The organism is Streptomyces sp. NPDC042638 (assembly GCF_040647235.1).
Lineage (GTDB): Bacteria > Actinomycetota > Actinomycetes > Streptomycetales > Streptomycetaceae > Streptomyces > Streptomyces rameus.
In genome coordinates this window covers 80958-134662 of the sequence record NZ_JBEZBT010000018.1, presented here as the reverse complement: position 1 = coordinate 134662, position 53705 = coordinate 80958, and the positions used below count along the sequence as shown (strand labels likewise).

Sequence of the window (53705 nt, the reverse complement as noted above, 5' to 3'; positions counted from 1 at the left end):
CGTGCCCGCCTGGAGCGCGCCCGTCGGGGGCGCGCCCGCCTCGGGCACGCCCGCCTGGAGCGCGCCCGTCCGGGGCGTGACCGCCTCGGGCACGCCCGCCTGGGACGTGCCCGCCTGGAGCGCGCCCGTCTGAGGCGCACCCGCCTCGGGCACGCCCGCCCGGGGCGCGCCCGCCTGGAGCGCGCCCGTCTGGAGCGCGCCCGTCTGGAGCGCGCCCGTCTGGAGCGCGCCCGTCTGAGGCGCGCCCGTCCGGGGCGCGCCCCCCTGAGGCGTGGCCGGCCGGGGCGCGCCGGTCTCGGGCGTGCCCGTCTGGGGTGTGCTCTGCATCCGTCACCTGCCGGGTCGGGGGGCCGGGCGCCGCTGCGCCCGGCCGCTGGCTGGGGTCGAGGGGTGCCGCCGGGGTCAGGCGGCGGCCGTGATCTCGCCGATGTCGGGCAGGGCCAGCAGTACCGGCGGGTGGGACCAGCCGAGGGGGCGCAGGGTGAGGTTCCGGTGCAGCACGGTGTCCGGGCCGATGGTGATCGGTCCGACGGTACCGACGAGGAGCTCCTGCCGTCCGGGGCACGGGACGTCGTCCGGGTACGTCCCGTGGCTCACGGCGTGGATGAACCAGGTGCCCTCGGGCACTCCGGTCAGCTGGAACGGGCCTGGCTCGGTGATGACCGCTCGGACGGCGGGACATCGCTCCAGGATCGGGCTCTCGAACACGCCCAGGTAGACCGTCGAGACTTCGGGATCGGGCACCACCACCGTCCCGCTCACGGTGCTGGTGTGTGAGTCAGCCCCGGTCCACTCGGCCCGCTCCGCCCTCTGCGCCGACCACTCGGCGCGTCCTCGGCGGCGCTGGCGGTACTGGGTCGGGGAACAGCCCACCGACTCGGTGAACCGGCGGGTGAAGCTGCCCGTGCTGCTGTAGCCCACCTGCACGGAGATGTCGGAGACGTTGAGCGGTGTCGTGAGCAGCAGCCGCTTGGCCTCCTGGAGCCGGACGGCGCTGAGGAACCGTCCGGGCGTGACCCCGGTGACGCGGCGGAACGTGCGCAGGAAGTGGAACTTGCTGACCATGGCCGACTGAGCCAGTTCGTCCAGGCTCAGTGGCTCGTGATAACGCTCGCGGATCGTGTTGACGGCGTACTCGATCAAGTGCTCCATGAACCGTCCCCCTGAAATATGGCATGGCGCGCCGCACGCCCCGCCACGCGCACGGCTGAGCCGTGTGTGCGTGGAGAGCCGCGGCATGACAGCTGGACCGAACTCGTGGAAGCGGCCAGACCGGGGGCTGTTGTCCCCCCGGGCCGGCCGCCGGATTGCGCCAACCCGCACATCCTCACGCGGCCCCGCCCCGGGTGTCTTCTTCAATCTTGCGTTTTCTAGAGCACCGCTACAGTGAAATGGTCACGGGACTCCCGCGGGCTCGAACAAGCCCAGCAATCACGGAGAAGACCGGCCCGGCTCCGGGCTGCGATCCTCTGCGCTGGGCGCCCCGCATCACCACCGCGGTGGCCGTGCCCCGGCAACCGCGCAACGACTCTGTGACGAAAGGGAGTTCATGAACGAAACGAGCGTCATAGCACTCACCGCCGACGAACTCGCCGTGTGGGACCGGATCGAGGTCTGGGACCTCACGGAGGTGTGGGACCTGGCGGAGGTGTGGGACCACGCCGAGGTGTGGGACCACGCCGAGGTGTGGGACCGCGCCGAGGTCTGGGACCAGGCCGAGGTCTGGGACCGCGCCGAGGTCTGGGACCTGGTCGCGGCCTGACCGGCTGATTCGTATGCGCCGGTCCGGCACGGGCCGCCTCGCGCGGCACGGGCCGGACCGGCTCCTCCGGCAGCGGAAGGAGAAACCCCCGATGACCACGCACGGCCTGCAGCCGCCGCCCGCCACCGCCGTACTGAAGGTGCGGACCGGTGTCGACGAGGGCTGGGACGACCGGCTCGGCGGCAACGCCCCGGCGACACTGCGCCGGCGCTGGATCACGCTCGCCGAAGGCCGCATACCCGGCGGTGCCCGCACCTTCGCCCTCCCCGGGACCTGCGGTGACGAAGTCGCGCTGGTGGGCGGGGTCATGACGGAGCCGACCGGTCATGTGCGCTTCGACCCGCACCGCGTGCTCTCGGGCGGTTCGGTCGCCGACGGCGTGGTGCCGGACGGCCCGCACCCCTGGGCGGGACTGCCCGCCGAGCGGGTCTTCCCGGGCTGCCTGCTGATGTTCCCCAACTACGAGACGGCTCCGGCCGGCCCCGGCGCACACGACCCGCGGGCGCTGCACGCCTACGTGGCCGCCCTCCTCGCCTGGTGCCGCGCGGAGGGGCTGCGCAGCGTATCGGCGCTGTTCCTGCGGCCGGACCACCCCGAGTTCCTCGACGCCCTCGCCGAGGCGGGCTTCGCGGTGGTGCCGATGGTCGAACGCTGCGACATGGAGGTGACCTGGCAGGACTTCGACGGCTATGTCGCGAGCCTGCCCCGCAAGCGGCGCTTCGCCGTGCGCCGCGAACTGCGCGACATCGCCGCCGCGGACGTCACGGTGACGGAGCGCACCCTGCGCGACGAGGAACCGGAACTCATCGACCTGCGCGCCCAGTTGGTGACGAAGTACGGCGGCGTCCCGGACGCGCGGCGCGAGGCCGGCTCGCTGCGCCACCTCCGCGAACACTTCGGCGAGCGGAACGTGCTGGTCGTCGAGGCCCGCCAGCGCGGCAGGCTGCTCTCGTTCACCCTGCTGGTACGGGACGGAGACCAGTGGACGGTGCTGATGAGCGGCACCGACTACACCCACCCGGACGCCTCGTTCACCTACTTCGCCACGATGTTCTACCGCCCGGCGGAACTGGCCCCCGAGTACGGCATCCGGTCCTTCGCCTACGGGCTCGGCACCCTTCAGGCCAAGCGGCTGCGCGGATGCACGGTCAGCTCCCTGTCCGCCGCCGCCCTGCTGCTCGACTGATTCCCGAACGACTACGGAGGTCTTCCGTGCCCTCGACCCCGCCACCGTCCCACGACGGGAAGGTCCTGCTCGTCGCCGACCAGGGGCTGCAGTCCGCCGAGCACATGACGGCGAGACAGGTCGACCGCAAGGTCGCCGACTTCTGGGCCGGTATCGGCGGTGCCGGGTTCTTCGACGCGCTCACCCGCCGGTTCTACGAACTCGTCTCCGCGGACGCTGTGCTGGCCCCCCTGTTCCCGGTGCCCGACTGGGACCGGCACGCCGCCCGGCTCGCCGCCCACTTCGGCCGCATCTACGGCCAGAACGACCTGACCGCGGCCTGGGATCCGCGCATGCACCAGGCGCACGCCCACTTCCTCATCACCCGTGAGCAGCGCCTGCGGTGGCTGGAGCTGATGCGGGAGGCCGGCACCGCGCTGGACGCCCCGGAGCCGCACTTCACGGAGTTCCTGACCATCATGAAGATCGCGAGCGGTGAGATGACCGCGGTGTCCCGGGGTGCGGCGCTGGCCCGGGGGGAGCGGTTCCACTGGGACGGATCGCCCGCATGAGCGCCGCCGTCCGCTCGGTGGCCGTGGTCGGAGGCGGTCCCGCGGGCAGCGTCTGCGCGCTGGAACTGTCCCGGCTGCTGCCCGGCACGGCCGTCGACCTGTACGACCGGGACGACGAGGGGCCCGGCGCCGGGATCGTGATGACCCACGACTTCGCCGAGCGGCTGAAGGCCGTCCATCCCGAGGCCCTGCACGTGCCGGAGTCCGCCTGCGCCTCCTGGGACCACACGGTCACCGTGATCGGCGGGGAACGGATCGTCTCCGGCGCCTTCGGCATGTCCGGCCTGTCCCGTCAGGTCTTCCGCGCCCATGTGCGCGAGCTGGCCGCCGCCCGTCCCAATGTGCGCCTGATCCGGCAGACCGTGACCGAACTGCCGTCCCGCGCCGACGTGGTGGTGCTGGCCAACGGCGCGGGCAGCGGCCAGCGCCGCACCCTGCGGCACCGGTTCGGCACCGCGACGGCGGCGGGCCGTACCCGCTACCTGTGGCTCAGCACCCCGACGGTGGTCGAACCCTGCTTCCTGCTGAAGGACCTGGGCCCGGGACCGCTCGTGGTGCACGCCTACCCGCACGGCCCGGCCGAGAGCACCTTCATCGTGGAGGCGGATCCGGACACCCTCAATGCCCACGGCTTGCTCGACCCGCCGGTCGCGGAGGTCGAACGCAGGCTGGCGGCGCTGTTCTCCGCCGAGCTCGCCGGCGCGCCGCTGACGGCCCGGACCAACAGCTGGCAGGCGTTCCGCACCGTGGTCAACCGGCGCTGGTTCCACGAACGCGCGGTGCTCGTCGGCGACGCCGCGCACACGGTCCACTTCTCCACCGGCTCGGGCACCGCACTCGCCATCGACGACGCGCTGTGCCTGGCCCGCGCGCTCGCCGAACACTCCGACCCGGGGGACGCGTTCGCGAAGTACGAGGCGGCCCGCAGGCCGGTCGCGGAGCAGGCGCAGGCGGAGGCGCGGGAGAGCACGGCCTGGTTCGAGCAGCTGTGCCGCGTCGGACGGCTGCGCGGCCACCAGACGGTGTTCGCGCTGCGCAGCCGCCGCCAGGCGAACACGTTCAGCCGGCTGCGCGAGCGGGATCCGGAGTTCGTCGCGCGCACCGTGGCCGTGCTCGCCGGGCACGCCACCGACGCCGAGCCGGTCGATCTCCCGCTGACCGTGGGACCGCTGCGGCTCACCCATCGCCTGGTACGCCTGGATGTCGACGGCAGCAACTGCGTCCTGCGGGGGCCGGACGGGACCCGGGCGGCCGGCCTGGTGGTCGACCGCACCCCGTCGCACCTGCCGGCCGGGGTGGACTTCCTGGCCGTGCCGGCACGGCCCGGCCCCGGCCGGGTGACCCGGAGCGAGGCCGCCGACCGGGTCCGCGGCTCCGCTGCCGTGCCGGTCGCACTCCTGGTCCCGCAGGGGCTGTCCCGCGACGAGGCCAACACCCTGATCGCCGCGGGCCGCACCGATCTGGTGGCCCGCTCGTGACCGGCCGGGCCGCGGCCCGCGGCGGGTCAGAAGTAGCGGCTCATCAGCTCGACGGACCACTCCGGCACCCGCACCTCACCGCGGGGGGCGAACTCGGGCAGGTACGGCTTGACGTCCAGGACCGGGGTGCCCTCGACGGCGTCCAGGCCCCGCACGGTCAGCGCCAGCCCCTCGACCGCCACCAGTTCGCAGACCGTCACACCGAGGTGGTTGGGGCGGTTGGGCGCGCGCTGCGCGAGGATGCCGGTCAGCGGCCAGTCCGGGTTGCCGCGCGGGTGCTGGTCGCCCCGGCAGGTCCGCACCGCCTGGTGGAACGAGAAGATCACCTCGATGTGCGAGTAGGCGTCCAGCCCCCTGGTCGCCGTCTCGTCGAGGGCCGCGGCGTCCAGCTCGACGCGGGACAGCACCTCCCCCCATCCGTCGCGCAGCGACGGCTCACGGCGCGCGCTGCGGACCACTCCGATGGGGCTGATCGGCTTCATCCGGCATCCCTCCCACGGCGCGGGCGGCTGAGCACGGCAGCGCTCGACGGGCCGTCCCGCGCAACGTCAACTCCTCGACAGCCTACGGAGGTTCCGTCATGGGACGACTGATGGCGCGGCTGCTGCCGGAGCCGGGGCCGGGCCGGCTCCTCGTCCTGTGCACCGCTGTCGCCAGCCTCGGCAACGGACTCTACGTGACCGGCGGCGCCGTCTACTTCGTGCAGATCGTCGGGCTCTCCCCCGGTCAGGTGGGCCTCGGTCTGTCGGTCGCGGGCGTCCTGGCCCTGCCGCTGGGGGTGCCGGTCGGGCACATCGCCGACCGGTTCGGCCCCCGCGGCACCACCGCCCTGCTCGCGCTCGGCAAGGCGGTCGCCCTGGTCGCCGCGGCCTTCGCGCATTCCTTCGTGGCGTACCTCCTGGTGGCCGCGGCCCACGGGGCGGCGGAGCAGAGCGGACATGTGGCACGCGGTGCGCTGGTCTCCGGTGTCATGGGCCGGGAGGGCCGGGTGAAGCTGTCCGCGTACATGCGGAGCGTGTTCAACGGCGGCTTCTCCCTGGCGTCGCTGGCGGCGGGCCTCGTCATCGCGGCCGGCTCGCGCGGCGCCTATCTCGCCCTGTTCTGGGGCAACGCCGTGGCCATGGTGCTGGTCGCCGGACTGTACCTGCGGCTGCCCCGGGTCCCCGGCCGGCCACGGAGCGCCACCCGGGAGCGCCGGCCGGCCGCGGCCGTCCGGGACGTGCCCTATCTGCTGGTGGCCCAGGTGTCGGGGATCGCCCGGATCGGGCCCACCGTGCTGGCGCTCGGCGTTCCCCTGTGGCTGGTGACGCACACCGACGCGCCCCGCGCCCTCGCGGCCTGGCTGATGCTGGTCAACACCCTCATGGTGGTCTTCCTCCAGGTACGGCTGGCGCGGGACGCCGACACGGTGAGCGGAGCCGCCCGGCTGCAGCGCATCACCTTCCTCGTCCTCGCCGCCGCCTGTGCGACGGTCACGGTCACCGGCACGCTGCCCGGCGCGGTGGCCGCCGCGGTCCTCGTCGGCGCCGCCGTGCTGTTCACGTTCGGCGAGATCTGGGGCGAGGCGGCGCGGTGGGGGCTGCGCTACGAACTCGCCCCGGCACACGCGCAGGGCCAGTACGGCGGGGTCTTCGCGACCGGCGACGCCCTCGCCCTGATCGCCGGGCCGACGCTGGTCACCACGGTCCCGGACCGGCTCGGCGCGACCGGCTGGCTGCTGCTGACCGCTCTCTTCCTGGCCGCGCTCGCCGCCGGCGGCCCGGCGGTGCGCTGGGCGGAGCGCACCCGCGTGCCGGAACCCGTACCGGAGGCGAAGGTGCCACAGCCCCGGCACGGATGAGCCGGCACCGCCCCTCCAGCATCCCGCCCCGCGCCGACCGAGCCCGGCGGACCGGTCACCGCCGGTCCGCCCGCAGATCCCCTCGCCCACTCACCCGAAGGAGTTCCGCTCATGTCCAGTGACCTGCCCGCTTTCACCGATCTGATCCGACAGGCGAAGTACTCGGCGATCCACCTGGAGACCCGGGACATGTACACCCCCAAGGGCCCGGTGTTCGTGGACTGGCAGGCCGGCAAGCCCATCGAGTTCGACCGCCACCAGGACTGGGTGGACCTGGTCGGGGAGACCGTCGGCCGGGGTGTCGACTGGCGGCGTGCCCGCATCGTCTCCGAGCCGGTGACCGACTTCATCCAGTACGAGTGGGAGACGACGACCATCGTCAACGTGCCGGCCGGCGAGAAGGTGCGCTGGCTGCGCCGCAAGGACGCCTCGGACCTCATGCTGCCCGGCAACGACTTCTGGGTGTTCGACGACAGCCTGGTGCGCTTCACCCACTTCGCGGGCGACGGCTCCTGGGGTCCGCACGAGTTCTCCGAGGACCCGGCGCTGATCCGCCGGTGCACCGAGGCGTTCGAGGCGGTGTGGCAGCGGGCCGTCGACCACGCGGACTTCACCCCCGAGTGGCACCCGGAGGGCTTCGAGGGCGAGCCGCACCGTGTCTGAGCCGGAGCCGTACGAACCGATGCCCGACGACTGGCAGCGGGCCCTCGCCGTCGTCGCGCACCCGGACGACCTGGAGTACGGCCCGGCCTGCGCGATCGCCGGCTGGACGGCGCAGGGGCGGGAGGTGGCGTACGTGATGGTGACGCGTGGCGAGGCCGGGATGGACACCGTCGACCCGGCGGAGGCCGCCCGGCACCGGGAGCGGGAGGAGATCGAGGCCGCGGCACTGGTCGGCGTCCAGGACGTGACCTTCCTCGACCACCGCGACGGCGCGGTGGAGTACGGGCTGCCCCTGCGCCGTGACATCGCGGCCGCGATCCGCCGTCACCGCCCGGAGATCGTGATCACGCTCAACTTCCACGAGCGGTGGCGCGGCGGCGACTGGAACTCCCCGGACCACCGTGTCGTCGGGCGCGCCCTGCTGGACGCGGCCGGTGACGCCGGGAACCGGTGGATCTTCCCGGAGCTGCTGGCCGAGGGGCTGGAGCCGTGGAAGGGCGTGCGGTACGCGGCGGTGGGCGGATCGCCGGGGGCCCGGCACGCGGTGGATGTGACCGACTGCTGGGAGAAGGGGGTGGCCGCGCTGGCCGCGCACCGCACCTATCTCGACTACCTGGGGCCGGACCACCCGATGGCGGACGCCCGGGCCTTCCTGGAACGCAAGGTGGAGAGGTTCGGCAGGCGGTTCGGCGGCCGGCCGGCCATCGCCTTCGAGCTGATCGGCATCTGACCCGCACGGCCGTGCCGACCCCACGCCCCGGGAGCCGTCCTCCGGGGGCGTGGGGTCGGGCGCCGGGACGGGCCGGGTGCGGGGCAGGCGGGGCGCTGACTCGGCAGAGGTCAGCATGAGACCCCCCGAACATGGCTACAGATGACGACGGGTGCACATCCGCCCGAGTCCAAGATCCTTGCGGTGACCTGGGAAACACCGGTTCCAGGCGGAGCCGGTACAGTGAGGAGCGAGCCGTGTTCTACCACCTGCTCAAATATGTGCTGCTGGGTCCCCTGCTCAGACTGGTCTTCCGTCCCCGGATCGAGGGTCTGGAGCACGTACCCGCCTCGGGTCCGGCGATCGTCGCCGGCAACCACCTGTCCTTCTCCGACCACTTCCTGATGCCGGCGATCCTGAAGCGCCGCATCACCTTCCTGGCCAAGGCGGAGTACTTCACCGGCCCGGGGGTGAAGGGCCGGCTCACCGCGTTCTTCTTCCGCAGCGCCGGTCAGATCCCGGTGGACCGCTCCGGCAGGGAGGCGGGACAGGCCGCGATCCGCGAGGGTCTCGGGGTGCTGCGCAAGGGGGAGTTGCTCGGCATCTACCCGGAGGGCACGCGCTCGCACGACGGCCGGCTGTACAAGGGCAAGGTCGGGGTCGCCGTGATGGCGCTGACCGCGGGGGTCCCGGTGGTGCCCTGCGCGATGATCGGCACGTTCGAGGCGCAGCCGCCCGGCAAGGTCGTACCCCGGATCCGCCCGGTGACCATCCGCTTCGGCGAGCCCCTCGACTTCTCCCGCCACGCCGGCATGGAACACGAGAAGACCGTGCTGCGGGCGGTCACCGACGAGATCGTCCACGCCATCATGTCGCTGTCCGGGCAGGAGTACGTCGACGAGTACGCGGGCGTCGTCAAGGAACGGCAGGCGGCCGAGCAGGGCGCGCGGGAGCGCAGGTTCCCGCGGGCCCCGCTCGGCTGACCTCTGCCGTCGGCAGAAAGAGGCCCCCGCCCGCGGCCCGCGTGCCTACGGTCGCCGTATGAAGAGGGCTGTGGTGATCGGGGCGAGCGGGCAGATCGGCCGTCCGGTGGTGGAGGCGTTGACGCGGGACGGCTGGGCGGTGACGGCCGCCTCACGCGGCGGCGGCCGGGACGCGGCGTGGGACGAGGGAGTGCGCACGGCCCGCCTGGACCGGGCCGACGGCGCGGCCCTGGCCCGCCTGGTGGGCGACGGTTGCGACCTGCTGGTCGACGTGGTCGCCTACGACGCCGCTCACGCGCGGCAGTTGACGGGCCTGGCGGACCGGATCGGCTCGGCGGTGGTGCTGTCCAGCGTGGCGGTGTACGAGGACGGCGCGGGGCGGGGTTTCGACACCCAGGGTGAGCCGGACGGTTTCCCGGTCTACCCGGTGCCCGTTGCCGAGACGCAGCCGACGGTCGCGCCGGGGGCGGCGACCTACGCCACCCGCAAGGCGGCGCTGGAGCGCGAACTGTGCGCTCCCGGGGGCGGGCTGCCGGTCACGGTGCTGCGGGCGGGCGCGGTGCACGGGCCGTACAGCCCGCTGCCGCGCGAGGTGTACTTCGTCAAGCGGAACCTGGACGGGCGCCGGCGGCGGGTGCTGGCCCACCGGGGGGAGAGCCGGTTCCATCCGTCGAGTGCCCGCAACATCGCCGAGCTGGTGCGGCTGGCGGCGGCCCGGCCGGGCTCCCGGGTGCTCAACGCCTGTGACGGGCGGCCACCGACGGCCGCCGGGATCGGCGCCGCGATCGACGCAGTGATGGGGGCGCGGACCCGGACCGCGTATCTCGACGGGCCGCCGGCCGGTTCCGTCGGCCGGTCTCCGTGGTCGGTGCCGCTGCCGGTGGTGTTCGACATGTCCGCCGCCGAACGGGAGCTGGGCTACCGGCCGGTGGTGTCGTACGCCGAGAGCCTGCCGGAGACGGTGGAGTGGCTCACCGGGGTGCTGCGCGGGCGGGACTGGCGGGCGTGTTTCCCGCTGCTCGCCCAGGTGTTCCCGGACCTGTTCGACTACGCGGCGGAGGACGCCTGGTTCACCGCACAGGCCACAGGCTCATGACACGGCAGAGGGGAGGCCGGGAGGTCCGGCCGCCCCTCGTCGCCGTGGCCGTGCGGTCAGGGCTTGGGCGTGGCGTGCGGGGCGCAGGTGACGTCGTCGCGGTCCAGCGTGCCGTCGATCAGGTAGGCGTCGACGCGCTCGTTGATGCACGGGTTGACCAGGCCGGTCACGCCGTGGGAGCCCGCGTCCCTCTCGGTGATCAGGCGGGAGCCCCGGAAGCGCTTGTGCAGTTCGACGGCGCCGGCGTACGGGGTGGCGGCGTCCCGGGTGGACTGCACGATGAGCACCGGCGGCAGGCCCTTGTGGGTCCCCACCTCCACGGGGGTGTGCTGCTGGGCGGGCCAGGTGGCGCACGGCAGGTTCATCCAGGCGTTCGCCCAGGTCATGAACGGGTGGTCCCGGTTGAGGCGGGTGTTGTCCCGGTCCCACTTGCGCCAGCTGGTGGGCCACTTGGCGTCGGCGCACTCGACGGCCGTGTAGACGGCGTTGGAGTTCTCCGAGGCGATGTTGCCCGCGGTGTCCGACAGGTCGGGTGCCGCCGCGTCGACCATCGCCTGGGTGTCCCCGGCGACGTACTTGCTGAAGGCCGTCGCGACCGGGACCCACGCGGAGTCGTAGTACGGGGCGCTCTGGAAGAAGGAGATCAGCTCGGCCGGGCCGACGACCCCGCCGAGCGGCCGCGCCTTCGCCGTCGCGCGCAGCTTCAGCCACTCGGTTTCGACCGCGGCGCGGGTGGTGCCGAGGTGGAAGGCGGCGTCGTTGGCGGCGACCCAGTCCTCCCAGTCCTTCCAGCGGCCCTCGAAGGCGACGTCCTGGTCCAGGTTGGCCTGGTACCAGATGTTCTCGCGGGAGGGGTCGACCACGCTGTCCACGACCATGCGGCGCAGGTGGCCCGGGAAGAGGGTGCCGTAGACGGCGCCGAGGTAGGTGCCGTAGGAGACGCCGAGGTAGTTGAGCTTCCTCTCGCCCAGCGCGGCGCGGATGACGTCCAGGTCGCGGGCGGTGTTCGGCGTGGTCATGTGGGGCAGCATCGCGCCGCTGCGCTCGCCGCAGCCCTCCGCGTACTCGCGGGCCAGCTTGCGCTGCGCGGTCTTGTCGGCCGTGCTGTCCGGGATCGGGTCGGGCTTGGGCGCCTTGACGAACTCCTGCGGGTCGACGCAGGAGACGGGCGCCGAGTGGCCGACGCCGCGCGGGTCGAAGCCGACGAAGTCGTATGCCTTGGCGACGTCTGCCCAGAGGGGGTTCTTGCCGGTGACCCGGCTCGGGAAGCGCAGGCCCGAGGCGCCGGGGCCGCCCGGGTTGTAGACGAGCGCGCCCTGGCGCTCCTTCTTGGTGCCGGTGTTGCCGATGCGGTCCACGGCGAGTTCGATCTGCTTGCCGTAGGGGTGGGCGTAGTCGAGCGGCACGCTGACCCGGCCGCACTGGATGGGCTTGGCCAGCCCCCAGTCGGCCGGGCAGTCCTGCCAGTGGATGCCGGTCTCGGCGGCCCGGGCGGCCGCCACCGCGGCGCCCCTGGCCTCCCGGTCCGGGCCGGGCCGGGGGGTGGCGCCGGCCGTCTGCGCCGACACCGCCCCGCCGATCAGGGTCGCGGTGACGAGTACTCCGGCCGAACCGAGCGCCATCAGGCGGCTCTTCGGTTTGTTCTCCCTCAAGTGGGCCCCTCCCCTAACCTCGTTGCGAGTGTCAGACGGGGATCCTCGCGGCTGTGAGCCCGCTGAGAACAGGGGTAGCCACCCGAATTTACCAATCCGATAACCGGACGATCACGTCCCGCTGAGCGGATCGCCCCGCGCGTCGTGCCCTTCGCTCGCCCCCTCGGTCGCGCCCTTCAGTCGAGCAGGCACAACGCCTCGTCCAGCAGCCGGCGCAGCCGCAGGGCGTCCGGGGCCACGGCACTGACGAGCACGGCGGGCCCGGCGAGCGGCACCAGCGCGGCACACTCCCCCAGCATCCGCGCGGCGGGCAGATGGTCGACGAACTCCGGTTTCACCACCACCAGTTGACCGACCGACCGGTGACCGGAGAGCACGGCCGGCCCGTCCCAGCCGCCGGGTGCGCCGGGCCCGCAGGCCAGTTCCTGGTCCAGCAGGGTCCGGCCGGCGGCCCGCACGGTCAGCCGGCTGGTGAGCCGCCCGGGCTGTTCCCCGGCCCGCCCCAGCACCTGTTCCTCGCGCAGCACGAGGCGGGCGCCGACGCCCAGTTCGGCCCGGGTGGTGACCTCCAGGTCGCTGCCGTCGGCCGAGATCAGCTGCTCGGGAAGCCAGCGCAGTTCGGCGCCGTCGGCCACGTCGAGCCGGACGTCGTAACGGGCCTCGCCCTTGGTCTGCCCCGGCAGGGCGATGGTGGCGGCGGCCGAGCCCACGTGCAGCCGGGCGCCCTCCTCCACCCGGACGCCCAGCGTGAAGCGGTCGCCGCCGAGCGGGCCGCTCATCGCGCCGACGAGGGTGACCTTCGCCTCCGACCCGCTCGACCGGGTGCGGCGCGGCGCCAGCGGGCCCTCGCCGTCCAGGACGGGCAGGGCCGTACCGCCCCGCCCGTCGGCGCGGGCCACGATCCGGGCGTCGGCCCTGACCCCGGTGAGGGTCATGCCGTCCACGCGGCGAGCCGCCCGCGCACCCACGCGGCCACGTCGGCGACCCCGGTCTCACCGCGCAACGACTGGAACACCACCGGGAGTTCGGCGCGCTGCGCCTTGGCGTCGGCGGCCATCCGGGCGAGGTCGGAGCCGACGTAGGGGGCGAGGTCGGTCTTGTTGACGACAAGCAGGTCGGCGGTGGTGACGCCGGGGCCGCCCTTGCGCGGGATGTCGTCGCCGCCGGCCACGTCGATCACGAAGATCTGTGCGTCCACGAGCCCCTTGGAGAAGGTGGCGGTGAGGTTGTCGCCACCGGACTCGACGAGGATCAGGTCCAGCGGTCCGACCGCGTCCTCCAGGTCCTCGACGGCTTCGAGGTTGGCGGAGATGTCGTCGCGGATCGCGGTGTGCGGGCAGGCGCCCGTCTCGACGGCGCTGATCCGCTCGGGCGGCAGCACGGCCTCGCGGAGCAGGAACTCGGCGTCCTCGCGCGTGTAGATGTCGTTGGTGACGACCGCGAGGGAGAGCTGGTCGCGCAGCTCCCGGCAGAGGGCGGCGACGGTGGCGGTCTTGCCGGACCCGACGGGGCCGCCGAGCCCGACGCGCAGCGCCCGCCGCGTTCCGTCGGGGCGGTGCGCGTCCGCGCTGAGGGCGGCGGGGCCGGAGTGGGTGTGGTCGAGATGCATACGGCGGCTCCAGTTTTCAGCCGGGTCGGGCCGTGGCCGACCCGTCCGGCGTGTGCGGACGGGGCCGTTCAGGCCGATACGGGGAATCCGGGGGGCGCAGCCCCCGGGGTCGGGCACGGGAGGGGTGGCGGGGCGAATCCTGCTGGGCGAGGGAATCTGCCAGGAGGGGGGAAAGCTGCTGGGCGAGGGAATCTGCCAGGAGGGGGGAAAGCTGCTGGGCGGGTGTGAGATCTGCTGGACGGGGGCCTTCAAGGCGGGCGACACACGCTCACGACGCGAACAGCCGCACGGGCCAGGCCGCGTGCCACTGCGCACCGACCTCCAGCAGGGGTCCTGAAGCGGCGGGCAGCGCGTCGACTCCCTCGTCGAGCACTCTGCGCGCCGCTTCCACCGCCCGGTCCGCCACGCGGTCCAGCTCCGGCGCCAGCCGGGCGAGCGCTCCGGTCGCGTCGAAGGGGTCGAGGCTCAGCAGCCGCACGGTGGCCGTCGCCGGCCCGCTCACGCTCTCGTACACCGCGCAGTGGGCCGCGTCCTCGGGCGCGAGTCCGGCCGCCCGGGCGGCGAGTCCGAGCACGACCGGCTGATGGGCGCCCCTGGGGAACGCGCGGGCCACGGCGTCGAGTTCCTCCGAGGGCCAGCTGGCCCGGGCGGCCCGCAGCAGCTGCCTGCCCAGGCGCCGCGCGGCGGTCCGCAGGGCCGGCGACGGGGTTCGGGCGTCGGCCGCCGCGTCCAGCTCACCCGGGTCGGCGCCGAGGACGGCCGCCGCGGCGAGCGCCCCCGCGACCAGCCCGGCGGTGTGCAGCCGGCCCCGGCAGAACGCCTCCAGGCTCGCGGCGTCGGTGATGCGGCCCGCCTTGACGGCGGCCTCCGCCCCGCCGGAGTGCGCGTGCCCTCCGGCGGGGAAGCGGCCGTCGGCCAGGACGAGCAGTGCCGCTCGTGACATCACACCGCCCTCAGAAGAGGAAGTAGCGCTGGGCCATGGGCAGTTCGGCGGCCGGAGTGGCCTCGACCAGTTCCCCGTCGATGTGCACGGCGAAGCTGTCGGGATCGACCCGGACGTCCGGCATGGCGTCGTTCTCGCGCATGTCGGCCTTGGTGACCGCACGCGTGGACTCGATCGCCACGAACCGCTTGCCCAGCCCCAGCCGCTCCGGCAGTCCGTCCTCGATCGCCGGCCGGCCCACGAAGTTCACCGAGTTGGCGGCCGGGGCGCGGCCGATCGCGCCGTACATCGGGCGCGGCAGGATCGGCTGCGGGGTGGGGATGGAGGCGTTGGCGTCGCCCATCTGCGCGTAGGCGATCTGTCCGCCCTTGATGACGAGCAGCGGTTTGACCCCGAAGAACGCGGGCTCCCACAGCACCAGGTCGGCGAGCTTGCCGGGCTCGACGGAGCCGGTCTCGGCGGCGAGGCCCTGGGCGAGCGCCGGGTTGATCGTGTACTTGGCGACGTAGCGCCGCACCCGGTGGTTGTCGGCGCGGCCGTCGCCGGGCAGCGCGCCCCGCCGGCGCTTCATCACGTGGGCCGTCTGCCAGGTGCGCAGGACGACCTCGCCGACGCGGCCCATGGCCTGGGAGTCGGAGGAGATGATCGAGATCGCGCCGAGGTCGTGGAGGATGTCCTCCGCGCCGATGGTGGACGGGCGGATCCGGGACTCGGCGAACGCCAGGTCCTCGGGGACGGCCGGGTTGAGGTGGTGGCACACCATCAGCATGTCGAGGTGTTCCTCGGTCGTGTTGACGGTGAAGGGCCGGGTCGGGTTGGTGGAACTGGGCAGGACGTTGGACTGTGAGACCACGGTCATGATGTCGGGTGCGTGACCGCCGCCCGCGCCCTCGGTGTGGTACGAGTGGATGCCCCGGCCCGCGATGGCCGCGAGGGTGTCACCGACGAAGCCCGCCTCGTTCAGGGTGTCGGTGTGGATGGCGACCTGGATGCCGGTCCGGTCGGCGACGGTGAGCGCGGCGTCGATCACCGCGGGCGTGGAGCCCCAGTCCTCGTGCAGCTTCAGGCCCACGGCACCACCGCGGATCTGGGAGAGCATCGCCTCGTGGCTGACGGTGTTGCCCTTGCCGAGGAAGCCGACGTTGACCGGGTAGGACTCCATCGCCTCCAGCATCCGGGCGAGGTGCCAGGGGCCGGGAGTGACGGTGGTGGCCTTCGACCCCTCGGCGGGGCCGGTGCCGCCGCCGACCAGGGTGGTGATGCCTGAGGCCAGCGCCTCGTCGGCCACCTGGGGACAGATGAAGTGGACGTGCGCGTCGATGGCGCCGGCGGTCAGGATGCGTCCGTTGCCCGCGATGATCTCCGTCTCGGGGCCGATGACCAGGTCGGGGTGGACGCCGTCCATGGTGTCGGGGTTGCCGGCCTTGCCGAGGGCGGTGATCCGGCCGTCGCGGATGCCGATGTCGGCCTTGACGATGCCCCAGTGGTCGACGACGACGGCACCGGTGATCACGGTGTCGGGGGTGCCCTCGGCCCGGGTGGCGCGGGACTGGCCCATGGACTCGCGGATGACCTTGCCGCCGCCGAAGACGGCCTCGTCCCCGGATGCGCCGGGGCCGCCGGAGCGGTCCTCCTCGATCTCGATCAGCAGGTCGGTGTCGGCGAGCCGGATACGGTCGCCGGTGGTGGGACCGAACAGGTCGGCGTACGCGCCGCGGGAGATCTCAGGCATCGAGGGCACCTCCGGTCTCGCCGCGCAGGCCGGGCACGATCCGGGCACCGGCGACAGGCACGAGTTCGATCTCGACGGGGATGCCGGGCTCGAAGCGGACGGCGGTGCCGGCGGCGACGTTCAGCCGCTTGCCGCGGGCGGCGGCGCGGTCGAACTCCAGGCCGGGGTTGGCCTCGGCGAAGTGGTAGTGGGAGCCGACCTGGACGGGGCGGTCGGCGGCGTTGAGAACGATCAGACGAGTGACGTCACGGCCGGTGTTGAAGTTGACGGGGTCGTCCGCGAACAGGATCTCTCCGGGAATCATCGCGGGCCTCAGATGATCGGCTCGTGGACGGTGACGAGCTTGGTGCCGTCCGGGAAGGTGGCCTCGACCTGGACGTCGTGGATCATCTCCGCGATCCCGTCCATGACGTCGTCCCTGGTAAGGATCTTGCGACCGGAGGACATCAGTTCGGCGACGGTGCGGCCGTCCCGCGCGCCCTCCAGGATGTGCGACGTGATGAGGGCGACCGCTTCCGGGTGGTTGAGCCTGAGCCCGCGGGCCCGGCGCCTCTCGGCGACGTCGGCCGCCACGTGGATGAGCAGCCGCTCTTGTTCATGCGGGGTCAGTTGCACGTCCCACCTCACAGTCCTTGCTCCGGACCGTGCGGGGTCCGGTTGCCGCAGCCACCGCGACGGGGATAGATGTAACACACAGACAAATCCCCGGATCATCCGCAAATCCGGGTATAAAAACCCCTGGTGACATGGAACGGCAGGCTAGAACGCCGGAGTTTCAACGACGTTAAACCAGCCCTTGATGCACTCATGACCGCCCGATGGGCTCCCGCAGAGACGGGCCCTAGGAGGCGCCCGGCCTCCGGTGCTCGGCGGCGATCCCGAAGCGCTGCTGTTCGCGCGGCACGGAACCGGCCTCGCGCACCCTGGACACCGAACTGACGACCTGCTCCTGCTCCGCGGCCTGCCCGTCCAGCGCGTCGAGCCGCTCCAGGTCGGCGGCCGACACCAGCGCGACCAGCGGCTTGCCGTGCCGGGTGACGACGACGCGCTCACCGCCGTACACCACCCGGTTGATCAGGTCGGCGAGCTCAGCCCTGGCTTGCGTCACCGGAATCTCGTAGGCCATACCCCCATCATAACGTCACGTACGTCCTGTACATTTTTTACAGAAGTCGAGCCCACAGGGGCCTCGTCGCGAGGAGGGGTATGTCCATGACCCGACCGTCCGCCCGCCACGTCCTGCCCGAGTTCACCGAGCGCACCGGGGCCGCCGTGCGCACCCTCGATCCGTACGCGAAGCTCTTCGAGGACCGGATCGTCTTCCTCGGCACCCCGGTCGACGACGCGGCGGCGAGCGATGTGACGGCCCAGCTCATGTACCTCGAACACGCCGCCCCGGACCAGGACATCACCCTGTACCTCAACTCGCCGGGCGGCTCCTTCGACGCCATGGCGGCGATCTACGACACGATGCGGTACGTCAGTTGTGACGTCGCGACCTACTGCCTGGGACAGGCCGCGGCCTGTGCCGCGGTGCTGCTCGCGGCCGGCGCCCCCGGCAAGCGGTTCATGCTGCCCGGCGCCCGGATCGTGCTGGAACAGCCCGCGCTGCCGGAGCCGGTGCGCGGCCGGCCCAGCGACCTCCTGATCCAGGCCGAGGAGCTGTCCCGGGTCCGGGCGACGCTGGAGGAGATGCTCGTCCGGCACACGGGTCGCACGGCCGGGCAGGTCCACGAGGATCTGGAGCGTGACCTGATCCTGGACGCCTCCGGGGCGCTCGCGTACGGTCTGGTGGACGGCATCGTGCCCAGCCGCCGGGACACGCCCGGCGCACCGCACGCGAGGTGAGCCGCCCATGCTGCCGGAACTTCCCCCGCTGCCCGCTCTGACCAGCGCCGAGGGCGAGCTGATCGACCATTACCTGGAGGCGGTCGACCTGCTGGGGCGCATCAACCCCGCCAGGCACGGTGACACCTACGCCGGACTGCGTGCGGCCCAGGCCCTGGTGCGCAAGGCGGCAGAGCTGAGGGACGCGCTCGCGTTGATGCACCGGCGGGGCGAGACGGAGCTGCACGGGGACACGCTGGCACGGGCGCTGCGGGTGCTGGACGGTGAACGCCGGGCCGCCCGCGTCGCGCTCCCGCCCGACGGCGTGGACTGAGGCGGACAGCCGGCGGGCCGTCGGCACCCGCGCGTCGACACGCGTCGTTCGGACCGGACTTGAAACGGCCCGAACGACGTACCGCCGACCGGTGGACATCCAGATCGTTTTCCGGGGCTCCCGAGTTGCGCACCGCGTGGGCCCGGGTATCGCCGGGAAGCCCTTTTCCCCAGGTCCGGGGCTACGCCGGGGAATTGACGAACGCTCGAACAGAGCAGCGTCCACCCGAACGGGCGAGTGGTGAGTAACGCCACAAATCCCCGGTTCCGTTGGGATTTTCTTATCGTCGTGCGTCAAGATCCCTGTCTGACGACAAGCCCCCGCCACCGCGGCGGGGCGGTCCGGGCGGACGCCGAGTCCTGCCGCCGCCCGGACGACCGGTCGACAGGAGTGGATCGGCAGGAGTGGAGGACCCAGGCAAGACGGGTCGCCGGAACCGGATGTCCGTCTGTTCGACACAGACGGGCGGATGCTCCGAGCAGCCCTTGGGGTGAAGCCGCGGCAACGCGGCCGGGCAACTTCGCCAGCCCGAATCCGACAGGTCATCCTTCACAGGCGGCTGACGAAGGGTTGCGCATGACTGCGCTCAATCGTGTCCCGTCGCTGATGGCCCGGGCCGGCACGGCCTCGGCTCTCACCCTCGCCGCCGTGGGCGGCTCGATCGCGGTGCCCGGTCTCGCCACCGACGCCTCCGCCGCGACCATCGCGACGAAAGCCCTCAAGGTCGCGGCCTCCAAGAAGGGTGCCCCGTACCGTTGGGGCGCCAGCGGGCCGCGCAGGTTCGACTGCTCGGGGCTCACGCTCTACTCGTTCAAGAAGGCGGGCAAGAAGCTGCCCCGCACCGCCGCCCAGCAGTACAACAAGACCCACCACATCTCCGCCCGCAGCCGCAAGGCCGGCGACCTGGTGTTCTTCCACTCGGGTTCCAGCGTGTACCACGTCGGCATCTACGCCGGCCACGGGAAGATCTGGCACGCCCCGAGGACCGGGGACGTGGTCAGGCTCCAGAAGATCTGGACGAGGAGTGTGTGGTACGGCCGGGTGAGCTGACCCGCCGCCAGGCCAGGAGCGGCTCCAGCAGCCGGGCCGCTCCCCGCCCCGTCAGCGCATCCCCGGCGCCCGCCTGAAGCCCGCGGGCGGCCCGGGGCCCGCCCCTCCACCGACCCCGCCCGGTCCCACCCGGGCCTGCTGCGGCTGGGCACCTCCCCGGCCGCCGGGCCGCCCTCCGGCGCGGAGCGCGCTCCACCGGGCGCATCCCGACGTCCCACGGCCGCCTGCCACGCCCCGCCAGCAGGGGCCACGGTGGCCCCGGCTGGCCACCGGCCCCGCCTGCCCGCCCGGACCTGCTGCCGCTGGGCACCTCCCCGGCCGCCGGGGGGGCCGCCCTCCGCCCCCGCGAGGAGCGCCTTCCGGGCGCATCCCGACGCCCTACGGCTCCCGACCGCCAACCCGCCCACCAGCAGGGGCCACCGCGGGCCACAGGGCAACGCACAGCCACCAGCCCAACCGACCCGACCCGACCCAGCCTGCCGCGGCCGGGCACCTCCCGGCCGCCAGGATCCGCCCGCCGCCCTCCAGTGCCGAGCGCCTTCCGGACGCATCCCGACGCCCCACGGCTCCCGGCCGCCGACCACGCCCCACCCGGCCAGGACCCGGCCAGGGTCACCGGAGGCGCCGGGGCCCGCACAGCCACCAACCCCGCCGGGCCGACCCGGGCGTGCTACGGCTGGGCACCTCCCGGCCGCCAGGCACCGGCCGCCGGGGTCCGTCCCGGCCACCCCCCGCGCCGAGCGCCTTCCGGGCGCACCCCGACGTCCTGCGGCTCTCGGCCGCCGACCACGCCCCGCCGGCCAGGGGCACCGCGGTGGCGGTCGATGGGGTGGGCGTGGCGGCGGCGCGCTGCGACCGGCGGAGCCGGCCGGTCGGCATGACGCCGGACCATGCCGCCCTGTGGGAGATCGAGGCCCTGCTCGCCGGGGCGGCGGCCACGCGGGGCTGCTGGTGCCGGCCCCTGGGGTAGCCCGTGGTGTGCGCGCTCGTCGGTGCGGACCGGGGCTGAGCGCCGTACCGGAGGCGGTGGCGCGGGCCGCCGACCGTGCCGGCTGCCGGAACTCGGCGCCGCACGATCCCGGGGGCATGCCGCCGCAAACGTGGAGAAGTCGGCCCCGGACGCCTTCCGTGCACTGCTGGGGGCCTCGGGCCGTCGCCTGGGCGGGAAGGGGTGGTTCTGCCGAGGAGTGGGCCGCCGCAGGTGCCGCCCGCTGAGGGATGTGGGGACGCGTGATCGGCTCGGCCGGCCGGAGTGGAGGCATGTGGGCGGCGTCCGGGCCGGGCTCCGGCTCCAGGGTTCGTCGGCCTCGGCATGCCGGTCCGGCAACCTCCCGCCTACTGCCCTGTGCCCCTGTCCCCCTGTGTCCCTGTGCCCCGGCGCGCGGGCCTACGGCTCCTGCGGTCGCCCCGCCGGAACCGGTGCCGCCGGGACCGCCCAGGGGAGTTCGATGGAGACCGTCTTGCCGCCCTCGCGGGTGGGGCGGACGCGGAGTCTGCCGCCGCACTCCGCGGTGAGACATCGGATGATGACCATGCCGCGCCCGTTGTCCTGCTGGACGGCGGCGGGCAGTCTTTTCGGGAAGCGGGGGTGGCTGTCCGTGACGCCGATGCGCAGGTGTTCGTCATGGTGCAGCGCGAGGTCGACCGTGAAGGTGGGTGACTGCCCGAAGGTGTGCTGTACGGCGTTGGTGGCGAGTTCGGAGACGATGAGGCGCACGGTGTCCGCCACGTCGGTGTCCGACGGCAGGCCCCACTCCGCCAGGGTGCCCACGACGTAGGAGCGGGCGGCGGAGACCGAGGCGGGATCGCTCGGCAGAGTGACGGATGCTTCCAGATGGTCTGCCATGTCGACGTCGTCCCTTTCCCACGGGACCGCGGTCCGACATACGGCGGCGGGTTCGAGTACGGTCCCGGACTGGTGCTTGCCCGTCAGACTGCCACCACTGGGCCCGCCACGGGGTGCGATCCACCAAGATATGCATATATCTGTCGCTCGATGCGGTGAAATCTGCGACGCCGGACCGTATTTGGGTGGTCCGTCAGGAGTAAGGAGGAGCCATGCAGAACGGTCCGGCGGTGCGCCGCCGCAAACTGGGCGCCGAACTGCGCACGCTGCGTACCGAAGCCGGGCTCACGAGCGGTGAGGCGGCCCGGCTGGTCGGCTGGCACCAGTCGAAGGTGAGCCGCATCGAGACGGGCGCCAGCGGTGTGAAACCGGCCGATCTCCGGTTACTGCTCGACGCCTACGGGGTGCGGGACAGGCACCTGCGCGAGTTGCTGCTGATGCTGACGGGGTCGGAGGACGCGGGTGGCAGGCACCGCTGGTGGCACGCCTACCGCGGGGTGCTGCCGCCCACGTACCGCGATTTCATCAGCCTGGAGTCGCAGGCGAGCGCGATGCGCACCCTGGAGACCACGGTCGTGCCCGGTCTGCTGCAGACCCCGGAGTACGCCCGCGCGGTGACCCGGGCGGCGGTGAAGGGCCTGGCCGAGGACCGCCTGGACACGCTGGTGGAGGTGCGCCTGGCCCGGCAGGACGTGCTGCGTTCGAACCCGCCGCTGGTGCTGAGCGCCGTACTGGACGAGGCGGTGCTGCGCCGCGAGGTCGGCGGTCCCGGGGTGATGGCCCGGCAGCTGCGACGGCTGACGGAGGCCGCCCGTCTGCCCCAGGTACGGCTCCAGGTGCTGCCCTTCGCGGCGGGAGCCCATGTCGGCCTCACCGGGCCTTTCGTTATTTTCTCATTTCCGAGCACTTCTGATCTGGACGTGGTGGTTCTAGACCAGTTGACGAGTAGCCTCTACCTGGAGCGGAAAGAAGACCTGGTGGCCTACTCCGAGGCCTTCAGCACTCTTCAGTCCCACGCCCTTTCCCCCGAAGAATCGTTGGACTACATCGCCGGGATAGGTGACGGCGCGTAAGGAGGCACCATGTCAGCTCTGCCTCGGAACGTCCCTGCCAGTACCGACCTGCTCCACGTGCGCTGGCTGCGCAGCAGCTACAGCACGGGGGCCAACAACTGCGTGGAGACGGCCCGGCCGCGCTCCGGCCCCGCGGCCGGACTGCTCGCCGTGCGCGACTCGAAGGCCCCCGCCGGGCCCGCGCTGCTCTTCTCCCCCGCCAGCTGGGCGGGTTTCGTCACCACACTCTGATCAGAATCGATCAGGATCTCTACACACTCGGGCACACTCCTGCGACACACGGCCGTGTCACGCCGACTCATGGTCGCGTTTCGCCGATGACTCGTACAGCGCGTTCGATCTCGGCCCCGGAGAGGTCCGCTCGGGCGGTCAGCCTCAGCCGTGAGATGCCGTCGGGCACGGAGGGAGGACGGAAGCAGCCCACGGCCAGGCCCGCCGACCGGCAGTCGGCCGCCCAGCGCACCGCCTGCTCCGGGGAGGGAGCCCGCACGGAGACCACCGCGGCGTCCGGACGTACCGCCTCCAGACCCGCGGCGGTCAGCCGTGCGTGCAGGTCCGCGGCCACCTCCCGGGCCCGCGCCGCCCGTTCGGGCTCGCGCCGGAGCAGCCGCAGCGCCGCCAGCGCGGCACCGGCCGCCGCCGGCGCCAGGCCGGTGTCGAAGATGAACGTCCGGGCCGCGTTGACCAGGTGGTCGATCACCCGGGCCGGGCCGAGCACCACCCCGCCCTGACTGCCCAGCGACTTGGACAGGGTGGCGGTGACGACCACGTCGTCCGCGCCCGCGAGTCCGGCCGCGTGCGCCGTGCCCCGGCCCCCGTCGCCCAGGACACCGAGTCCGTGGGCGTCGTCCACCACCAGCCCCGCGCCGTGCTCCCGGGCCGCCGCGGCCAGCGCGGCCAGCGGCGCCCTGTCCCCGTCGACGGAGAACACCGTGTCGGAGACGACGATCGCCGCCCCGTCGTGGGCGCCCAGCGCCTTGCGCACGGCCTCCGGGTCGGCGTGCCCGACCACCTGCGTCTCGCCCCGGGCGAGCCGGCAGCCGTCGATGAGGGAGGCGTGGTTGCCCGCGTCGGAGACGATCAGCGAGCCGTGCGGGCCCAGCGTGGTGACCGCGGCCAGGTTGGCGGCGTACCCGGAGGAGAAGACCAGGGCCGCCTCGAAGCCGCAGAAAGCGGCCAGTTCCCGCTCCAGCTCCCCGTGCAGTGCGGTGGTGCCGGTCACGAGCCGGGAGCCGGTGGCGCCGCCGCCCCAGGTCCGGGCGGCCCCGGCCGCCCCCTCGGTGACCTCGGGGTGGCGGGCCAGGCCCAGGTAGTCGTTGCTCGCCAGATCCAGCAGCGGCGACTCGGCGGGGCGCGGACGCAGGGTGCGGACGAGTCCGGCGCGGCGGCGCGCCTCGGCCTGCTCGTCGATCCAGCCGAACACCATGGGTCCTCCGGTGCTTTTGTAGGTAGCGGACAGACCCTAGCGGTACGACCGGCCACCCGGTGTGTGGCGATACCCACACGGTGAACCGTCTGTGTTGTGCGAAGTCTCCTTGGCCCGGGACGGTTCCGTAGGACAGGATCGGACCTCATGGACCTGCTGAACACGCTGGTGGACAAGGGGCTTCGGCGCGAGCTGCCGACCCGCGAGGAAGCGCTCGCCGTGCTGGCCACCTCCGACGACGACCTGCTCTCCGTGGTGACCGCGGCCGGAAAGGTGCGCCGGCACTGGTTCGGACGACGGGTGAAACTCAACTATCTGGTCAACCTCAAGTCCGGTCTGTGCCCCGAGGACTGCTCCTACTGCTCCCAGCGGCTCGGTTCCAAGGCCGACATCCTGAAGTACACCTGGCTCAAGCCGGACGAGGCGTCCCAGGCCGCCGCCGCGGGCCTCGCGGGCGGCGCGAAGCGGGTCTGCCTGGTGGCCAGCGGGCGCGGCCCGACGGACCGCGACGTGGAGCGGGTCTCGCGGACCATCGAGGCGATCAAGGAGCAGAACGAGGGCGTCGAGGTCTGCGCCTGCCTCGGCCTGCTCTCCGACGGCCAGGCCGAGCGGCTGCGTGAGGCCGGCGCCGACGCCTACAACCACAACCTCAACACCTCCGAGTCCACGTACGGGGAGATCACCACCACCCACACGTACGCCGATCGGGTGGACACGGTGCACAAGGCGCACGCGGCTGGTCTGTCCGCCTGCTCGGGTCTCATCGCGGGCATGGGCGAGACCGACGAGGACCTCGTCGACGTGGTCTTCTCGCTGCGCGAGCTGGATCCGGACTCGGTGCCGGTGAACTTCCTGATCCCGTTCGAGGGCACCCCGCTGGCCAAGGAGTGGAACCTCACCCCGCAGCGCTGCCTGCGGATCCTGGCGATGGTCCGGTTCGTCTGCCCGGACGTGGAGGTCCGCATCGCCGGCGGTCGTGAGGTCCACCTGCGCACCATGCAGCCGCTGGCGCTGCACCTGGCCAACTCGATCTTCCTCGGCGACTACCTGACCAGCGAGGGCCAGGCGGGCAAGGCCGACCTGGAGATGATCGCCGACGCCGGTTTCGAGGTGGAGGGCGCCGACCAGGTCACGCTGCCGGAGCACCGGGCCGGCGAGGCGGGCGGCTGCGGGTCGCACGCGAGCACCGGCTGCGGCTCCCGGGCCGACGCGGGCTGCGGCTCGCACGAGGGCGCGGGCTGCGGCTCGCACGAGGGCGGCGGCGTCTGCGGTACTGCCGACGTTCCCGCGGCCGGTGTCCCCGCGGCCGCCGTTCCCGCAGGCGCCGTTCCCGCGGCCGGCGAGGCGCGCACCGATCTCGTCGCCGTCCGCCGCCGAGGTGCCGGAACGGATCTCGCGCCCAATGCCTGACCTCGGGGTGCCGGAGCTGCTGGAACTGGACCGGCGCCATGTGTGGCATCCGTACGGCCCCATGCCCGGCCGGGCGGAACCGCTCGTCGTGGAGGCGGCGAGCGGGGTCCGGCTGCGGCTGGCGGACGGCTCCGGGGAGCTGGTCGACGGCATGTCGTCGTGGTGGTCGGCCATCCACGGATACAACCACCCGGTCCTCAACGAGGCCGCGCGCGGGCAGCTGGACCGGATGAGCCATGTGATGTTCGGCGGACTCACGCACGAGCCCGCCGTCCGGCTCGCGAAGCTCCTCGTCGACATCACGCCGGACGGTCTGGAACACGTCTTCCTGGCCGACTCCGGGTCGGTGTCGGTCGAGGTCGCCGTGAAGATGTGCCTTCAGTACTGGCGTTCGCTCGGCCGGCCGGACAAGCGACGGCTGCTGACCTGGCGCGGCGGCTACCACGGCGACACCTGGCAGCCGATGTCCGTGTGCGATCCCGAGGGCGGGATGCACGAGCTGTGGTCCGGCGTGCTGCCGCGCCAGGTGTTCGCGGACGCGCCGCCCGCCGAGTACGAGGAGTCGTACGCCGAGCGGCTGCGCGAGCTGATCGCACGGCACGCGGACGAGCTGGCCGCCGTGATCGTGGAGCCGGTGGTGCAGGGCGCGGGCGGGATGCGCTTCCACTCCCCCGCCTATCTGCGGGTGCTGCGCGAGGCGTGCGACGCGCACGACGTGCTGCTGGTGTTCGACGAGATCGCCACCGGCTTCGGCCGCACCGGCGCACTGTTCGCGGCGGACCACGCGGCCGTCACCCCGGACGTCATGTGCGTGGGCAAGGCGCTGACCGGCGGCTATCTGACGATGGCAGCCACGTTGTGCACCCCGCGGGTCGCCGACGGCATCTCGCGGGGCGAGGTGCCGGTGCTCGCGCACGGCCCGACGTTCATGGGCAACCCGCTGGCGGCGGCCGTGGCCTGCGCCTCCGTGGAGCTGCTGCTGGGGCAGGACTGGCCGGCGGAGGTGAAGCGGATCGAGACGGGTCTGCGGGAGGGCCTGGCGCCGGCGCTCGGTGTTCCCGGCGTGCGGGACGTCCGCGTGCTGGGGGCCATCGGGGTGGTCCAGCTCGACCACGCCGTCGACATGCGGGCGGCCACCGACGCCGCCGTGCGGGCGGGCGTGTGGCTGCGCCCGTTCCGCGACCTGGTCTACACGATGCCGCCGTACGTCACCTCGGACGAGGACGTGGCACGGATCGCGCGCGCGGTGTGCGCCGCGGCACGGGAGGGATGACATGCCGGTACTGGTGATCACGGGAACGGACACGGAGGTCGGCAAGACCGTCACCACCGCCGCCGTCGCCGCCACGGCGCTCGCGGCCGGGCGTTCGGTGGCCGTGCTCAAGGCCGCCCAGACGGGTGTGGGACCGGACGAGCGCGGCGACGCGGACGAGGTCGCGCGGCTCGCGGGCCCGGTCACGGCCGCCGAAGTGGCGCGCTTCCCCGAGCCGTTGGCGCCGGGTACGGCGGCCCGGCGGGCCGGCATGGCGCCGGTGCGCCCGCAGCAGGTGGCCGAGCGGGCCGCCAAGCTGGCCACCGAGCACGATCTGGTGCTCGTGGAGGGGGCGGGCGGGCTGCTCGTCCGGTTCGACGCGGACGGCGGGACCCTGGCCGACGTGGCCCGGCTGCTGGACGCGCCGGTGCTGGTCGTGGCGCGGGCCGGGCTCGGCACCCTCAACAGCACGGAGCTCACGGCCCGCGAACTGCGGGTCCGACAGCTTGAACTGGCCGGAGTGGTGATCGGCAGCTGGCCCGGCGACCCCGGTCTGGCCGCCCGCTGCAACGTGGCCGACCTGCCCGAGGTCGCCGCCGCCCCGCTGCTCGGCGCGCTGCCGGCCGGGGCCGGGGCGCTGCCGCCCGCCGAGTTCCGCACGGCGGCGCCGGGCTGGCTCGCTCCGCGGCTGGACGGGACCTGGGACGCGGAGGCGTTCGGGGTGCGCGAGGCGCCGTAGCCCCGTCCGGGTGACGCGGCGGGACGGCGTCACCCGCCCCGCGGCGTCCGTGCGGGACCGGCCCCGCAGGGACATGCCGAGGGCTGGGGGGTGTTCCGGGGCGTCCCGGGGGACACTCTTCCCAGGACGTCCTGTCCAGGGAGGTTGCCATGCGGCTGTTGTCCACCCGTTCCGGCCAGGCGGCGCGGGGTCCCGTCCACCATCCGCTGTTCGCCCGCTACTACGCCCGGATCAGCGTCGGCGTCGAACACCGGCTCGGGATGGCCGGGGTGCGGGAGCGGCTCCTCGCCGGGCTGTCCGGACGCGTGATCGAGATCGGCGCGGGCAACGGGCTGAACTTCCGGCACTACCCCGGGGCGGTCGCGGAGGTCGTCGCGATCGAACCGGAGCCGCGGCTCAGGCGGTTGGCGCTGGAGGCCGCGCTGCGCGCCCAGGTGCCGGTGGACGTGGTGCCGGGGGCGGCGGAGGCCCTGCCGGTCAAGAGCGAGGCGTTCGACGCGGCCGTGCTGTCGCTGGTGCTGTGCAGCGTGCGGGACGTCACGCGGGCGCTCGGCGAGGTACGGCGGGTGCTCCGGCCCGGCGGTGAGGTGCGCTTCTTCGAACACGGGCGGGGCGGCGGCCGGGTGATGACGCTGACCCAGCACACCCTGGACCGCACCTTGTGGCCGGTCCTGAACGGCGGCTGCCATCTGGCCCGGGAGCCGGTCGCCGCACTGCGCGAGGCCGGGTTCCGCCTCGGACCGCACCGGCGCGTGCTGCTGCCGGAGCGGGGGCCGACGCTGCCGACCTCCTACTGCGCGCTCGGAGTCGCCTGGCGACCGGACGAACCGGGCGAGCACTGATCAGCCGCTCGGGCGACCCGGCTCACACCACCCGCTCCAGCGAACCGGTTCACACCACCCGCTCCAGCGGCCCGGTTCGCGTCAGCGGCTCCAGCGGGCCTCTCGCTCAGCGGCTCCAGCGGCGGAGCTCGCGCGCGATGTCGTCGACGCCCGCCGCGCCGTCCTTCACCAGCCGGGCGAGGTCCCGGACCTGCTCGGGTGTGGTGACCACCTTCTCCCCACTGGCCACCAGATACGCGTACGCGACCGCGGAGGCGAACAGCGCGTTGGAGCGTTCCAGCGCCGGTACGTGGATGAGCAGCTGAAGCAGGGAGGCGGCCCTGGTCTGCGGGGTGTCGTAGACCGGCACACCGAATATCTCGGCCCGGTGCCGGGCGACGGCGGCGACCAGCGCGCCCCAGTCGGTGACCTGCGGGTCCCCCGGGGTCTTCTGTTCGGCGAGCATGAGCAGCCAGGGGAGGTCGATGCTGAGTTCGTTCAAGGGATCGGCTTCGAGAGATCGGCTTCAGGGAAGCGGTTTCGGCGGATCACGCCTCAGGAGAGCAGGCCGGAGGGATCGGCCGCAAGGCCCCAGGGTCCGGCAAGCTTCCAAGGTCCGGCAAGGCCCCAAGGTCCGGCAAGGCCCCAAGGTCCGGCAAGGTTCCCAAGGTCCGGAAAGCTCCGGCAAGTTCCCGCACGGCCCACAAGCGCCGCACGGCTCAACGGCGGTCGCCGCCCGCGCCGGTGCCGCGCGCCTCGCCGAACTCCTCGCTGAACACGGACTCGTACTGCCTCATGAAGTCGGCGGCGGCCTCGACGAAGGTGCGGCCCGCCTCTCCGGCGTCCTGTCTGACCAGCTCTTCGATGTAGCGGTTGACGCTCATGCCGCGCGCCAGGGCGCGCTCGCGGGCCGCGCGGGCGGTGTCCTCGTCCACGCGCACGTTCAGCTGGGTCTTCGCCATGCCTCGACGCTAGCGCCGGGACGCTAGCGTCGGCAAGGGCGCACGGATGCGCTGCGCCGGGCCGCGGGTGTCCCTTACGCTCGCCCCGGACGGGAGTAGAGGCGACCGGGAGGCGGCCTTGTCGACACCTGCTGCGCAGCACGCACCCGGCCGCGGACCGGACGGCGGGACCGCGGCCCGCGCCCGCGGGCTGACCAAGGCGTACGGCTCCGGTGAGACGGCCGTGCTGGCCCTGGACACGGTGGACGTGGACATCGCGCGAGGCCGGTTCACCGCCGTGATGGGCCCCTCGGGCTCCGGCAAGTCCACGCTCATGCACTGCCTCGCGGGCCTCGACACCGTCTCGGCCGGTCAGGTGTGGCTCGGCGGCACCGAGATCACGGGGCTGCGCGAGCGGGAACTGACCCGGCTGCGGCGGGACCGGATCGGGTTCATGTTCCAGTCGTTCAACCTCATCCCGACCCTGACCGCGGCCGAGAACATCACCCTGCCGATGGACATCGCGGGCCGGAAGCCCGACCCGCGGTGGCTGGACCAGGTCGTCGACACCCTGGGACTGCGCGATCGCCTGGGGCACCGGCCCGCTCAGCTCTCCGGCGGCCAGCAGCAGCGGGTCGCCTGCGCGCGGGCGCTGGCCTCCCGGCCCGAACTGATCTTCGCCGACGAGCCGACCGGCAATCTGGACTCGCGGGCCGGTCTGGAGGTGCTGGGCTTTCTGCGCGGCGCGGTGGACGACCTCGGGCAGACCGTCGTCATGGTCACTCACGATCCGGGTGCCGCCGCCCACTCCGATCTGGTGGTCTTCCTCGCCGACGGGCGGATCGTGGACGAGTTGTGCGAGCCGACGGCGGATGCGGTGCTGGAGCGGATGAAACGATTCGACGTAATCCGCGGACCGTCCGGCGACGGACGCGCCGCCCAGGAGGGCTGACCCGGTGCTCAAGGCGACCCTGCGGAGCTTCCTGGCGCACAAGGGGCGGCTGGCGCTGTCCGCGCTGGCCGTGATCCTGTCCGTGGCGTTCGTCGCGGGCAGCCTGATCTTCTCCGACACCGTCGCCCGCACCTTCGACCGGCTGTTCGCCTCCACCGCGGCCGATGTGACGGTCCAGCCGAAGCAGGACCTGGGCTCGAACCGGATGAGCGGTACGGTGCAGACGGTGCCCGCCGCGCTGCGGGAGCGGGTGGCGAAGGTCGGCGGGGTGGCGGCGGCCCGCGCCGAGGTCTCGGTGCAGAACGCCGTCGTCGTCGACCGCCACAACAAATCCGTCGGCCCGACCACCGGCGCCCCGACCATCGCCAGGGCCTGGTACGTCACCCGGCACAGTCCGGTGAGGCTCACCTCGGGTCATGCCCCGCACGGTCCCGGGCAGGCACTGCTGGACGCCGACACCGCCGGGCGCAAGGGGGTGCGGATCGGCGACACGCTGGCCGTGCAGGCCCAGCCCGGCACGTTCCGGGTCCGGGTCGTCGGCGTCGCCACCTTCACCACGGCCAACCCGGGCGCGGCCCTGCTCTACCTGGACCCGGCGGTGGCCGGCCGGGAACTGCTCGGCTCGTCCGCGAAGGCGACCAGCGTCTCGGCGGACGCGGCGCCGGGCGTGTCCGACGCCGAACTCAAGCGCCGGATCGGCGCGGTGCTCGGCACCCGGACGTACGACCTGAAGACCGCCGGTGAACAGGCCAAGTCGGCCGCGGCCACCCTCGGCACCTTTCTCGACGTGATCAAGTACGTCATGCTGGGCTTCGCCGGCGTCGCCCTCCTGGTGGGCGTTTTCCTGATCGTCAACACGTTCTCGATGCTGATCGCCCAGCGCACCCGCGAACTGGGGCTGCTGCGGGCGCTGGGCGCGGACCGGCGGCAGGTACGGCGCTCGGTGCTCACCGAGGCCCTGCTGCTGGGGCTGGTCGGCTCGACACTGGGGCTGGCCGCCGGGGTCGGGCTGGCGTACGGGCTGATCCGGCTGGTGAGCGCGTTCGGGATGAACCTGGAGGGCACGCGGCCGGTGATCGGCTGGGGTACGCCCGTCGCGGCCTACGTCGTCGGCCTCGGCGTCACCTTCGTGGCCGCCTATCTGCCGGCCCGGCGCGCGGCGGCCGTCTCCCCGATGGCGGCACTCGCCAGCGACGGGGTCGCCGAAGTGGCCGGGCTGGGCAGGCCGTTGAGGGTGCGGGCGATCGCCGGGGCGGTGGTCGGGGCGGTCGGCGCGGCGGCGCTGGCCGGGTGCGCGGCGGCCACCCGGACCGCGCAGGCGGCCTCGCTGCTCGGCATCGGTGTCGCCCTGACGCTGATCGCGACCGTGGTCGCCGGGCCGCTGCTGGTGCGGCCGGTGATCCGGGTGCTGGGCGCGGCCTTCCCCGCGCTGTTCGGCCCGGTCGGCCGGATGAGCCAGCGCAACGCCCTGCGCAATCCGCGCCGGACCGGCGCCACGGCCGCCGCGCTGATGGTGGGCCTGGCCCTGGTCGGCGGGATGTCGGTGGCGAGCGCCTCGATGTCCGCGTCGTTCGACCGGCAGATAGACCGGACGCTGGGCGCCGACTTCGTGGTCCAGAACGCCAACTTCACACCGTTCACCCCTCGGATCGCGGACCGTGTGGCTGCGACCGGCGGGGTGGGGCTCGTCGTGCGGCAGCGGCTCACGCCCGTCGCCGTACGCCTGCCGGACGGCCGACGGGTCATCACGACCGCCGCCGGGTACGGCCCGCGGCTCGACGACGTCGCGCACCTGACGTACGCGCGGGGCGGCTCGGCCGCCGCCCTGGCCGACGGGCACCTGGCCCTGGACGCCGGCTACGCCGATGACCACGGCGTGCGCCTCGGCAGTGTGCTGCCGGTCGAGTTCCCCGGCGGAAGACGGGCGGAACTCACCGTCGGCGCACTGACCGACCAGGAGTCGGCCGAGGGGTTCGGCACCCAGGGAGGCATCTTCTTCGGACTGGCGACCCTGGAGAGGTACGCGCCGGACGGACAGGACTCGGCTCTCTACGTCAATGCGGCCCCCGGCACCCGGGCGACGGATCTGCGGGCCCGCCTGGAGCGGGCGCTCACGCCGTTCCCGCAGGTCCAGGTGCGCGACCAGGCCGACTACAAGGAGCTGGTGCACGACCAGATCGCCGTGCTGCTGTACCTGGTGTACGCCCTGCTCGGGCTGGCGATCGTCATCGCCGTGCTCGGCGTGGTCAACACCCTCGCCCTGTCGGTCGTGGAGCGGACCCGGGAGATCGGGCTGCTGCGGGCGATCGGGCTGGGACGGCGGCAGTTGCGCCGGATGATCCGGCTGGAGTCGGTGGTGATCGCGGTGTTCGGGGCCGTGCTGGGGCTGGCGCTCGGGCTGGTGTGGGGCGTGTGCATGCAGCAGGTGCTGGCGCTGCGCGGACTGACGGCGTTCGCGGTCCCCTGGGGCACGATCGTGGCGGTGGTGATCGGCTCGGCGGTGGTGGGCGTGGTGGCGGCCCTGCTGCCGGCACTGCGGGCGTCGCGGATGAACGTGCTGGCTGCGATCGCCCACGAGTGACCGCCCACGGCCGGCCGCGTCAGGACACGGACTGACACGGACTGACGCGGGACGGACGCCGATGTCGGTCATGAGGGAGGAGTCCGCATCACGGAATTCCGGGCGCGGCGCGGACCGCTCGTGATCACGATGGCCGGATGACCGATCTGCGTGTACGTGCCGCCGTCCCCGACGACCTCGATGCCGTCCTCGCGTTCTGGAGGACGGCCGCCGAGGGGACGAGCATCAGCGACGACCGCGCCGGAGTGGAACGGCTGGTCGCCCGCGACCCCGAGGCGCTGATCCTCGCCGAGTCGGGCAGCGAGCTGGTGGGGACGGTGATCGCCGGCTTCGACGGCTGGCGGTGCCATCTGTACCGGCTGGCGGTGGATCCGCGGCGGCGGCGGCAGGGCATCGGCTCGGCACTGGTGGCCGCCGCCGAGGAACGGTTCGCACGGCTCGGCGGGCGGCGGGCGGACGCGATGGTGCTGGTCCGCAACGAGACGGCGCACCACGCCTGGCGTTCGGCCGGGTACGGGCCGCAGGAGCAGTGGCGGCGCTGGGTGAAGCCGCTCACCGACTGAGAGCGGAGGGACTCCCGCCCGAGCTTTTTTGCCGATCCTTTACCCTGGAGGGAGCACTCGGCCCTCTGTGAAAGGTTGTGAGCGTCCGCCCATGGGCGAGCCTCCCGGTCCGCGACACCGCGCGTTCTCCTCTGCCCTGTCCGATCATGGGACGGAGGTGACCCGATGACCGAAGTGCTCCTCCTTCTGGTGGCGATCCTGCTGTCACTGGCCTGCGGTGCCTTCGTGGCGGCGGAGTTCTCGCTGACCACGGTGGACCGCGGCGAGCTGGAGCGGGCCGCCGAGCGCGGTGAGCGCGGTGCCTCGGGCGCCCTGAAGGCCGTACGGAACCTGACCTTCCAGCTCTCCGGCGCCCAGCTGGGCATCACCGTCACCAACCTGGTGGTCGGCATGCTCGCCGAGCCGTCGATCGCCAAGCTGCTCGCCGGACCGTTCCAGGCGCTGGGCCTGTCCCGGACCACGGCGAGCTCGATAGCGCTGGTGCTGGGCACCGCCCTGTCGACGGTGTTCCTGATGGTCGTCGGCGAGCTGGTGCCCAAGAACTGGGCCATCTCCTCGCCGCTGACCGTGGCCAGGCGGGTGGGCAGCGCGCAGCGCTGGTTCAGCGCGGCCTTCCGGCCCTTCATCACGCACCTGAACAACACGGCCAACCGTTTCGTACGCCGGCTCGGCATCGAACCGGCCGAGGAACTGGCCTCCGCGCGCGGCCCTCAGGAGCTGGCCGCTCTCGCGCGGCACTCCGCCAAGAAGGGCGCGCTGGAGGCGGACACCGCCGAGCTGTTCGTCCGGACCCTGAACCTGGCGGACCTCACGGCAGAGAACGTGATGACCCCGCGCGTCCAGGTCGTCGCGCTGGACATGCAGGCGACCTGCGAGGACGTCGCCAACGCCACCCGGGCCACCGGCCTGTCCCGGTTCCCGGTCTACCGGGGGAACCTGGACTCGGTCGTCGGCACCGTCCACATCAAGGACGTCCTGGCCGTCCCCGCCGACCAGCGGCCCCACCGCACGGTGGCCCAGGTGATGCGCGAGCCGCTCCTGGTGCCCGAGTCGCTGACCGTGGACCGGCTGCTGGACCGGCTCTCCGGCAAGCGCACCATGGCCGTCGTCATCGACGAGTACGGCGGTACGGCCGGCGTGGTCACCCTGGAGGACATCGTGGAGGAGGTCGTCGGCGAGGTGCGCGACGAACACGACCCGCACGAGACGCCCGACCTCGCCCCCGCCGGCGCGGACGAGCAGGGCCGGGCCCTGTACTCGGCGGACGGCTCCGCCCGCACCGACCAGCTCGCGCGCGTGGGCCTGCGCGTGCCCGACGGGCCGTACGAGACGCTGGCCGGCCTGATCGCCAGCGAGCTGGGCCGGATACCCGCCGTCGGGGACAGCGTCGAGGTGGCCGGCTGGCGGCTGGACGTCGTCGACGCCTCGGGCCGCCGGGCCGCCCGCGTGCTGCTGCACGCGCCGCTGGACGACGAACGGATCCGCGGGGCCGAGAAGGCCCGCGGGGCGCGCGGGACCCACGGGACACGGGAGGGGACGCGATGACCGGCGTACAGCTGCTGATCGGCCTGTCGACCCTCGTCGTCAACGCCTTCTTCGTGGGCGCGGAGTTCGCGCTGATCTCCGTGCGCCGCTCGCAGATCGAGCCGCTGGCCCAGGAGGGCGACCGCCGCGCGCGCAGCGTGCTGTGGGGCCTGGAGCACGTGTCCGCGCTGCTGGCCGCCGCCCAGCTCGGCATCACGCTCTGCACGCTGGTACTGGGTGTGGTGGCCGAGCCGGCGATCGCGCATCTGCTGGAGCCGGTGTTCCACGCGGTGGGTGTGTCCCCGGGCACCGGTCACGCCGTGTCCTTCGCGATCGCGCTGTCCCTCGCCACGTACTTGCACATGCTGCTCGGCGAGATGGTGCCCAAGAACATCGCGCTGGCCGAACCGGTGCGCAGCGCGCTGCTGCTGGGTCCGCCGCTGGTCGCGCTGTCCCGGGCCCTGCGCCCAGTGATCTTCACGGTCAACACCTTCGCCAACGGGCTGCTGAAGCTGCTGCGGGTCGAGGCGAAGGACGAGGTCGCGGCCACCTTCACGGACACCGAGCTGGCCGAGATCGTCAAGGACGCCAGTGAGGCGGGCCTGATCGACGACCGGGCGCAGGAACGGCTCCACGACGCCCTGGAGCTGGGCAGCCGGCCGGTGAGGGACGTCGTCGTACCGCTGCAGCGGGTGGTCTACGCGCGCCTGGGCGTCACCCCGGAGCAGTTGGAGCGGCTGTCGGCCGAGTCGGGCTTCTCCCGGTTCCCCGTGGTCGACAGCAACCGCCGGATCGTGGGGTATCTGCACGTCAAGGACGCCCTGGACGCCTCGCCGCGGGACATGCCGTTCCGGCTGCGGGACATGCGGCCCATCGCGCGCGTGCGGGCCGAGACCCCGCTGGACGACGTGCTCACCGCGATGCGGGCGAGCCGGACGCACCTGGCCGCCGTGCTCGGCGACGACGGACGGCTGGCGGGCCTGGTGACCATGGAGGACGTGCTGCGACAGCTGTTCGGCCAGCCGGCTCCCGGGTGACACCCCTCCGGGGGCGGCGGTGGATCCCGGGGCGACCGACCGGCGGGTATGGCGCCGGGATACCATCTCTGTCGCCATGCAGACGAATCCCACACCTCCCCCGTACACCAGCCTGGTCGCGGTCGGCGACTCCTTCACCGAGGGCATGTCGGACCTGCTGCCCGACGGCTCCTACCGAGGCTGGGCCGATGTGCTCGCCGCGCGCATGGCCGCGCGCACGCCCGGGTTCCGGTACGCCAACCTCGCCGTGCGGGGGAAGCTGATCCGGCAGATCGTCGACGAACAGGTGGCGCCGGCCGCGGCCATGGACGCCGACGTCATCACGCTGGTCGGCGGGCTGAACGACACCCTGCGCCCCAAGTGCGACATGGGCCGCGTCCGCGGCCTGCTCACCGAGGCCGTGGAACGGCTGGCGCCCTCCTGCAGGCAGCTGGTGCTGATGCGCAGCCCCGGCCGCCAGGGACCGGTGCTGGAGCGGTTCCGGCCGCGCATGGAGGAGCTGTTCGCCTGCGTGGACGAGCTGGCGGACAAGCACGGCGCCCTGGTCGTCGACCTGTACGGCGCGCCCGCGCTGGCCGACCCCCGGATGTGGGACGTCGACCGGCTGCATCTGACCGCGGAGGGGCACCGCCGGGTCGCCGAGGCGGTGTGGCAGACGCTCGGGTACGAGCCGGAGGACGCCGAGTGGCACGTGCCGATGGCGGCCACCCTCCCGCCCGGCTGGACGAGCCGGCGGGTGGCCGACGCGCGGTTCGCCCGGCAGCACCTGCTGCCCTGGATAGGCCGGCGGCTGACCGGGCGCTCCTCGGGCGACGGCCTGCCGCCCAAGCGGCCGGAGCTGCTGCCCTACGAGAGCCGGGCCTAGCCTCCCGCCCTGCCGGTCTCCGGCGTGCGCGGAAGGACGCCGGCCAGCCGGTACGCGCCGGCCGGTACGCGTCTGCCGGTACGCGCCGGGGCCGTGCCCCGCGGACGTGCCGGCCGAGCGGGCGGGCACGGACGGGGTGGCGGACGTCTCGTAGCTTCCTCCGAACAGAGGCGTGGCGCTGGCCTGCACAAACCGCCAGTAGACTCTGGACACGTGACTGCTGCGCCCGCCAAGCCCCGAATCCCGAACGTCCTCGCCGGACGCTACGCCTCCGCCGAGCTCGCCACGCTCTGGTCCCCCGAGCAGAAGGTGAGGCTGGAGCGACAGCTCTGGCTCGCCGTGCTGCGGGCCCAGAAGGACCTCGGCATCGAGGTGCCGGACGAGGCGATCGCCGACTACGAGCGCGTTCTCGACACCGTCGACCTCGCCTCGATCGCCGAGCGCGAGAAGGTCACCCGGCACGATGTGAAGGCGCGGATCGAGGAGTTCAACGACCTCGCCGGGCACGAGCACGTGCACAAGGGCATGACCTCCCGTGACCTCACGGAGAACGTCGAGCAGCTGCAGATCCGGCTGTCGCTGGAGTTGATGCGCAACCGCACGGTGGCCGTGCTGGCGCGCCTCGGCAAGCTCGCCGGGGAGTACGCCGAGCTAGTCATGGCCGGCCGCTCGCACAACGTGGCCGCGCAGGCGACGACCCTCGGCAAGCGCTTCGCCACGGCCGCCGACGAGCTGCTAGTCGCCCACGGCCGCGTCGAGGAGCTGCTCGCGCGCTACCCGCTGCGCGGCATCAAGGGCCCGGTCGGCACCGCGCAGGACATGCTGGACCTGCTCGGCGGCGACGCGTCCAAGCTCGCCGAGCTGGAGCACCGCATCGCACACCACCTGGGCTTCTCGCAGGCCTTCACCTCGGTGGGCCAGGTCTACCCGCGCTCGCTGGACTACGAGGTCGTCACCGCGCTGGTGCAGCTGGCGGCGGCCCCGTCGTCGCTGGCCAAGACGGTCCGGCTGATGGCCGGGCACGAGCTGGTCACGGAGGGCTTCAAGCCGGGCCAGGTCGGCTCCTCGGCCATGCCGCACAAGATGAACACCCGTTCCTGCGAGCGCGTCAACGGCCTCATGGTCATCCTGCGCGGCTACGCCTCGATGACCGGTGAGCTGGCGGGCGACCAGTGGAACGAGGGGGACGTGTCCTGCTCGGTGGTCCGCCGGGTGGCCCTCCCCGACGCCTTCTTCGCCCTGGACGGCCTGCTGGAGACGTTCCTGACGGTGCTCGACGAGTTCGGCGCCTTCCCCGCGGTGATCGCCCGCGAACTGGACCGCTATCTGCCGTTCCTGGCGACGACCAAGGTGCTGATGGGCGCGGTGCGCTCCGGGGTCGGCCGCGAGGTCGCGCACGAGGCGATCAAGGAGAACGCGGTCGCCACCGCGCTGGCGATGCGCGAGCAGGGCGCCGAGCGCAACGACCTGCTCGACAAGCTCGCCGCCGACGAGCGGCTGCCGCTCGACCGCGAGCAGCTGACCGCGCTGATGGCCGACAAGCTCTCCTTCACCGGTGCCGCCGCCGACCAGGTCGGCGTGGTCGTCGGCCGGATCCAAGAGATCGTCAAGCAGCACCCGGAGGCCGCCGGCTACACCCCCGGAGCGATCCTCTGACCGGCGCACCCCGCTCAGCCCGCTCCCCCCGCTTCACCCAGGCGGAACTGGAGGCCGCCCGCGGCCGTCTCGTCCCGGACGTGGTCACGGACGGCCTCCATGTGCTCTTCTGCGGCATCAACCCCGGTCTGATGACGGCGGCGACCGGCCACCACTTCGCCCGCCCCGGCAACCGGTTCTGGCCGGTGCTGCACCTGTCCGGCTTCACCCCCCGGCTGCTGAAGCCGGCCGAGCAGCGGGAGCTGCTGACGTACGGGCTCGGCATCACCAACGTGGTCGCGCGGGCCACCGCGCGGGCGGACGAGCTGACCGCCGAGGAGTACGTCGAGGGCGGCCGGCTGCTGGAGGAGAAGGTGACCCGGCTGCGGCCGGGGTGGCTGGCGGTGGTCGGCGTGACCGCGTACCGGGCCGCCTTCGGTGACCGCACGGCCCGGGTCGGCCCGCAGGAGCGGACGATCGGGGACACGCGGGTGTGGGTGCTGCCCAACCCCAGCGGGCTGAACGCGCACTGGACGGCGGCCACGATGGCGGCGGAGTACGCGCGGCTGCGGGAGGCGGCCGAGGGCTGATCAGGGCGGGTCGGTCTCGGTCACTATGCCGAGGAGCCGGATCGGAAGCTCCTCGTACCCACAGGACACGCCGAGGGCGACCCATCGGTCCGCCCCGGGTGTCTGCCACAGGTGGATGTCGGGCACGTGCTCGCTCAGCTCGGCCCACGGCTCCTCGACGGCCTCGCCCTCCATCACCCGGCCGAAGGCGCTGCGCAGGCTGAAGCGCTGCGGCGGCCCCCAGCGGCCGGTGAGCCGCTCCGCGAGGCCGTCGCGGTCGGCCTCGAACTGGGCCGCCGTCTCCTCCCGGCCCGTGCCGTCGTCCTCCCAGAAGTCACCGCTCGTCCGTAAAACGGCTATGTGATAGCCGGGCCCGCTCTCGCCGTGCTCCGTCCCGCCGTGCGCCGTCGGGAACCCCCGGGCGCACAGCAGGTCGATGACGGCCAGGCACTTCGCGATGTCCATGAGATCCAGTAAAGCGGGCACCACTGACAATTGGCGGGCCGTCAGGCGTCCCCGCGGTCGAGGCGCCACCAGCCGCCGAGCAGGGCCGCCGCCGCCCACAGCGCCGTCACCGCGAGCCCGCTCCACGGGCCCAGCGTGCCCTGCCGGGCGCTGTGCAGGGCCACTTGACCGGCCCGGTCCGGGAGGAAGTCGGCGACACCGCCGGACACGTCGCCGACGACGAAGGACACGATCAGCAGGAACGGGATCAGCACGGAGAGGGTCGCCACCCCGCTGCGCAGCACGGTCGCGAGTCCGGCGGCGAACAGGGCCATCAGCGTCAGGTGCAGACCGCAGCCGACGGCGCCGCGGACCCCCTCGGCCCAGCCGGGCGCGGACGCCCCGAGGACCGCCCGGCCCGCCAGGAGCGTGACGAAACCGGTGAACAGCCCGACGGCCAGCGCCGGCAGGGCGATCGCCGTCGCCTTCGCGGCGAACCAGCGCCCCCGGTCGGGCACCGCCGAGAGCGTCAGCCGCAGCGCGCCGCCCCGGAACTCGGACGAGACGGCCGTCGTACCGAAGGCGATCGCCGCGATCTGCCCGAAGCTGACGCCGAAGAACACCGAGAACAGCGGGTCGGAGCCGTCCGCGTCGGCCGAGGCGAGCGCCGAGAAGGCGGCCGTGGCGACAAGGATCGCGGCGAGGGCGCCCAGCAGGGAACGCAGCGTACGGATCTTGATCCACTCGGCGTGGAGCGCGGGTGCGAAGGACATGGTCAGGCCTCCTGGGGTTGTGCGGTGAACTCGGCCTCGGCCGCCGTCAGATCGAGGTACGCCTCTTCCAGGGTGGCTTCCCGGGCGGCGAGTTCCAGGACGGGGATGCCCGCTTCGGACATCAGCCGGCCGATGTCGTCGACGCGCGCGTCGGGCACGGTCAGGGTCCCGTCCTCGTCCCGGGAGGCGTCGTGGCCGTGCCGGGTGAGGAGGTCGCCGAGGGCGGTGGGGTCGGTGGTGCGGACGCGGACGTGGGGCCGTACGCGCGCGTGGATGAACTCGCGCACCGGTGTGTCGGCGAGCAGGCGGCCCCGGCCGAGGATCAGCAGATGGTCGGCGAAGGCCGCGGTCTCGCCCATCAGGTGGCTGGAGACCAGGACCGTGCGGCCCTCGGCGGCGAGCCGGCGCAGCAGTGTGCGGATCCAGATGATGCCCTCCGGGTCGAGGCCGTTGGCGGGTTCGTCGAGCAGGACGGCCTCGGGGTCGCCGAGCAGGGCGGCGGCGATGCCGAGCCGCTGGCGCATGCCGAGGGAGTACGTCCGCACCCGGCGCCGCGCGACGGGGGCGAGGCCGGTCTCCTCCAGGACGGTGTCGGCCCGCCGGGCCGGGATGCGGTTGCTCGCGGCGAGGGCCAGCAGATGGTCCCGGGCGGTACGGGAGCCGTGCGCGGCCCGGGCGTCGAGCAGGGCGCCCACGCGGCGCAGGGGTTCGCGGAGCCGCGTGTAGGGCCGGCCGCCGATCGTGGCGGTGCCGGCGGTGGGCCGGTCGAGGCCGAGGACCAGACGGAAGGTGGTGGACTTGCCGGCGCCGTTGGGGCCGAGGAATCCGGTGACCCGGCCGGGACGGACGCTGAAGGTGAGCTGGTCCACGGCCCGCCGGCCGCCGTACTCCTTGGTGAGGTCTCTTACGTCGATGCTGGTCATGGCCGACAGCCTGGCGGGGCGGTGACGTTGGTTCCTCCCCCGCCGGTGGAGATCGCCTCCCCCGGGCGGGGGAGGCTCGTTGTCAGTGCCACCTGCGACGATGACGTCATGGCCCGCTTTCTGCGCCCGCTGCTGCGCGGGACGACGTACACGCGGCTGCTGCATCTGTGGGTGCCGATGCTGGTGGTCAGCGTCTGGCTCTTCATCGACCTGTCGACCCCCTGGATGCCCGCGCTGTTCCTGGTCCCGCTCGGTCTCGTGCCCGCGGTGCGGATCGGCGAGGGCGTACAGGCGCGGCTGTTGCTCACGCCCGGCGAGACCGATCCGGGCATCTCCCAGACGCCGTCGGCGACCTGGCGGGACCGGCTGCGCACGGTGGTGTGGCTGGAGCTGCGCATGGGTCTGGGCTGGATCGTCGTGGCCGCCTCGGTGTGGCTGCCCGTCATGTGTCTCCAACTGGTGCGGTGCGCGTCGGGGGAGGCGCCCGCCGGGGTCCCGCTGCTGGACCGGCTGCCCCCGCACCGCGCGTGGGCGCTGCTGGCGCCGCTGCCGCTGCTCGCGCTGTACGGCGTGGTCGTCGGTCTCGGCCGGCTGGTCACCGCCGGTGCGCGCCGGCTTCTGGGTCCCTCCGCGGCCGAGCGGCTGGCCGCGCTGGAGGAGCGCACCGAGCAGTTGCTGGAACGCACCCGGATCGCCCGGGAGTTGCACGACTCGATCGGGCACGCCCTGACGGTGGCGGTGGTGCAGGCGGGCGCGGCGCGGGCGGCCGGCGATCCGGCGTTCACCGAACGGGCGCTGGGCGCCATCGAGGAGACCGGGCGGGCCGCCCTGGCGGACCTGGAGCGGGTGCTGGGCGTCCTGCGGGAGGCCGGGCGGCCGGTGAGCGCGCGGCCCACGCTGGCCGACGCCGGCCGGCTGCTGGAGTCGGCGCGGGCCGCCGGGGCGAAGGTCGGCGCCGAGGTGACGGGCCCGGTCGAGGCCGTGCCGGGCCCGGTGTCCCGCGAGGGCTACCGCATCCTGCAGGAAGCGCTCACCAACGCGCTGCGGCACGCGGGAGCCGTGCCCGTGCGGGTCCGGGTCGAGGTCACCGGCGGCACGCTCGCCCTTGAGGTCCGCAATCCGCTGCCGGGACCGACACCCGACCCGGGCCGGGGCAGCGGCCTGCGCGGCATACGGGAGCGGGCCGCGCTGCTCGGCGGCACCGCCCGCACCGGCCCCGACGGGGGCGACTGGCAGGTGCGCGCGGTGCTGCCGATCGGTTGATCTAGGCTGGCCGGATGCCGGTCACCGTACTCCTCGTCGACGACGAACCCCTGGTCCGCGCGGGTCTGCGGGCCGTGCTGGCGGCGCAGCCCGACATCGAGGTGGTGGGCGAGGCGGCCGACGGAGCGGCGGTCATCCCGCTCGTACGGCAACTGCGGCCGGACGTGGTCGCCATGGATGTACGGATGCCGCTGATGGACGGCATCGAGGCCACGCGCGCGGTGCTGCGCACGGTGGCCGGGCCGCCGAAGATCCTCGTGGTGACCACCTTCGAGGACGACGAGTACGTGTACGAGGCGCTGCGCGCGGGTGCCGACGGGTTCCTGCTGAAGCGGGCCCGTCCCGCCGAGATCGTGCACGCGGTGCGGCTGGTCGCGGAGGGTGAGTCGCTGCTGTTCCCGGCCTCCGTACGGCGCCTCGCGGCCCGGTACGGCGACGGCGACCGGCCGGCGCGGGCCACGCTGGAGCGGGCCCGGCTGACGGAGCGGGAGGCGGAGGTACTCCGGCTCATGGCACAGGGGTTGTCGAACGCGGAGATCGCCGCCCGGCTGGTCGTGGGCGCGGAGACGGTGAAGTCGCATGTGAGCGCCGTGCTGGCCAAGCTCGGCGCGCGCGACCGCACCCAGGCGGTGATCGCGGCCTACGAGTCGGGGTTCGTGGAGCCGGGGTGACGGCGGCTCCCCGCCACGGGCGCGACCCGGCACTCGCCGGGGGTACGCCGGGCCGAGTACGATCCGGCCAACACGCCTGCGAGCTGGGAGGACGGACGGTGGGGCAGCTGACCGGCGGCGATCCCTCGCTGCTGCGGAGGATCAATTCCGCGGTGGTGCTGCAGGCGCTGCGTGGCACGGACTGCGCGACGCTCACCGAGATCACCCGTGTCACCGGACTGTCCCGGCCGACCGTCGAGGGCGTCGTGGAGGGGCTCATCGACAGCGGTCTGGTCGTGGAGGCCGCGGCCGACGAGGGCGGCACCCGCCGGCAGGGTCGGCCCGCCCGCCGGTTCCGGTTCCGGGCCGAGGCGGGACATCTGCTCGGCCTGGAGATCGGCCCGCACCGGGTCGCCGCGCTGCTGTCCGATCTGGACGGACGGGTGCTGGGCACGCAGGCCAAGGTGGTCGACGAGACGGCCTCTGCGGACGAGCGGCTCGACCGGCTGCGCGGCGCGGTCGCCGAACTGCTGCGCCGGGCCGCGGTCGCGCGCAGCTCGCTGCGGGCCGTGGGCGTGGGTACGCCGGGCATCGTGGAGGCGGACGGCACGGTCCGGCTGAGTACGGCCCTGCCGCAGTGGACGGGGCTGAGGCTCGGCGAGCGGCTGAGCCGTTCCTTCAGGTGTCCGGTGCTGGTGGAGAACGACGCCAACGCGGCGGCGGTCGCCGAGCACTGGATGGGCGCGGCGACCGGCACGGACGACGTGGTGTTCGTCCTGGCGGGGCTGAGCCCGGGGGCCGGTTCGCTGATCGGCGGGCGGCTGCACCGGGGTTACGGCGGGGCGGCCGGGGAGATCGGCGCGCTGCATCTGCTGGGCCGGGAGGCGACACCGGAGGCGCTGCTGTCGACCACCGACGAGCCGCTGCACCCGCTGGACGAGCAGGCGGTCGCCGAGGTGTTCGCGCTGGCACGGAAGGGTGACCAGCGGGCCCTGGCGGCCGTCGAGCGGTTCATCCAGCGGCTCGTGCACGACGTGGCCGCGCTGGTGCTGGCCCTCGATCCGGAACTGGTCGTGATCGGCGGCTGGGCGGCCGGTCTGGACGGTGTGCTGGAGCCGCTGCGCCGCGAACTGGCCCGCTACTGCCTGCGTCCGCCCCGGGTGACGCTCTCCCTGCTGGGCGAGGCGGCCGTGGCCACGGGGGCGCTGCGGCTGGCGCTGGACCATGTGGAGGCGCAGCTGTTCGCGGTGACCCGGGGCTGAGCCCGGCCGGAGGGGGCGGGGGGTGCCGTCCTCCGCGGCTGCGCCGTGGCCGGCCGCGCAGTTCCCCGCGCCCCTGAGGCCGGCCGGCCCACCCGGCATCCGGGGTCCCCCGACATGCCGACGGCTGCCCGTGCCTCCGGCGTCGGCCGGTCCACCCGGCAACCCGGGTGGACCGCACCGCCGAGAGCAGGGGCGGGGGTCAGGAGGCCTGGCGCTCCGGGTCGTGGTGTATTTCCACGCCCGCCGATTCACCGAAGGTCAGCCGGCAGGTGTCGGCGCGGTAGGTCGCCACCGAGAGGGCTGCGGTTCGGCCCTGGACGAAGAAGCGGGTGGTGACGACGAGGACGGGCGAGCCGGGGAGCCGGTCGAGTGCCTTGGCGTCGTCCGCGCGCGCGGAGCCCAGCTCGACCGAGCGGTCCTCCCCCTCCAGCGGCAGGTGCTGCAGTTCACGCAGCACCGCACGCGCGCGTGCCGCGCCGGACGGGGCGTCGATCGCGGTCAGGCCCGCCACCGAGGCCGCCGGGATGTAGAGAAGTTCGGTGGCCACCTGCTGGCCGTGGGACGTGCGGGCGCGCCGGACCGTGTGGACGGTTTCGTCCGCGCCGGTCTCCAGAGCCGCGGCGACGGCGGCGGGCGGCGCCGCCTGGACGCTGTCGACGGGCTGCCAGGCGTCACCCGCGGCACCGGGCCACGCGTGCTGTTCCGTGCCGACGGCCACGCCCACGCGCGGGGGCGCGACGGTCGTGCCGACCCCGCGGCGGCGCTGCAACCGGCCCTCCAGCTCCAGTTGTTCGAGGGCCTGGCGGAGCGTGGCGCGGGCCACGCCGAAGCGGGCCGCGAGTTCACGCTCGTTGGGCAGGATCTCCCCGACCGAGAACTCGGAGTCCAGTGCCTCGCTCAGCACGGTCCTCAGATGCCAGTACTTCGGTTCCGGTACCGATTCCAGCTGCGTGGTCCCCACCCTGTCCTCCGCAAGAGCCGTGGTCCGGCAGTTTTTGGCGCCCTTGTTTATTAAAGGTTGTTGCACTTCTCTGCGACCATAGGGCGGCGGTCACCCTTGGTCAAGACCAATCCTCGGCCCAGCGGCATACGCCCGGGCCACCCGCAGCGCAGCGTTCACGAGGCGTTCGTACGCCACGGTGCGTGTGACATCGCGGCAAAGCCCACGTCGTACGGCAACCGTGAGGTGCGGCGGGTGGCTTGGGGGCCGTACACGGCGGACGGCGCGAGCCCGGGGGCTACCGGCTGGTAGTAATTGCTGACAAGCTGTCTACCGTGTCCGTCAGCAGCCCAGACGAGGAGCACTTCATGGCCGCCACCGTCTCCTTCAAGGTCCCCGCCCCGCACGGCGCGAGCGACGTGAGCGTGTCCTACGCGCGCGTGGGCCGCGGCGAACCGCTGGTCCTGCTGCACGGCATCGGCCACCACCTGCAGGCGTGGGACCCGGTCGTGGACATCCTGGCCACCGAACGCGACGTGATCTCCGTCGACCTGCCGGGTTTCGGCGCCTCCCCGGCGCTGCCGTACGGCCTGCCCTACGACCTGGCCACCACGACGTCCGTGCTCGGCGCGCTGTTCGAGGCGCTGGAGCTGGGCCGCCCGCACGTCGCCGGCAACTCGCTGGGCGGCCTGCTCGCGCTGGAGCTGGGCCGGGAGAAGCTGGCCCGGAGCGTCACCGTCTTCTCCCCCGCCGGTTTCTGGACGGAGGCCGAACGGCGGTACGCCTTCACGGTGCTGCTCGCCATGCGGGGCATCGCCCAGCGGATCCCCGAGCGGGTGGTGCGGCGACTGTCCCGTACGGCGGCCGGGCGTACCGCCCTGACCAGCACCATCTACGCCCGCCCCGGACGCCGTTCGGCGGAGGCGGTGGTCGCCGAGACCCGGGCGCTCGCGGCGGCCACCGGTTTCGGGGCGACCCTGCGGGCGGGCACCACCGTCCGGTTCACCGACGACCTGCCGGGCCTGCCCGTCACGGTGGCCTGGGGCACCCGGGACCGGATCCTCGTACGCCGCCAGGGCGTCCGCGCCAAACAGCTCATCCCGCACGCCCGCCTGGTACGACTGCCCGGCTGCGGCCACGTCCCGATGAACGACGACCCGGCGCTGGTCGCCCGGGTCATCCTGGACGGCAGTCACTGAGAGGAACCGCCCCCTGACGGACGGTCAGCCGCCACGGGTGACGGGCGGTTGTTCACTTGCGGTTCGCGTGCGCGCCGCGGCGCACCAGTAGGTGTGACTGTGCACAACGCACAACCGGCCGGATCCCGTCCCTGGAGGCGCAGTCATGTCACACCGTCCGTTCCCCGGCCGCCGCGGCGTTCTGCGCGGCTCCCTCGCCGCGTCGGCGGCCCTGACCCTGCCCGGTGGTCTCGGCGCGGCCCCGGCGTTCGCCCGCTCCGGACGCCCTCGGGCGGAGTGGGGTGTGCAGACCGGTGACGTGACCGCCGACTCCGGCCTGGTGTGGGTGCGTGCGGACCGGCCGGCCCGGATGATCGTGGAGACCGCCGCCACCGAGTCGTTCCGCAACCCGCGCAGACGGCTCGGGCCGCTGCTGGGCGCCGGCACGGACTTCACCGGCACCACCGCGCTGCACGGCCTGCCGTCCGGCGAGCAGATCCACTACCGCGTCCTCCTCGCCGACCCGGACGACCCGCGCCGCACCGGCGAGCCCGTGACCGGTACCTTCCGCACGGTCTCCCGGCGCCGCCGGGACGGCGTGCGCTTCCTGTGGTCGGGCGACCTGGCCGGGCAGGGCTGGGGCATCAACCCCGACCTGGGCGGTTACCGCATCTACGACGCCATGGCGAAGCTGGACCCGGACTTCTTCCTGTGCAGCGGCGACAACATCTACGCCGACGGCCCGATCGCCGCCACCCAGGCGCTGCCCGACGGCGGCACCTGGCGGAACGTCACCACCGAGGAGAAGTCGAAGGTCGCCGAGACCCTCGCCGAGTACCGGGGCAACTTCCGCTACAACCTGCTCGACGACAACCTGCGCCGGTTCAACGCCCAGGTGCCCTCGGTCATCCAGTGGGACGACCACGAGGTGCGCAACAACTGGTACCCGGGCGAGGTCGTCGCCGCCTCCGACACCCGCTACACCGAGAAGAGCATCGACGTCCTCGCCGCGCGGGCCAGGCGGGCGTTCAGCGAGTACTTCCCCCTGTCCACGCTGCGTCCGGGCGCGCGGGAGGGCCGCGTGTACCGGGTGCTGCGCCAGGGCCCGCTGCTGGACGTGTTCGTGCTCGACATGCGGACCTACCGCAACGCCAACTCCCCCGACGACCAGACCACCGACCCGCGGGGGATCATGGGCCGGGAGCAGCTGGAGTGGCTCAAGCGGGAGCTGTCCCGGTCGCGTGCGGTGTGGAAGGTGATCGCCGCCGACATGCCGCTCGGTCTCGTCGTACCGGACACGACGGAGAACCGGCCCGACATCGAGGCGGTGGCCCAGGGCGATCCCGGCGCGCCGCTCGGCCGGGAGCTGCAGATCGCCGAGCTGCTGCGGTTCATCAAGCACCGGCGGATCACCGGCACGGTGTGGCTGACGGCGGACGTGCACCACACCTCCGCCCAGCACTACCAGCCCTCCCGGGCGGCGTTCACCGACTTCGAGCCGTTCTGGGAGTTCGTCTCCGGGCCGCTGAACGCCGGCGCCTTCCCGGCCAGTGCGCTGGACGGCACCTTCGGCCCGGAGCGGGTGTTCGTCAAGGCGCCGACCGCGGCCAACGTCTCCCCCGCGGGCGGCTACCAGTTCTTCGGCGAGGTCGACATCGACGGGGGCAGCGGAGAGCTGACGGTACGGCTGCGCGAGCAGGATGGGACGGTGCTGTTCACCCGGACGTTGCAGCCGGGCCGGGTCGGCCAGTAGGAGACCGGCCGGTCAGTGAGAGACCGGTCGGTCAGCAAGAGACCGGTCGGCCGGTCGGCCATAGAAAATGCAATAAACCGGACGGAGCATGCTTTTACCCATCGGTCACAATCAGTTCGTGATCACGCAACACCGCTCCTTCACAGTGGTTGCATGACTCCAGACATGTCTGACGTGACCCGGGCGAAGCACGGACGGCCCGTACACCACTGGCGGCGGGACGCCGTCGAGCTCGCCGCGCTCTTCACGGCCGTGGCGGTCGCGGACGCGGTGGCGAATCTGGTCGGGCACGGGCCGGGCGGCCCTGCCCTGCTGGTGACCTCGGCGATGGCGCTGGCCGCCACGGCGGCGTTCCACGTGTGGTGGTCACGCCGCCACGGACACGCGCCCCCGGTGAGCGATACCGGTGCCCGGCCGACCGCCGAGACGCGGCCGGCCGGGCCGTCCGGGCAGCCCACCGCCGACGACCTCGCCGGCGCGCTGTGGCGGATGCGGACGACGGTGAGGGACGAGCCGGGCTCCCTGGCCGTCCTGTGCTCGGCGCTCGGCGAGCGGCGGGTGGACATCCTGAGCCTGCAGACCCACCCGCTGGCCGACGGGACGGTGGACGAGTTCCTGCTGCGGGCGCCGGGGGCGCTGGCAGCGGCCGACATCACCCGGGCGGTCGCGCTGGCCGGGGGAACGTCCACCTGGATCGAGCGGGCCGACGCCCACGATCTGGTCGACGCGCCCACCCGGGTGCTCGGCCTGGCCGCCCGTACCGCCCTGGACACCGCCGAACTTCCGCTGGCCCTGCGCCAGTTGCTGGGCCGCTGCACGATCCGGTCGCTGCCGGGCAAGCCGGCCGGCGGGGGCCCGGGTCCGCGGCCGGTGCCGGTCGAGGGGGTTCTGGAGGACACCGTGATGCGGCTGCCGGCGCCCGAGGGCGGTGTGCTCACCGTGGAGCGGGCGTATCTGCCGTTCACGCCGACCGAGTTCGCCCGGGCGCGGGCGCTGGTGGAACTCGACAGCAGGCTCGGGCCGCGCATCCCCGGCGGTCAGGACGTGCTGACCCTGCCCGAGGGCAACGACATCACCGTGCGCCGGGTCGACACCGGTGACCTGGCCGCGGCCCGGGCGATGCACGAGCGGTGCTCGCCGGACACCCTCGCTCTGCGCTACCACGGCCCGGTCGGCGACGCGGACCGCTATCTGAACCACCTCCTCAGCCCCCGATTCGGCCGGACGCTGGCCGCGCAGACGGCCTCCGGCCGGATCGTCGGCCTCGGGCATCTGCTGTGGGACGGCGACGAGACCGAGGTCGCGCTGCTGGTCGAGGACGAGTGGCAGCAGCGGGGCATCGGCGGTGAACTGCTCGGCCGGCTGGTGGCGCTGGCGGTGGAGGCCGGCTGCGAGAGCGTGTACGCCGTGACCAGGGCGTCCAACACCGGCATGGTCGCCGCGATGCGCGGCCTCGGACTGGCGCTGGACTACCAGGTAGAGGAGGGCACGCTGGTCATCACGGCTCGGCTGGACGCCGCACACGACACGTCCCGGCTCCGCCACGGCACCGGCCGGCAACGGCTCGGCGACCCGGCCCGCCGGGACTGACCCCCGCCACCCGGCCCGGCGGGACCGACCCCCGCCACCCGGCCCGGCGGGACCGACCCCCGCCACCACGTGGCCCGGCGCCCCGGCTCCGGGCCACCGGTGGTGCGCCCGCACGAACGCACCACCGGAACGAGGACACCGACCGCTCAGGTGCGGCCACGGCTGTGCCGGGTCACCGTCAGCGGCGCTCCCCCGGTCCGGCGGTGGCCGGTGATGCCGGAACCCACCGGGCCCGCCGTCGGACGGCGTCCCCTCCGGCCGGCCGTCAGCGCACCGCCTCCATCAGGGGCACCGGCGCCGGGGCGGGCTTTCCGAGCGCCTGGTCCAGGTCGGCCCACAGGTCCTCCACGTCCTCCAGCCCCACCGAGAGCCGCAGCAGCCGGTCGCTCACCCCCGCCCCGCGCCGGTCCTCGGCGTCCACGATGCGGTGGCTGATGGACGCGGGATGCTGGATGAGCGTGTCGACGCTGCCCAGGCTCACCGCGGGGGTGACGAGCCGGACCCGGGAGATCAGTTCGTGCGGGTCGCCGTGCACCTCGAAGGCGACCATCGCGCCGCCGAGCCGCGGGTAGCGCACCCGGGCCACGCGCGGGTCGGCGGCGAGCCGGCGGGCCAGCTCGGCGGCGTTCGCGGAGGCGGCGCGCACCCGTACCGGCAGGGTGGCGAGGCCGCGCAGGAGCAGATAGCCCGCCAGCGGGTGCAGCACGCCGCCCGTGGCGAACCGTATCTGCCGCAGCCGGCCGGCGGACTCCTCGTCGCAGGCGACCACCCCGGCCAGCACGTCGCCGTGCCCGCCGAGGTACTTGGTGGCGCTGTGCAGCACCAGCCGGGCGCCCTGCTCGGCCGGGCGTTGCAGCACGGGCGTGGCGAAGGTGTTGTCGGCGAGCAGCGGGACCGAGCCGCAGGCGTGGGCGACGGCCCGCAGGTCGAGTTCGGCGAGGGTCGGGTTGGCCGGGGACTCGACCATCACCAGGCCGGTGTCCGGGCGCAGCGCGTCGGCGATGCCGGCCGGGTCGGTCCAGGTGACCTCCGTACCGAGGAGCCCGGCGGTCAGCAGATGGTCGCTGCAGCCGTACAGGGGCCGTACCGCGACGACGTGGCGCAGGCCCAGCGAGGCGCGGGCCAGGAGGACCGCGCTGAGCGCGGCCATGCCACTGGCGAAGGCGACCGCGGACTCGGTGCCCTCCAGGCGGGCCAGGGCGGTCTCGAAGCGAGCCACGGTCGGGTTGCCGAGTCGGCCGTAGATCGGCGGGCCGGCCGGGTCCGCGCCCCCGGCGGCGAAGGCGTCGATGCGGGCGGCCTCGGCCCGGCTGTCGTAGCAGGGGTAGGTGGTGGACAGGTCGATCGGCGGGGCGTGCAGTCCCTGTCGGGCGAGGTCGTCGCGGCCGGCGTGTACGGCCTCGGTGGCCAGGGCTCTCGATGCGGCGCGTACGTCGTCGTAGGCGCCGGTGCTCGCTGTGTCCATGGGCGGAAGGGTGAACATCGAACGGTTCCGGGGATCCGGACACCGTGCTACGTTCGGCCGATGGCCGAATCTGTCGTACTGGATCCGGTGGACCTCCATCTGCTGCGGCTGCTGCAGAACGACGCCCGGACCACCTACCGTGACCTCGCCGCACAGGTGGGCGTGGCGCCGTCGACCTGTCTGGACCGGGTGACCCGGCTGCGCCGCTCCGGCGTGATCCTCGGCCACCGGCTGCAGCTCGACCCGGCCAGGCTCGGACGCGGCTTGCAGGCACTGCTGTCGGTTCAGGTACGGCCGCACCGGCGGGAACTGGTGGGACCCTTCGTCGAGCGGATCCGGGCACTGCCGGAGGCGCGGACGGTGTTCCATCTGACCGGGCCCGACGACTACCTGGTGCACGTGGCCGTCGCGGACATGGCCGATCTGCAGCGGCTGGTGCTGGACGAGTTCACCGCGCGGCGGGAGGTGGCCCGGGTGGAGACCCGGCTGATCTTCCAGCAGTGGGAGTGCGGTCCGCTGCTGCCGCCCGGCCACGCCCAGAGCTGAATCCGCCGAAACGCGGGTGACGTGGAGATCCTTCGCGTACGAGGATGGGCCGCATGTCTGAGAGCCACATCCCCCTGCCCCGACAGGTCGCCGACGCCTACGTGGACGACCTCATCGCCCTCGACCCGGTCACCGGCACGTACCTCGGTGTGCAGGAGAGTTCGAGCCGGCTGCCCGACTACTCGCCGGCCGGCCAGGAAGCCTTCGCGGAGCTGGCGCGGGCGACCCTCGCGAAGCTGGACGAGGCGGAGCGGCAGCCCGGTGCGGACAGCGACGTGGAGCGCCGCTGCGGGCGGCTGCTCCGGGAGCGGCTGACCGCGGAACTCGCCGTCCACGACGCCGGGGAGCACCTGCGCCGGATCGGCAACATGGACACCCCCGGGCACGCGGTGCGGGAGGTCTTCACCGTCACCCCGGCGGAGACGGAGGAGGACTGGGCAGCCATCGCGGAGCGGCTGCGCGCCGTGCCGGGCGCCCTCGCCGGCTATCGCGCCTCGCTCGAACTCGGCCTGGAGCGCGAGCTGTTCGCGGCGCCCAGGCCCACGGCGACGTACATCGACCAGCTCACCGAGTGGACGGACACCGACGGCAGCGGCCGCGGCTGGTACGAGGACTTCGCCGCCGCGGGACCCGAGGCGCTGCGCGCGGAGCTGGACGGGGCGGCGCGGGCGGCGACCGGCGCCCTGGCGGAGCTGCGGGACTGGCTGCGGGACGTGTACGCCCCGGCGATCGAGGGCGCCCCGAACGTGGTCGGCCGGGAGCGGTACGCGCGCTGGTCCCGCTACTTCAACGGCACCGACCTGGACCTGGACGAGGCGTACGCCTACGGCTGGGCGGAGTTCCACCGGATCCTCGGCGAGATGAAGCGGGAGGCGGAGAAGATCCTGCCCGGCGCCCGGACGCCCTGGGTGGCGCTGGCGCACCTGGACGAGCACGGCCGGCACATCGAGGGCGTGGACGAGGTCCGGGACTGGCTCCAGGGCCTGATGGACAAGGCCATCGACGAACTGGACGGCACACACTTCGAGCTGGCCGAGCGGGTGCGCCGGGTGGAGTCGCGCATCGCCCCGCCCGGTGGCGCGGCGGCCCCCTACTACACGGCCCCGTCGGAGGACTTCTCCCGGCCCGGCCGCACCTGGCTGCCCACGATGGGCCTGACCCGCTTCCCGGTCTACGACCTGGTGTCGACCTGGTACCACGAGGGCGTCCCCGGCCATCACCTCCAGCTCGCCCAGTGGGCGCACGTCGCCGAGAGCCTCTCCCGCTACCAGGCGACGGTCGGCATCGTCAGCGCCAACGCGGAGGGCTGGGCGCTGTACGCGGAACGCCTGATGGACGAGCTGGGCTACCTCACCGGGCCGGAGGAACGGCTCGGCTATCTGGACGCGCAGATGATGCGGGCGTCCCGGGTGATCGTGGACATCGGCATGCACCTGGAGCTGGAGATTCCCGCCGACTCACCGTTCCACCCCGGTGAGCGGTGGACGCCCGAGCTGGCACAGGAGTTCTTCGGTGCGCACAGCAGCCGGCCGGCGGACTTCGTGGAGAGCGAGCTGACCCGGTATCTGACGATCCCGGGCCAGGCGATCGGCTACAAGCTCGGCGAGCGGGCCTGGCTGCTCGGCCGGGACAAGGCGCGTGAGCTGCACGGTGACGCGTTCGACCTGAAGGCGTGGCACATGGCGGCGCTGTCGCAGGGCTCGCTGGGCCTGGACGACCTGGTGGACGAACTGTCCCGACTCTGACCACCTGCTCCCACACCGCCTGCTCCCACCGCATGCTCCGGCCCGGCCCGGTCCGGTGCCCGGCCCCGCGCGCCCCGGCGGATCGACGACCTCGGTCCGCCGGGGCGGCCCGGGCGGACGCGGTCCCGGACGCCCATCCCCGGCAGGCAGTGGCCGGGCGGCCGGTGGCCGGGCGGCCGGTGGCCGGGAGCCGGGCAGCCCGTGGCCATGCGGCCGGTGGCCGGGCAGCCCACGGCCGACAGGCCCGGTGGCCGGGGGCCCGTGGCCAGGGGGCCGGTGGCCGGGAGGCCGGTGGCCCGTAGCCGGGAGGCCGGTGGCCGGGAGGCCGGTGGCCCGTAGCCGGGCGGCTGGTGCCCGGTGGCCGGCGGTCCATGGCCGGGCGGCCTCGTGGCCGAGGGCCAGTGGCCGGTGGCCGGGCGGCCTCGTGGCCGGGGACCAGTGGCCGGTGGCCGGGCAGCCGGGGGCCAGCAGGCCCGTGCCCCATGGTCGGTGACCAGGCAGCCCGTGGCCCATGGCCGGTAACC

General features: G+C 73.5%; 53 protein-coding genes, 1 pseudogene and 1 riboswitch. Of the genes and pseudogenes, 35 read left to right on the top strand and 19 right to left on the bottom strand.

What is annotated here, in order from left to right; all coding sequences use genetic code 11:
* Positions 1-9: 9 nt before the first annotated feature.
* Positions 10-210: pseudogene (locus AB0B40_RS17490) on the top strand (pentapeptide repeat-containing protein); the annotation flags it as partial.
* Between the two features lie 192 nt (positions 211-402).
* On the opposite strand, the gene AB0B40_RS17485 reads toward AB0B40_RS17490, so the two are convergent.
* Entirely contained in the window at positions 403-1152 is a 750-nt protein-coding gene (locus tag AB0B40_RS17485) for an AraC family transcriptional regulator (protein ID WP_345054342.1), read from the bottom strand.
* Positions 1153-1549: 397 nt separating this feature from the next.
* Between AB0B40_RS17485 and AB0B40_RS17480 the strand changes: the two genes are divergently transcribed.
* The 4 genes from AB0B40_RS17480 to AB0B40_RS17465 all read left to right on the top strand — a co-directional run bounded on the left by AB0B40_RS17480 (position 1550) and on the right by AB0B40_RS17465 (position 4977).
* The gene (locus tag AB0B40_RS17480) at positions 1550-1762 is read left to right on the top strand and encodes a hypothetical protein (protein ID WP_345054339.1); all 213 of its coding nucleotides are present in this window, start codon (positions 1550-1552) and stop codon (positions 1760-1762) included.
* 91 nt (positions 1763-1853) lie between these two features.
* Complete coding sequence (locus AB0B40_RS17475; protein ID WP_362264336.1) at positions 1854-2948, top strand: GNAT family N-acetyltransferase; 1095 nt, start codon at positions 1854-1856, stop codon at positions 2946-2948.
* A gap of 26 nt (positions 2949-2974) precedes the next feature.
* Positions 2975-3499 (top strand): hypothetical protein, encoded by a 525-nt coding sequence (locus tag AB0B40_RS17470; RefSeq protein ID WP_345054334.1) that lies wholly within the window; start codon positions 2975-2977, stop codon positions 3497-3499.
* A complete protein-coding gene (locus AB0B40_RS17465) occupies positions 3496-4977 on the top strand; it encodes an FAD-dependent monooxygenase (protein ID WP_345054331.1) in 1482 nt (493 codons plus the stop codon). Before AB0B40_RS17470 ends, AB0B40_RS17465 begins: the two co-directional genes overlap by 4 nt.
* A gap of 26 nt (positions 4978-5003) precedes the next feature.
* On the opposite strand, the gene AB0B40_RS17460 is transcribed toward AB0B40_RS17465, so the two are convergent.
* Positions 5004-5459 (bottom strand): SAM-dependent methyltransferase, encoded by a 456-nt coding sequence (locus AB0B40_RS17460; RefSeq protein ID WP_345054329.1) that lies wholly within the window; start codon positions 5457-5459, stop codon positions 5004-5006.
* Between the two features lie 98 nt (positions 5460-5557).
* On the opposite strand from AB0B40_RS17460, the gene AB0B40_RS17455 reads away from it, so the two are divergent.
* The 5 genes from AB0B40_RS17455 (at position 5558) to AB0B40_RS17435 (ending at position 10268) form a co-directional block, all read left to right on the top strand.
* Positions 5558-6817, top strand: coding sequence for an MFS transporter (locus AB0B40_RS17455; protein WP_362264333.1), 1260 nt, complete (start codon positions 5558-5560; stop codon positions 6815-6817).
* Positions 6818-6928: 111 nt separating this feature from the next.
* Positions 6929-7480: a DUF6879 family protein gene (locus tag AB0B40_RS17450; protein WP_345054324.1), complete on the top strand. Its 552-nt coding sequence runs from the start codon at positions 6929-6931 to the stop codon at positions 7478-7480.
* A 19-nt stretch (positions 7481-7499) separates the two neighbouring features.
* A complete protein-coding gene (locus AB0B40_RS17445; protein ID WP_345054396.1) occupies positions 7500-8210 on the top strand; it encodes a PIG-L deacetylase family protein in 711 nt (236 codons plus the stop codon).
* A 236-nt stretch (positions 8211-8446) separates the two neighbouring features.
* The gene (locus tag AB0B40_RS17440; protein WP_345054321.1) at positions 8447-9172 is read left to right on the top strand and encodes a lysophospholipid acyltransferase family protein; all 726 of its coding nucleotides are present in this window, start codon (positions 8447-8449) and stop codon (positions 9170-9172) included.
* 58 nt (positions 9173-9230) lie between these two features.
* Positions 9231-10268 (top strand): NAD-dependent epimerase/dehydratase family protein, encoded by a 1038-nt coding sequence (locus AB0B40_RS17435; RefSeq protein WP_345054319.1) that lies wholly within the window; start codon positions 9231-9233, stop codon positions 10266-10268.
* Positions 10269-10324: 56 nt separating this feature from the next.
* On the opposite strand, the gene AB0B40_RS17430 is transcribed toward AB0B40_RS17435, so the two are convergent.
* The 8 genes from AB0B40_RS17430 to AB0B40_RS17395 all read right to left on the bottom strand — a co-directional run bounded on the left by AB0B40_RS17430 (position 10325) and on the right by AB0B40_RS17395 (position 17330).
* A complete protein-coding gene (locus tag AB0B40_RS17430; RefSeq protein ID WP_345054316.1) occupies positions 10325-11920 on the bottom strand; it encodes an alpha/beta hydrolase in 1596 nt (531 codons plus the stop codon).
* 176 nt (positions 11921-12096) lie between these two features.
* A complete protein-coding gene (locus AB0B40_RS17425) occupies positions 12097-12855 on the bottom strand; it encodes an urease accessory protein UreD (protein ID WP_345054313.1) in 759 nt (252 codons plus the stop codon).
* Complete coding sequence (gene ureG / locus AB0B40_RS17420) at positions 12852-13529, bottom strand: urease accessory protein UreG (protein ID WP_345054310.1); 678 nt, start codon at positions 13527-13529, stop codon at positions 12852-12854. The genes AB0B40_RS17425 and ureG overlap by 4 nt, the downstream gene beginning before the upstream one ends.
* A gap of 268 nt (positions 13530-13797) precedes the next feature.
* A complete protein-coding gene (locus tag AB0B40_RS17415) occupies positions 13798-14472 on the bottom strand; it encodes an urease accessory UreF family protein (RefSeq protein WP_362264330.1) in 675 nt (224 codons plus the stop codon).
* A gap of 10 nt (positions 14473-14482) precedes the next feature.
* Positions 14483-16204 carry an urease subunit alpha gene (locus tag AB0B40_RS17410; RefSeq protein ID WP_362264328.1) on the bottom strand — a complete coding sequence of 574 codons (1722 nt, stop codon included), beginning with the start codon at positions 16202-16204 and terminating at the stop codon, positions 14483-14485.
* A complete protein-coding gene (locus tag AB0B40_RS17405; protein WP_345054303.1) occupies positions 16197-16508 on the bottom strand; it encodes an urease subunit beta in 312 nt (103 codons plus the stop codon). The genes AB0B40_RS17410 and AB0B40_RS17405 overlap by 8 nt, the downstream gene beginning before the upstream one ends.
* A gap of 8 nt (positions 16509-16516) precedes the next feature.
* Complete coding sequence (locus AB0B40_RS17400; RefSeq protein ID WP_161286821.1) at positions 16517-16819, bottom strand: urease subunit gamma; 303 nt, start codon at positions 16817-16819, stop codon at positions 16517-16519.
* A 226-nt stretch (positions 16820-17045) separates the two neighbouring features.
* Positions 17046-17330, bottom strand: a complete 285-nt coding sequence (locus AB0B40_RS17395; protein ID WP_362264326.1) for a type II toxin-antitoxin system Phd/YefM family antitoxin — start codon at positions 17328-17330, stop codon at positions 17046-17048.
* An 86-nt stretch (positions 17331-17416) separates the two neighbouring features.
* On the opposite strand from AB0B40_RS17395, the gene AB0B40_RS17390 reads away from it, so the two are divergent.
* The 3 genes from AB0B40_RS17390 (at position 17417) to AB0B40_RS17380 (ending at position 19415) form a co-directional block, all read left to right on the top strand.
* Positions 17417-18052 carry an ATP-dependent Clp protease proteolytic subunit gene (locus AB0B40_RS17390; protein ID WP_362264324.1) on the top strand — a complete coding sequence of 212 codons (636 nt, stop codon included), beginning with the start codon at positions 17417-17419 and terminating at the stop codon, positions 18050-18052.
* Between the two features lie 7 nt (positions 18053-18059).
* A complete protein-coding gene (locus AB0B40_RS17385; RefSeq protein ID WP_345054293.1) occupies positions 18060-18365 on the top strand; it encodes a hypothetical protein in 306 nt (101 codons plus the stop codon).
* A gap of 435 nt (positions 18366-18800) precedes the next feature.
* Positions 18801-18939: riboswitch (cyclic di-AMP (ydaO/yuaA leader) on the top strand.
* Positions 18940-18941: 2 nt separating this feature from the next.
* Positions 18942-19415 (top strand): C40 family peptidase, encoded by a 474-nt coding sequence (locus AB0B40_RS17380; protein WP_345054291.1) that lies wholly within the window; start codon positions 18942-18944, stop codon positions 19413-19415.
* Positions 19416-20802: 1387 nt separating this feature from the next.
* Here AB0B40_RS17380 and AB0B40_RS17375 read toward each other — a convergent pair.
* Positions 20803-21261, bottom strand: a complete 459-nt coding sequence (locus tag AB0B40_RS17375) for an ATP-binding protein (RefSeq protein ID WP_345054288.1) — start codon at positions 21259-21261, stop codon at positions 20803-20805.
* A gap of 212 nt (positions 21262-21473) precedes the next feature.
* On the opposite strand from AB0B40_RS17375, the gene AB0B40_RS17370 reads away from it, so the two are divergent.
* On the top strand, positions 21474-22334 hold the full coding sequence (locus AB0B40_RS17370) for a helix-turn-helix transcriptional regulator (protein ID WP_345054285.1): 861 nt from the start codon (positions 21474-21476) through the stop codon (positions 22332-22334).
* 9 nt (positions 22335-22343) lie between these two features.
* Positions 22344-22565, top strand: a complete 222-nt coding sequence (locus tag AB0B40_RS17365) for a DUF397 domain-containing protein (protein WP_345054282.1) — start codon at positions 22344-22346, stop codon at positions 22563-22565.
* A gap of 67 nt (positions 22566-22632) precedes the next feature.
* Here the strand turns inward: AB0B40_RS17365 and AB0B40_RS17360 are convergent, their stop codons facing one another.
* On the bottom strand, positions 22633-23760 hold the full coding sequence (locus AB0B40_RS17360; protein ID WP_362264321.1) for an 8-amino-7-oxononanoate synthase: 1128 nt from the start codon (positions 23758-23760) through the stop codon (positions 22633-22635).
* A 147-nt stretch (positions 23761-23907) separates the two neighbouring features.
* Between AB0B40_RS17360 and bioB the strand changes: the two genes are divergently transcribed.
* The 4 genes from bioB (at position 23908) to AB0B40_RS17340 (ending at position 28003) form a co-directional block, all read left to right on the top strand.
* Complete coding sequence (gene bioB, locus AB0B40_RS17355; protein WP_345054277.1) at positions 23908-25170, top strand: biotin synthase BioB; 1263 nt, start codon at positions 23908-23910, stop codon at positions 25168-25170.
* Positions 25163-26443, top strand: coding sequence for an adenosylmethionine--8-amino-7-oxononanoate transaminase (locus AB0B40_RS17350; RefSeq protein ID WP_345054275.1), 1281 nt, complete (start codon positions 25163-25165; stop codon positions 26441-26443). The genes bioB and AB0B40_RS17350 overlap by 8 nt, the downstream gene beginning before the upstream one ends.
* 1 nt (position 26444) lies before the next feature.
* A complete protein-coding gene (bioD, locus tag AB0B40_RS17345) occupies positions 26445-27161 on the top strand; it encodes a dethiobiotin synthase (RefSeq protein ID WP_362264319.1) in 717 nt (238 codons plus the stop codon).
* A 149-nt stretch (positions 27162-27310) separates the two neighbouring features.
* Positions 27311-28003, top strand: coding sequence for a class I SAM-dependent methyltransferase (locus tag AB0B40_RS17340; protein WP_362264317.1), 693 nt, complete (start codon positions 27311-27313; stop codon positions 28001-28003).
* Positions 28004-28109: 106 nt separating this feature from the next.
* On the opposite strand, the gene AB0B40_RS17335 is transcribed toward AB0B40_RS17340, so the two are convergent.
* Both AB0B40_RS17335 and AB0B40_RS17330 read right to left on the bottom strand, forming a co-directional pair.
* Positions 28110-28484 carry a fic family toxin-antitoxin system, toxin component gene (locus tag AB0B40_RS17335; protein WP_345054266.1) on the bottom strand — a complete coding sequence of 125 codons (375 nt, stop codon included), beginning with the start codon at positions 28482-28484 and terminating at the stop codon, positions 28110-28112.
* Between the two features lie 217 nt (positions 28485-28701).
* On the bottom strand, positions 28702-28944 hold the full coding sequence (locus AB0B40_RS17330) for a toxin-antitoxin system HicB family antitoxin (RefSeq protein ID WP_345054263.1): 243 nt from the start codon (positions 28942-28944) through the stop codon (positions 28702-28704).
* 118 nt (positions 28945-29062) lie between these two features.
* On the opposite strand from AB0B40_RS17330, the gene AB0B40_RS17325 reads away from it, so the two are divergent.
* The 8 genes from AB0B40_RS17325 to mug all read left to right on the top strand — a co-directional run bounded on the left by AB0B40_RS17325 (position 29063) and on the right by mug (position 38670).
* Positions 29063-29875, top strand: a complete 813-nt coding sequence (locus tag AB0B40_RS17325; RefSeq protein ID WP_345054260.1) for an ABC transporter ATP-binding protein — start codon at positions 29063-29065, stop codon at positions 29873-29875.
* A 4-nt stretch (positions 29876-29879) separates the two neighbouring features.
* Positions 29880-32456 carry an ABC transporter permease gene (locus AB0B40_RS17320; protein ID WP_362264314.1) on the top strand — a complete coding sequence of 859 codons (2577 nt, stop codon included), beginning with the start codon at positions 29880-29882 and terminating at the stop codon, positions 32454-32456.
* Positions 32457-32551: 95 nt separating this feature from the next.
* A complete protein-coding gene (locus tag AB0B40_RS17315) occupies positions 32552-33019 on the top strand; it encodes a GNAT family N-acetyltransferase (RefSeq protein WP_362264340.1) in 468 nt (155 codons plus the stop codon).
* Positions 33020-33184: 165 nt separating this feature from the next.
* A complete protein-coding gene (locus tag AB0B40_RS17310; protein ID WP_345054257.1) occupies positions 33185-34564 on the top strand; it encodes a hemolysin family protein in 1380 nt (459 codons plus the stop codon).
* Positions 34561-35580: a hemolysin family protein gene (locus AB0B40_RS17305; protein WP_345054255.1), complete on the top strand. Its 1020-nt coding sequence runs from the start codon at positions 34561-34563 to the stop codon at positions 35578-35580. Before AB0B40_RS17310 ends, AB0B40_RS17305 begins: the two co-directional genes overlap by 4 nt.
* Positions 35581-35656: 76 nt before the next feature.
* Positions 35657-36445: an SGNH/GDSL hydrolase family protein gene (locus AB0B40_RS17300; protein WP_362264312.1), complete on the top strand. Its 789-nt coding sequence runs from the start codon at positions 35657-35659 to the stop codon at positions 36443-36445.
* Between the two features lie 213 nt (positions 36446-36658).
* Positions 36659-38101, top strand: coding sequence for an adenylosuccinate lyase (gene purB / locus AB0B40_RS17295; protein WP_345054249.1), 1443 nt, complete (start codon positions 36659-36661; stop codon positions 38099-38101).
* Between the two features lie 80 nt (positions 38102-38181).
* On the top strand, positions 38182-38670 hold the full coding sequence (gene mug, locus AB0B40_RS17290; protein ID WP_345054247.1) for a G/U mismatch-specific DNA glycosylase: 489 nt from the start codon (positions 38182-38184) through the stop codon (positions 38668-38670).
* Here mug and AB0B40_RS17285 read toward each other — a convergent pair whose 3' ends face one another.
* Genes AB0B40_RS17285 through AB0B40_RS17275 form a run of 3 tightly spaced genes read right to left on the bottom strand, consistent with a single transcriptional unit; the run spans position 38671 to position 40789 of the window.
* The gene (locus tag AB0B40_RS17285) at positions 38671-39114 is read right to left on the bottom strand and encodes a hypothetical protein (protein ID WP_345054244.1); all 444 of its coding nucleotides are present in this window, start codon (positions 39112-39114) and stop codon (positions 38671-38673) included.
* Between the two features lie 41 nt (positions 39115-39155).
* A complete protein-coding gene (locus AB0B40_RS17280; RefSeq protein ID WP_345054242.1) occupies positions 39156-39866 on the bottom strand; it encodes an ABC transporter permease in 711 nt (236 codons plus the stop codon).
* A gap of 2 nt (positions 39867-39868) precedes the next feature.
* On the bottom strand, positions 39869-40789 hold the full coding sequence (locus AB0B40_RS17275) for an ATP-binding cassette domain-containing protein (protein ID WP_345054239.1): 921 nt from the start codon (positions 40787-40789) through the stop codon (positions 39869-39871).
* Between the two features lie 108 nt (positions 40790-40897).
* Here AB0B40_RS17275 and AB0B40_RS17270 point away from each other — a divergent pair, with 108 nt between their 5' ends.
* The 3 genes from AB0B40_RS17270 to AB0B40_RS17260 all read left to right on the top strand — a co-directional run bounded on the left by AB0B40_RS17270 (position 40898) and on the right by AB0B40_RS17260 (position 43964).
* Entirely contained in the window at positions 40898-42052 is a 1155-nt protein-coding gene (locus AB0B40_RS17270; protein WP_362264309.1) for a histidine kinase, read from the top strand.
* A 14-nt stretch (positions 42053-42066) separates the two neighbouring features.
* Positions 42067-42723 (top strand): response regulator transcription factor, encoded by a 657-nt coding sequence (locus tag AB0B40_RS17265; protein WP_345054236.1) that lies wholly within the window; start codon positions 42067-42069, stop codon positions 42721-42723.
* A gap of 98 nt (positions 42724-42821) precedes the next feature.
* Positions 42822-43964 carry an ROK family protein gene (locus AB0B40_RS17260; RefSeq protein WP_362264307.1) on the top strand — a complete coding sequence of 381 codons (1143 nt, stop codon included), beginning with the start codon at positions 42822-42824 and terminating at the stop codon, positions 43962-43964.
* Positions 43965-44163: 199 nt separating this feature from the next.
* On the opposite strand, the gene AB0B40_RS17255 is transcribed toward AB0B40_RS17260, so the two are convergent.
* Positions 44164-44925, bottom strand: coding sequence for a GntR family transcriptional regulator (locus AB0B40_RS17255; RefSeq protein WP_362264305.1), 762 nt, complete (start codon positions 44923-44925; stop codon positions 44164-44166).
* A gap of 347 nt (positions 44926-45272) precedes the next feature.
* Between AB0B40_RS17255 and AB0B40_RS17250 the strand changes: the two genes are divergently transcribed.
* The 3 genes from AB0B40_RS17250 to AB0B40_RS17240 all read left to right on the top strand — a co-directional run bounded on the left by AB0B40_RS17250 (position 45273) and on the right by AB0B40_RS17240 (position 49425).
* On the top strand, positions 45273-46103 hold the full coding sequence (locus AB0B40_RS17250) for an alpha/beta fold hydrolase (RefSeq protein WP_362264338.1): 831 nt from the start codon (positions 45273-45275) through the stop codon (positions 46101-46103).
* Positions 46104-46248: 145 nt separating this feature from the next.
* On the top strand, positions 46249-47835 hold the full coding sequence (locus tag AB0B40_RS17245; RefSeq protein ID WP_345054227.1) for an alkaline phosphatase D family protein: 1587 nt from the start codon (positions 46249-46251) through the stop codon (positions 47833-47835).
* A gap of 165 nt (positions 47836-48000) precedes the next feature.
* On the top strand, positions 48001-49425 hold the full coding sequence (locus AB0B40_RS17240; RefSeq protein ID WP_362264303.1) for a GNAT family N-acetyltransferase: 1425 nt from the start codon (positions 48001-48003) through the stop codon (positions 49423-49425).
* A gap of 265 nt (positions 49426-49690) precedes the next feature.
* Here the strand turns inward: AB0B40_RS17240 and AB0B40_RS17235 are convergent, their stop codons facing one another.
* Positions 49691-50890 carry a PLP-dependent transferase gene (locus AB0B40_RS17235; RefSeq protein WP_345054222.1) on the bottom strand — a complete coding sequence of 400 codons (1200 nt, stop codon included), beginning with the start codon at positions 50888-50890 and terminating at the stop codon, positions 49691-49693.
* 60 nt (positions 50891-50950) lie between these two features.
* Here AB0B40_RS17235 and AB0B40_RS17230 point away from each other — a divergent pair, with 60 nt between their 5' ends.
* Together AB0B40_RS17230 and AB0B40_RS17225 are read left to right on the top strand one after the other, a co-directional pair.
* Positions 50951-51436, top strand: coding sequence for an Lrp/AsnC family transcriptional regulator (locus AB0B40_RS17230; protein ID WP_201824982.1), 486 nt, complete (start codon positions 50951-50953; stop codon positions 51434-51436).
* A gap of 53 nt (positions 51437-51489) precedes the next feature.
* Positions 51490-53181, top strand: coding sequence for a DUF885 domain-containing protein (locus AB0B40_RS17225; protein ID WP_345054217.1), 1692 nt, complete (start codon positions 51490-51492; stop codon positions 53179-53181).
* Positions 53182-53705 lie beyond the last annotated feature (524 nt).

Excerpts from the sequence above, each read along its gene's own strand:
- AB0B40_RS17230 (WP_201824982.1), top strand. The coding sequence starts at position 50,951 with ATGGCCGAATCTGTCGTACTGGATCCGGTGGACCTCCATCTGCTGCGG.
- AB0B40_RS17405 (WP_345054303.1), bottom strand. The coding sequence starts at position 16,508 with ATGATTCCCGGAGAGATCCTGTTCGCGGACGACCCCGTCAACTTCAAC.
- AB0B40_RS17275 (WP_345054239.1), bottom strand. The coding sequence starts at position 40,789 with ATGACCAGCATCGACGTAAGAGACCTCACCAAGGAGTACGGCGGCCGG.
- AB0B40_RS17310 (WP_345054257.1), top strand. The coding sequence starts at position 33,185 with ATGACCGAAGTGCTCCTCCTTCTGGTGGCGATCCTGCTGTCACTGGCC.
- AB0B40_RS17410 (WP_362264328.1), bottom strand. The coding sequence starts at position 16,204 with ATGCCTGAGATCTCCCGCGGCGCGTACGCCGACCTGTTCGGTCCCACC.
- AB0B40_RS17445 (WP_345054396.1), top strand. The coding sequence starts at position 7,500 with ATGCCCGACGACTGGCAGCGGGCCCTCGCCGTCGTCGCGCACCCGGAC.
- AB0B40_RS17390 (WP_362264324.1), top strand. The coding sequence starts at position 17,417 with ATGACCCGACCGTCCGCCCGCCACGTCCTGCCCGAGTTCACCGAGCGC.
- AB0B40_RS17350 (WP_345054275.1), top strand. The coding sequence starts at position 25,163 with ATGCCTGACCTCGGGGTGCCGGAGCTGCTGGAACTGGACCGGCGCCAT.
- AB0B40_RS17415 (WP_362264330.1), bottom strand. The coding sequence starts at position 14,472 with ATGTCACGAGCGGCACTGCTCGTCCTGGCCGACGGCCGCTTCCCCGCC.
- AB0B40_RS17285 (WP_345054244.1), bottom strand. The coding sequence starts at position 39,114 with ATGGACATCGCGAAGTGCCTGGCCGTCATCGACCTGCTGTGCGCCCGG.
- AB0B40_RS17450 (WP_345054324.1), top strand. The coding sequence starts at position 6,929 with ATGTCCAGTGACCTGCCCGCTTTCACCGATCTGATCCGACAGGCGAAG.
- AB0B40_RS17380 (WP_345054291.1), top strand. The coding sequence starts at position 18,942 with ATGACTGCGCTCAATCGTGTCCCGTCGCTGATGGCCCGGGCCGGCACG.
- AB0B40_RS17475 (WP_362264336.1), top strand. The coding sequence starts at position 1,854 with ATGACCACGCACGGCCTGCAGCCGCCGCCCGCCACCGCCGTACTGAAG.
- AB0B40_RS17280 (WP_345054242.1), bottom strand. The coding sequence starts at position 39,866 with ATGTCCTTCGCACCCGCGCTCCACGCCGAGTGGATCAAGATCCGTACG.
- AB0B40_RS17370 (WP_345054285.1), top strand. The coding sequence starts at position 21,474 with ATGCAGAACGGTCCGGCGGTGCGCCGCCGCAAACTGGGCGCCGAACTG.
- AB0B40_RS17330 (WP_345054263.1), bottom strand. The coding sequence starts at position 28,944 with ATGGCGAAGACCCAGCTGAACGTGCGCGTGGACGAGGACACCGCCCGC.
- AB0B40_RS17455 (WP_362264333.1), top strand. The coding sequence starts at position 5,558 with ATGGGACGACTGATGGCGCGGCTGCTGCCGGAGCCGGGGCCGGGCCGG.
- AB0B40_RS17360 (WP_362264321.1), bottom strand. The coding sequence starts at position 23,760 with ATGGTGTTCGGCTGGATCGACGAGCAGGCCGAGGCGCGCCGCCGCGCC.
- AB0B40_RS17385 (WP_345054293.1), top strand. The coding sequence starts at position 18,060 with ATGCTGCCGGAACTTCCCCCGCTGCCCGCTCTGACCAGCGCCGAGGGC.
- AB0B40_RS17300 (WP_362264312.1), top strand. The coding sequence starts at position 35,657 with ATGCAGACGAATCCCACACCTCCCCCGTACACCAGCCTGGTCGCGGTC.
- AB0B40_RS17395 (WP_362264326.1), bottom strand. The coding sequence starts at position 17,330 with ATGGCCTACGAGATTCCGGTGACGCAAGCCAGGGCTGAGCTCGCCGAC.
- AB0B40_RS17245 (WP_345054227.1), top strand. The coding sequence starts at position 46,249 with ATGTCACACCGTCCGTTCCCCGGCCGCCGCGGCGTTCTGCGCGGCTCC.
- bioB (WP_345054277.1), top strand. The coding sequence starts at position 23,908 with ATGGACCTGCTGAACACGCTGGTGGACAAGGGGCTTCGGCGCGAGCTG.
- AB0B40_RS17485 (WP_345054342.1), bottom strand. The coding sequence starts at position 1,152 with ATGGAGCACTTGATCGAGTACGCCGTCAACACGATCCGCGAGCGTTAT.
- AB0B40_RS17340 (WP_362264317.1), top strand. The coding sequence starts at position 27,311 with ATGCGGCTGTTGTCCACCCGTTCCGGCCAGGCGGCGCGGGGTCCCGTC.
- AB0B40_RS17435 (WP_345054319.1), top strand. The coding sequence starts at position 9,231 with ATGAAGAGGGCTGTGGTGATCGGGGCGAGCGGGCAGATCGGCCGTCCG.
- ureG (WP_345054310.1), bottom strand. The coding sequence starts at position 13,529 with ATGCATCTCGACCACACCCACTCCGGCCCCGCCGCCCTCAGCGCGGAC.
- AB0B40_RS17250 (WP_362264338.1), top strand. The coding sequence starts at position 45,273 with ATGGCCGCCACCGTCTCCTTCAAGGTCCCCGCCCCGCACGGCGCGAGC.
- AB0B40_RS17375 (WP_345054288.1), bottom strand. The coding sequence starts at position 21,261 with ATGGCAGACCATCTGGAAGCATCCGTCACTCTGCCGAGCGATCCCGCC.
- AB0B40_RS17365 (WP_345054282.1), top strand. The coding sequence starts at position 22,344 with ATGTCAGCTCTGCCTCGGAACGTCCCTGCCAGTACCGACCTGCTCCAC.
- AB0B40_RS17240 (WP_362264303.1), top strand. The coding sequence starts at position 48,001 with ATGTCTGACGTGACCCGGGCGAAGCACGGACGGCCCGTACACCACTGG.
- AB0B40_RS17425 (WP_345054313.1), bottom strand. The coding sequence starts at position 12,855 with ATGACCCTCACCGGGGTCAGGGCCGACGCCCGGATCGTGGCCCGCGCC.
- AB0B40_RS17465 (WP_345054331.1), top strand. The coding sequence starts at position 3,496 with ATGAGCGCCGCCGTCCGCTCGGTGGCCGTGGTCGGAGGCGGTCCCGCG.
- bioD (WP_362264319.1), top strand. The coding sequence starts at position 26,445 with ATGCCGGTACTGGTGATCACGGGAACGGACACGGAGGTCGGCAAGACC.
- AB0B40_RS17460 (WP_345054329.1), bottom strand. The coding sequence starts at position 5,459 with ATGAAGCCGATCAGCCCCATCGGAGTGGTCCGCAGCGCGCGCCGTGAG.
- AB0B40_RS17270 (WP_362264309.1), top strand. The coding sequence starts at position 40,898 with ATGGCCCGCTTTCTGCGCCCGCTGCTGCGCGGGACGACGTACACGCGG.
- AB0B40_RS17265 (WP_345054236.1), top strand. The coding sequence starts at position 42,067 with ATGCCGGTCACCGTACTCCTCGTCGACGACGAACCCCTGGTCCGCGCG.
- AB0B40_RS17480 (WP_345054339.1), top strand. The coding sequence starts at position 1,550 with ATGAACGAAACGAGCGTCATAGCACTCACCGCCGACGAACTCGCCGTG.
- AB0B40_RS17235 (WP_345054222.1), bottom strand. The coding sequence starts at position 50,890 with ATGGACACAGCGAGCACCGGCGCCTACGACGACGTACGCGCCGCATCG.
- AB0B40_RS17225 (WP_345054217.1), top strand. The coding sequence starts at position 51,490 with ATGTCTGAGAGCCACATCCCCCTGCCCCGACAGGTCGCCGACGCCTAC.
- AB0B40_RS17305 (WP_345054255.1), top strand. The coding sequence starts at position 34,561 with ATGACCGGCGTACAGCTGCTGATCGGCCTGTCGACCCTCGTCGTCAAC.